We start from the raw sequence: 57,671 nt of genomic DNA on the forward strand, positions 1-57,671 counted from the left end.
GTTGCCGCCGATGCCGCCCGCACCACCGGCCCCGCCGCCGTAGCCGTTGCCGCCGTTGCCGCCGTTACCTCCTGGACAGTTCTTGGCACCGGCGCTGCCGTTCCCACCCACACCGCCTGCCGGGTTGCTGGCGGTGCCCGGTGCGCCGTTCGCGCCGTGGACGGTGACGCAGGCAGCCGCGAATGTCGGTGGTGCCACGGCGATCATGGTGCCGGTGGTCAGCACGAGGCCACCCAGTAGGGCGGCGATGCGGGTGCGTGTGGTGAGTGTTGTAGTCATGGTCGTACTCCGATTGCTGAAGCGCTGATGCGCTGAGGCCGATGTATCGGCACCGGCCGGGATGGCGAGCTTTTATGCCTCCGTTTCGACATGGAGGAATGCGAGTACGCGCGCCACGGCGTATTCACCGGCTCGTCGATTAATCGACAAGTCATTACTTCGCCGTCTTCGTCAGCGTTGGAGATCGAGATTCAGCGGAGAGTATTTTATCGGTACGATTTCAGCCGGTCGATGAAACTTGTTGCCGTCGAGGGACTTTCGGTAACATATTTCTGCGGCGTGCGTCCGGGATGCGTCTCGATGGAATATCGAAACATTGACACACTCGTACAGTCATCCACGCTTCGACTCATTCTGCCAGCAACGGAAACATTTGATGATGTCGCCTGGCTGGAGCAGTGAACTCAGCCTACGCGCTTCGGGCGGCGATTACTATGAATCGAATAACCGGCAATTCAACTGGGGAATTCGGCACATACGGCTATTCCGCATACGGGTCGCCGTGCCGCGGCGCGAAACAGTCTGTCGGCCAGGAGTCCTGGTGCTCACCGAGCCGGGAAGCGAAGGACGCGATCGTCATTCGGGCCAGGATCGCCGCGCCCATCGGTGTTGGAGGTGGTGAGCCAGAGTGCTCCGTCGGGCGCAACCATGACCGTGCGTAGCCGACCATATTTGTCCTGCAACACATCTCGGGGCTGCCCGGCAGTGCCGTCGCGCAGCGGCACGGTCCACAATCGGGCACCGCGCAACGCTGCGACATAGAGTGTGTCCCCGGCGATCGCGATGCCGGACGGTGACGCCGCCGCGGTAGTCCACGTCGTCAACGGTTCGACGTATCCGCGATCCGTGCCGCCATTCCCCTCGACCGCGGGCCAACCATAGTTGCGTCCAGGCTCGATCAGATTGATCTCGTCGAATCGGTTCTGCCCGAACTCGGCCGCGAAGAACTGCCCGGTGCGGTCCCACGCGAGTCCCTGCACATTGCGATGCCCCAGGCTGTATACCGGCGATCCCGGTGTCGGATTACCCTGCGCGGGTTTGCCTTCCGGCGTCAGCCGAAGAATCTTCCCATTGGGGCTGGCCGGATCCTGCGACCGCGCGGTCTGTCCCGCGTCGCCGGTCCCGACGTACAACATCCCGTCCGGTCCGAACGCGATCCGCCCACCATTGTGGTTGCCGGCCTTGGCGATCCCGTCGAACACCACTTCCGGCCGTCCATCGAGCCGGAACCGTACGATCCGATTGTCCGTGTCGCCGGTGAAATACGCGTAGATGTAACGGTTTTCGTTGTACTGCGGTGACAACGCCAATCCGAGCAGCCCACCTTCACCGCGCGCGACGACGCCGGGCACCCGGTAGACCTGTTCCGGCGGGTGGCCCGGCCCGATCCGCAGAATCCGCCCGGTATCCCGCTCGGCCACCAAGGCCTTGCCGTCGGGCAGGAAGGCCAGCCCCCACGGCACCTCGATGCCGTGCGCGATCTCCTCTGCGGCTCCGAGATCGGCCGCGCCCGATGGCTCACTGGGCGCGGTGCTGTGCACCGTCTGGGGAGCAGGTTCGGTCCGATCCGAGCTGTCGCACCCGCACAGCACGCCGACGACCAGAAATACGGTGCCCACCGCACCGACGGCACGACGACGCGCAAACCTGACATTCCTTATACCCATGTGGGCACCTCCGACACCATTTCCAAGGCCCGCGGCGCGCGGGAAGAAGCCGCATCGGTTGGCCGCGCAGCACGGGCGGTAGCCTGACCCAGTCTTGTCCCCGAACCACGTTGAGGTCATGGAACTTCGTCAACTGAGGTATTTCGTCGCGGTGGCCGAGGAGCTACATTTCGGCCGGGCGGCGGAACGACTGATGATTGTGCAATCGTCGGTCAGCCAGCAGCTCGGCCGGCTCGAACGCGAGCTCGGTGTTGTGCTGCTGGAACGCTCGCCTCGTAGCGTCCGGCTCACCGAGGCCGGGGCGGCGTTCCTGCCTGCCGCGAAGAAGGTGCTCGCGGCGGAGAAGCGCGCGCGGACCAGCGTCGCCGACTTCCTCACCCCGCCGACCGTGCTGCGCATCGGGACCAGCCGGGGGATGGGCGAACGGCTGGAGCGGCTGCTCGTCGCGCTCAAACAACACGCACCGGGTGTGAAGGTGGAGTTGACCTCGGCGGCCCTGGGCCAGCGACTGCGCAAAGTGTCCGAATACGAATGGGACGCGGCCTTTCTGCGCGGCGAGGTGACCGCGCCGGAGGGCGTGGAGCAGATTCCGGTGTGGTACGACGAACTGGTCGTCGCGCTGCCCGCCGACCATCCCTCGGCGACCGACCGGTGTGTCGATCTCGCCCAGCTCGCCGAGCTGCCGCTCTACCTGACCAACCGGCAGAACAACGCCCTGCTCGACGATCTCGTGCTGACCGCCTGCGGCAAGGCGGGATTCGAACCGGTCTTCGGTCCCGAGCAGGTATCCATCCAGGACACCCTCGCCGCGCTCGGCGCAGGTGCCGCAGGCTGGACCGTCCTCTACGCCCCGCACGCTCGTCTACTGCACAGCAGCCGGGTGGCCTTCCTGCCTGTCTGCACGCCCGGCGTGCTCGCGCTGCCCACGGTGCTCGCCGTGCGCAGCAACGCCATGGAGCGGTTGCAGCCGCTGCTGGCGGCGTGCCGGGACGTCGCTCTCGGCGATCGAACTCCGTAATCGCACCGTCGGCCTTGTGCCGATCGCCGGTGTTGCGCTAGCGTCGAAGCGAACGAAACCGTACCGTTCACTTGGAGGAGCCGTGGTCAGGGGCGCGGAACGCGAACAGGCGATACTCGCCGCTACCGTCGAGCTGCTCGGCGAGATCGGTTACGCGGCAATGACAATGGACGCCGTCGCGGCTCGGGCGCAGGCGAGCAAGGCGACCATCTATCGGCGGTGGCCGGGAAAGCCCGCCCTGGTCAAGGCCGCGATGGACGCACACGACGCGGCCTACGTCGCGGAGATACCGGACACCGGGACGGTGCGCGACGACCTGATCGCGGCCCTGGTCGCGTTGACCGCGCAGGTAGACGACCACTACGTGACCATGATGACGGGCCTGATGCACGCCATGCGCGTGGACACCGAACTCGGCGTCGCACTGCGCGCCCACGTGGCCGACGAGGACCTCGGCCCGTTCCGCACCATCGTCGACCGCGCCGTCGCGCGCGGCGAACTGCCCGAGGGCACCGCAACCGAACTGGCACACCAGGTATCGGAGGGGCAGATCATGCGCCGGATGTTTCTCGGCGAGCCGCTCGACCGAGCGTTCCTCACCGACCTGGTCGATGACCTGCTGCTCCCCATCCTCACCCGCACTTTTTCGACGAAGGACGACAGATGACGACCACGCAGGTGCTGATCGTGGGCGCCGGCCCCACCGGGCTGACGCTCGGCTGCGAGCTGGCTCGGCGTGACATCGACTGTTTGGTGGTGGACAAGGCGACGCGGCTCTTCCCTGGATCGCGCGGAAAGGGTTTACAGCCTAGGACTCTGGAGGTCTTCGACGATCTCGGTGTGCTCGACGCGGTGCTGGCGGCGGGGGCGCCGTTCCCGTCGTTCCGCATGTATCAGGGCACACACGTGCAGTGGACGCGGACGCTGCACGAAATGCTCGGGATCGCGCCGCTCGAGCGTCACCACGGCGTGCCATATCCGGACGCGTGGCTGCTGCCGCAGTGGCGTACCGACGAACTGCTCAGGGACCGGCTGCTCGAACTGGGTGGCCGGATCGAAATGGGCACGGAGCTGGTCGATTTCGGCCAGGACGACGCGGGCGTCACGGCGACGCTCAGCCGTGACGGCACACTGGAGCGAGTACGCGCGCGGTATCTGGTCGGCGCGGATGGCGGCGGCAGTTTCGTGCGCAAGGCGCTCGGTGTCGGCTTCGAAGGCGACACCTTCGAGACGGAGCGGACCTTGATCGGCGATGTCAGGGCCGAGGGACTGACCGGCACCTACTGTCATATCCTGACCACCGGCGATGTGCAGGAACGCTTTTCGCTGTGGTCGATGCCGGGGACCGACTACTACCAGTTCGTCGCTTCGATGACCGCCGACGAGGTGCCCGAGCTGACGGTGGCGGCCGTGCAGAGGATTCTCGACGAGCGGTCCGGCCGATCGGACATCCGGTTGTTCGACCTGAATTGGATCTCGGTGTATCGCGTGAATGTCCGTATGGTGGACCGCTTTCGGGTGGACCGGGTGTTCCTGGCGGGCGACGCGGCGCATGTGCATTCGTCGGCCGGGGGGCAGGGGCTGAATACCAGCATCCAGGACGCCTACAACCTCGGCTGGAAGTTGGCGGCCGTGCTGTCGGGCGCCCCGGACGGTTTGCTCGACACCTACGAGGACGAGCGGTTTCCGATCGCGGCACAGGTCCTCGACGTGACGACACGCTCGCATCGCCGCAATTTCCGAGCGCCGGACCCGGGCGAGGGGAATCCGGACATCTTCCAGCTGAAGCTCAATTACCGTGGCGGACCGCTGGCCGTGGATATGCGCGAGAACCCTCGTGCGGTGCGGGCGGGTGATCGTGCGCCCGACGCTCAGTGCGCGGAGGGCCGCCTGTTCGATCTGTTCCGCGGTCCCCATTTCACGCTGCTCGGGTTCGGCACGGATACCGCCTCGGTGGTCGCTGAAGTTGTTCGTGCACAGGGGGATAGGGTCCGAGCACGAGTAATCGAACCGAGTTCTGCAAGCGACGATTCCACACCTACCGTCGGCTCGGCCTTCCGCAACTACGACATCGACCCGGCTGGTCCAGGCACGCTGGTACTGGTCCGCCCGGACGGCTACATCGGCGTCGTTGCGACGGATCCCGCGCCGGTTCAGGACTACCTGGCCTGGTGACCCGCTACCCGATCAGCCCAGATGTGTTCCGTACCAACCGAGCACACGCCGCCAAGCCTCCTCGGCGGCCGTCGGCGAATAGCGTGGCCCGGTGTCGTTGAAGAACGCGTGATCAGCATCCGGCGCGACCCAGATTTCGTGCGGCGTGCCCGCACGCTCGAGCGCGGCCGTAGCGCCCGGGCGGGTGGCATCGATACGGGCATCCTTCGCCGCGTAGACCCCGAGCACTGCGGCTTTCGACGCAGAGAAATCGCCGTTGTCGGGAAAGGGCCCGTAGAAGGGAGTGGCAGCGGCGAGGGTGGACGGCCCGGCGGTCAGCAGGAGCCAGACCAGGCCACCGCCGAAGCAGAAGCCGGTGGCGCCGAGCTGCTTACCCGGCACCCGCCGCCCGAGTTCGTCGAGACCGGCGCGCAGGTCGGCGAGCAGCTGCTGCTGCGGGGTCTTGCTGAGCTCGGCGGTCGCGGCCGCCGGATCGGTGAACGTCGCGGTGCCGCCCTTCGCGGAGAGCAGGTCGATGGCGAGGGCCGAATAACCGGCTCCGGCGAATCGCCCTGCCACCGAACGAATATGGTCGGTGAGGCCCTTGTTCTCATGGATGACGAGCACGCCGCCGCGAGGCTCCGGACTCTCGGCCCAGGCGCCTTGTAATTCGCGATTGTCCGGGCCCGGGAAGGTGATCGGCGCGGTCGGCAGCGCGGTGCTCGACCCGGGCGGCGCGGATGTCGTTGTGGGGGAGGGTGGTTGCGAGGTGACGGGCTGATCGTCGTTCCCACTGGAACAGGCGGCGAGCAAGGCGGCCGCCGCGGGAAGCCCGACACCGAGTAGCCCGAGGCGGCGTAGCGCCTCCCGGCGATTCAACAGGCCGTCGGCATGATCGGCTGCGATTTCTTCCGCGATATAGCGCTGCAGCGGCGTCATGCCCACCAAGGTAGGCCCCGCCGCAGCACCCCGCGTGGCTTTGCGGGCAACGGCGCGACTGAGCCGCACGGCAATGTCGGCCCGGCGACATTCTTAAACCCAACCGCTTGGTATCTCCACGCCGAATCCGGGCAAATGCGATATCGCACAACCGGATAGCCGTCCCGCGACAACCCGACAAACCGACCGGGCCGTACCTCCCGGACATTTGCGTACAGATTGCTATGTTGTGCCTCGACATTGCGGAGCCCAATCAACAAGCGGCACATCGGTCGAGGAGAAGGATGTTTTCGGGGCAGCAAGTGGCACAACGGTTTGTCCGCGCGGCTCGGCTGGCGACAGTCCTTTCGATGGTAGCGGTTGGCGGTGGATTTGCGGTGGGCTCGGCCACGGCACACCCCGGCACGCACAGTGAGCGCTGGACGGCACTGCACGACGGCCCACAGCCGTACGCCGACGTGCACATCGACTGGGATGTGCCGATCCGGATGAGCGACGGCGTGGTGCTGAAGGCGAATGTCTACCGCCCGGTGAACGCGGACGGCGTGGTGGAACAGCGACCACTGCCGACCATCGTGAACCTCACGCCGTACACCAAACTGATCGCGAACCTGGTCGACTCGGCGCTGGCCGCACCCGGCCTGCAGCCGCTCGTCCTGGACTCCCTGCGCCGGATGAACCTCTCGGGGACGCCGATCAGCGGCTTCGGCGATCTACTACACGCGCTCGACGGCGGCACCGTGCAGACCGTACTCGGGCTCGACCGCAACTTGATTCGCAGCGGATACACGCTGGTCGTCGCCGATGTGCGCGGCACCGGCTTCTCCCAGGGCACCTGGGACACCCTCGGCGCCCGTGAACAGCAGGACACCCGCGAAGTGCTCGAGTGGGCGGCGGTCCAGCGATGGTCCACCGGCAAGGTCGGCATGAGCGGCGGCTCTTATGCGGGGATCAACCAGCTCCGCGCGGCCGAAAACGCCCCGCCCGCACTGAAAGCCATCTTCCCGGTGGAACCGGGCAGCGACCTGATGCGCGACGTCGTCGCGCCCGGCGGCGGCGTCGGCACCACCTTCCTGCCGCTCTGGCTGAGCAATGTGAACCAGTCGAAGCTGATCCCCGACGTGCGCTCGATGCTCGACGGCACCTTCGACTGGCGCTGGTTGAGCGACCGCATGGCCGATCCGTCCACCAACGTCGACCTGCTGACCCAGGCGTTGCTCACACCGTCGCTCGACCAGATCCCACAGACGCTGGCCGCCGCGCTGGACGACGACAGCGACTTCCGGCAGGCCATTCTGGGCCATCCGGAACGAATCACGGTGCCCACCTTCGTCTATGGCGGCTGGCACGACATCTTCGCCAACAGCGCGACCACCCTCTTCAACGCGATCCCGTTGCCTGTCAACCAGAAACGCCTACTGGTCGGCGACACCTATCACGCGAACCCCGGCGCGGGCACCGGCGTGCCCGGCGGCCCCGCGCGGCTGGACGTCTTGCAGCGGGTGTGGTTCGACAAGTGGCTCAAAGACATCGACCACGGCATCGACGGATTCGGCCCGGTGACCGTCTGGGAGCAGGGCGGCGGCTGGGTCACCATGAAACAGTTCCCGCAGACCGACATGACGCACCGACGGGTCTACCTGTCCGCCGAGCCCAGCGGCACCGCCGAAAGCGTGCACGACGGATCCCTGTCCGCGGCAAAGCCCGCCGCACCTCGCACGCTGACCGTCGCCCCCGGCCTCACCGCCGTCTGCTCCCGCGACACCGCCCAGGGCGCCGCAGGCATCACCGCGGTACTGGATATGTGCGCCAAGGACTCTCGCATCGCCGAACGCAACGCACTGACCTTCACCAGCCCGCCGGTCACCGAGCGGACCACCCTCTCCGGCCCGATCAACGTGCACCTCAACACCGTGCACGACGCGACCGACGGATACTGGGCGGTCACCGTGAACGACGTTGCCCCCGACGGAACTTCGACCGTACTGAGCACCGGCCAGCTCACCGCATCGATGCGTGCCGTGGACGACGTGAAAAGCACCCGCGCACCCAACGGCGACTACACCGCCCCCTACAACCCGATCACCCTCGACACCCTGCTGCCCGTAGTGCCCGGCGAACCCGTCGCCCTGGACATCGCCGTCATCCCGATCCAAGCCGTTTTCCAGCCCGGACATCGACTACGCGTAGACGTCTTCGCCGGGAACTCCCCCAAGGGTCTGCCTTTTCGGCCCCTGCTCAACAACACCGAACTCAAACCGCAGTCGTTGCAACTGGATCCGGCCGCGCCGAGCTTCGTGAACCTGCCGACCGACAGGCCGCTGGGGTGATGTCGGCTGGGCGGCCTTTCGGATGAGCTACCCGAGCGGCTGCCGGCATGAGGCTCGCCGGCAGCCGTACGGGTGAATCCGGTGGGCTGGCCGCTCGGGGAGTGGCGCCGGCGAACCTACCGCTCAGAAGCCGTCATAGAAGCGGTACCAGGGGCCCTCGAGGTGTGTGTAGCTGGTCTCGGGACTGCTGCTTACCGGGGCCCGGTCCGGGAAATAGGCGAATCCCACGGAATCGGTGAGAACACCGTGGGTGTAGAGCCAGCATCCCCCGTCACGCTTGGCGATCGCAGTGACCCGAATGACGCCGAGTCTGGTCTCCTTCGTGTGGGCGCACGTCACTGCTGCCTGCTCCAACGCATCTTTCGACAGAGCCCAGCCGACTTTGCCCGGTATCCCGGTGCATGCCACGGCAATGCTCAGTATCGCCACCACCGGAGCGATGAGGCTCAACCGCCAGGTGCGGTAGCGCAACGCACCGGCCAGTCCGGTCGCCAAGCAGGCCAGGCCGACGGCCCAGCACAACGCCAACGTGTAGAGCACGTAGCGGAGTGACTCTTTCGACACCTCGCCCCACAGCTGGGCGAGGCAGAGGGCAACTGTCGCAACGGCAATCGCAACGGTGGTCAATCTCCACCACAGTGGCGGCGATGCCGTGCGATCACTCATTTGTCGCTCCCGGGTCGAGACAATCGGCACTCGCGTGACCGTATCAGCTTGGGGGAGAGCGTTCCTGGAAATTCTGTCCGCGAGGTCCAGACTTGCTCGTCGGGACGCTCTGGCACCTCTGGCTACCATAAATGTTGCCGTTGACTACCTGTAGCCGCCGACTACATGGTTGCCGAGCGCGGCGATGCGGTTGCCGCCTGCCACCGTTTCACGAGGCGGGGGCGCCGGCTATCGGATCCCGAGCGCATCGAGCAGGATGGGCAGCGAGCGGTGAAAATTGTCGCGCCAGTACGGCGGGCTGTGGGTGCCTGCGGTCAGGTGGGTGGTCACGTTGGCGTCCAATGCCGCCAATCGGTCGGCGACCAGCCGGGTGCTTTCACCCATAACTGCTTCCGTCGGGTCGATCATGCTGGCGGGGAATTCGTCTGCGAGGCTGTCGATTTCGGGGAAAAGGAATTCATGTGGCAGGTTCGCGGGGTCGAATTCGCCTGGGGAGCCGTCACCGCTGGATAGATAGAGAGGGATCCCGGCCAGCTTGTCGGCCAGGTAGTAGGGATCGTTGGCCATCCATCGCGCTCGGTCGCGAATCGGGTCGCCCCACAACGCGGAGCCGTCGGAACCGAGGAAGGTGGCGGCACCGAGAACCACCTCTGCACGTCGCAGCGGGTGCAGCCAGCCGCTATAGCTGGCGGCGGCGCCGAACATGCCGGGCCGGCGGGCGGCGTATTTCAGCGCGCCGTAACCCCCTTGGGAAATACCCGCGATCGCCCGCTTCCGGCTCGCGCCGAAGTCGCGTTCGAGCAGCGGAATCATCTCGTCGAGGTGGAAGGACTCGATTCTCGGCCCGCCGGCGGCCCAGTCGGTGTAAAACCCGAACATCGGCATTCCCGGAATCACGATCAGGACATCTCGGAGCTGCGCTATGTCGGCAACGTCGGTGTCGGTGGTCCAGCCGGCGTGGTCGCCGTCGCCGCCAGGCAGCAGGTACAGCACCGGCCACGTGCGGCCTGGGGCGCGATCGTGCCAGCCGGGCGGGGTGAGCAGCCGAACCGTGGTGTCCTGTGCGAGGGCATTCGATCGCACGGTGAGATCGACTGTGCGTTCGTCGAGGCGCTGCTGCGCGACCGCCTCGATCCCCCCACTGTGCTCCCCGCCCGGCCGCTCGGGAACGGTCGTCGATGACGTGCACGCCCCCACCGCGACGGCCACAGTCAAGGCGAAAAGCATTGCACCCGCAGGAATTCGACGACGGACTATATCGGACATGACATCGACGCTACGGATCTGCCGAGTGCGTCCGCATCGGGAACCCCCCCGATGTGGACCCCGATTTCACAGTCGCTTGCGCAAGCCCACCTCGGCGTGTGCCGACGTTCCCTCGCGGCCGTGCTCGATGTGCCCGAAGCCCTCAGTGCCGGCGCCCAGTAGCAATCCCCGGTACGCGCGGCGGTGCTCAGGTGCGGCCGGCACGGACGATGCGGGAGTTCAACAGATCCGGGTCCGGGCCGAGCTCGGCCCGGCCGATGAAGTCGGCGAGCACGTCCGCCGAGTTGCGGTCGTCGATGTGGGTGAAGCCCACGGCACGCAGTTCCGCCGTCATCTCGGGCGCAGTGAAGTAACTCAGCCACGGCTCGCCGAGGGCGGCGACCCGCTCCGCCCTGGCCGCGAGTGCCGCCCGATACTCGGGCGCGGCCGCCGACGGCGGGCCGATGTAGTCGGCGACCACACGCACCGGGGCCGCGTGCTCGGCGATGTAGCGCAGCGTGCCCCGGACTGTGTCCGGGGCCAGGTACATCACGACGCCCAGCCAGAGGAAGACGGCGGGTTCGTCGCGTGCGAAGCCCGCCGCCGCCAAACCCTGCGCGAGCGTGGCGGTTTCGAAGTCGACCGGCGCGAAGGTCAGCGAATCGGGGACCTCGATCGCGGCCTCGGCCAGCCGCATACGCTTCAACGTCTGCGTCGCGGGATGATCGACCTCGAACACGCGCAGCCCGGCATGGGGGTTGCGGTAGGCGAACGTGTCCAGGCCTGCGCCCAGGCTCACCGCCTGCCGCACCCCGTCGGCCACCGCGTCGGCGATGGTGTCCTCGGCAAACCGGGACCGGGCCGCCAAACACAGGCGCCGTAGCCGTTGTAGAGCGGCATCGGCCGCCGTTTCGCCGGGCGGGGCGACTACCGCCTCGCTCAGTTCCTCGGCACGCACACCGGCGATCGCCGCCGCCAACGGGTCGGTGAGCACCCGTGGCTCGGGTGCGACCTGGTGGTAGGCGCGGGCATACGCGGTGGCCAGCGCTGTCCTGCTCGGCTGTCCGGTCTCCATGGGGCGTCCGATCTCGCCGCGGTCAGAGCTGCGCCTGGACCTTTTCGGCGATCAATTCGAGGTGGTCGAGGTCGGCCAGGTCCAGAATCTGCAGGTAGATCCGCTGTGCACCGATCTCGGCGTACCTGCCGATCTTGTCGACCACCTCGGCGGGCGAACCGGCCAGCCCGTTGGTCTTCAGCTCGTCCACCTCGCGGCCGATCGCCGCGGCCCGCCGCGCCACCTCGGCATCGTCAGCGCCCACGCAGGCGACCAGCGCGTTCGAGTAGATGAGGTCGTCGGCCCGGCGTCCCCGCGCCTCGGCCGCGGCGCGGACCCGCCCGAACTGGGCGGCGCTGTCCTCGATGGAGGAGAACGGCATGTTGAACTCGGTTGCGTACTGCGCGGCCAACCGCGGCGTGCGAGTCGCGCCGTGTCCGCCGATCAGCACCGGCACGGGATCCTGCATCGGCTTCGGCAGCGCGGGGGAGTTGGTCAGCTGATAGTGCTCGCCGTCGAAGTCGAACTTGTCACCCGGCTTGGTCGACCACAAGCCGGTGATGATCGCGAGCTGCTCCTCGAACCGAGCGAATTTATCTGCGGGAAAAGGGATTCCGTAGGCGGCGTGCTCCTCGGCGAACCAGCCGCTGCCGAGCCCGAGCTCCACCCGGCCGCCCGACATCTGGTCCACCTGGGCGACCTGGATCGCCAGCGGTCCGGGCAGCCGGAACGTTGCGGCGGTCACCAGCGTGCCCAGCCGGATCCGCTTGGTCTCCCTGGCCAGCCCGGCGAGGGTGATCCAGGCATCAGTGGGGCCGGGCAGGCCATCCGCGTCGCCCATCGCGGCGTAGTGGTCGGACCGGAAAAACGCGTCGAATCCCAGGTCCTCGGTGGCTTTGGCCACGGTCAGCAACGTGTCGTAGCTCGCACCCTGCTGCGGCTCGGTGAAGATGCGCAAGTCCATGATCACCATGGTGCCCGAGGACGTTTCCATCCGGTACGGCCGGGGGTACCGCGATGATGGGGTGCGGATTGGAGAGTGGCGATGAGTGAGTCTGTCTCGGGAATTGTGGCGTATCCGGTGACGCCGTTCAGTGCCGACAGCGGCAAGGTCGATGAGGAGGTGCTGCGGGCACTGGTGGATCGGCTGGTCGACACCGGAGTGGATGCTGTTGCGCCGCTGGGGAGTACGGGGGAGAGCGCGTACCTCGATGACCAGGAGTGGGCGGCGGTGGCATCGATCTGTGTGGAGCAGGTCGACCAGCGGGTGCCGACCGTGGTCGGGGTGTCGGAGTTGACCACGGCGGGAACGATTTCCCGAGCCCGGCTCGCCGAACGGCTGGGCGCCACCGCACTGATGATGTTGCCGGTGGCGTACTGGCGGTTGACCGAGGACGAGCTGCGCAGGCACTTCACCGCGGTAGCCGATGCGGTGGCACTGCCGGTCATGGCATACAACAATCCCGGCACCAGCGGCATCGACATGCCGCCGGAGTTCCTGGTGGAACTTGTTGCGGGCGTGGACAACATCACCATGATCAAAGAATCCAGCGGGGACATTGCGCGGATGCGCCGGATCGCGGAACTCGGTGGGATGGGCGTGCCGTTCTTCAACGGCAGTAATCGGCTCGCGCTGCAAGCATTCGACGCCGGAGCGGCGGGATGGTGCACGGCCGCAGCTTGTTTGGTTCCTGAGCAGATCGCCGAGGTGTGGCGACTGCTGAGAGCAGGCGAAACCGGGTTGGCGACAAAGCGTTTCGGGCAACTGGAACCGTTGCTCACCGCGTTGACCCGCGGCGGCCTACTGAGAACCGTCAAAGCGGGACTGCGTTCGCTCGGCGTCGACGCCGGCGACCCGAGACCGCCCTTGCTGCCGGTGGACGACGACACCCGCCGCACGATCGCCGAACTGATCGCTGCGGCCACGCGATGACGCTTCGCTGAAGCTCTCGTACTGCCGACGTGCCCGACCAGATCAGCGCACGCCCGCGCTAGTGTCAGTTCGGACATGGCGCACCACTCGCAAACGGTGCGCAACGAGCAAAGGAGCCGACGTGCCGGAGCGAGACCTGCCTGTCGTCGTGGTGATGGGGGTGTCGGGATCCGGCAAGTCGACCGTCGGCCGCGCGGTAGCCGCCGAACTGGGCGTCGAATACGCCGAGGGCGACGACTTCCACCCCAGGGCGAACGTGGCGAAAATGGCGGCCGGAATCCCGCTGGACGACGCCGATCGGTGGCCCTGGCTCGACGAGGTCGCCGCATGGATGGCCGAGCGCGGCGAGCGCGGCGGCGTCATCACCTGCTCAGCACTCAAACGCGCCTACCGTGACCGACTGCGCGCCGCAGCACCCACCGCGTTTTTCCTGCATCTCACCGCGCCCCGCGAAGAACTCGCGCACCGAATGGCCGACCGCACCGGACATTTCATGCCGTCGAGCCTGCTCGACTCCCAGCTCGCCGCGCTCGAACCACTAGGCGATGACGAGCGCGGCACCGCAGTCGACGCGACCGAAGACCCGGCGGAGCTGGCGCGGGAGACGGCGACAGCGTTGCGCGGGTGACGCGCCAGCCGGACGCGCGTGACGACGCGGCCGACGCCCCGAGCACGCCGCCTGATCTACACCTTCGCCGTCAACTCCTCGGCGATCGCCCCGCAGAAGTCGGCGAGATCATCGGGATTGCGCGAGGTGATCAGCGCCCAACCGTCCTCAGCGGAACGCACCACCGGTTGATCGACCCACCGCCCGCCGGCGTTGTTCACATCCGTGCGCAGCGAGAAGTACGAAGTCAACGTCTTGTCAGGCGTGAGCCCGGCCTCCACGAGCAACCACGGCCCATGGCAGATCGCGGCAATCGGCTTGCCCGCCGCGGCGAACCCCTTGGCCAGCTCGACCGCGCGATCTTCCGCCCGCAACTTGTCGGCGTTGACCGTGCCACCGGGCACCACCAGCACGTCGTAGTCATCGACTTCGACCTCATCGAACGCCGAATCCGGCTGTACCGTGACGTCCTTCTCGGTGTCGTGCTCGAACGTCTGCACCTGCTCGTTCTTGGGCGCGGCATGCACGACGGTGGCACCCTTTTCCTTCAGCTCCCGCTGCGGTACCAGCAGCTCATCGCGCTCTACACCCGTGTTCGACGTGATGATCAGTACGCGCGTCCCATTCAGTTCGTCCGACATGCCGACTACTCCTTTCGTTCGTCCCAGGAGTAGGCGTGCCGCGAAAACGGAAAGCTAAACCCGTTAGAGCCCACCGAGTCGGGGAGAGCGCCGCTTCGGCAACGTCGGCGCTGCGACGCGGACCGCAGGCTCGAGCGCAGGTCGGCCTACGCAGAGGGGGTCGTGATCAGGTGCAGGTCCCGCCGGACAGACTCGGCAGGCAGACCCCGGAGATATCCGAGATCAGCAGCCCCGCGCCGACGAGCAGCGAGCCCACCGCGACCACCCCGAACAGCCCGACCCACAGCAGCCCGGGGAGATGGGTGAGGCGGGCGAGCTGGTCGGCGTCGGAGGCGACGTCCTGCTGGTAGCGGCTGCGCAACTGCCGGGAACGTCCGCGCTGCAGTTCGATCACCGGTCGTGCGCCCGCGAGCAGCAGGAACCAGGCGCCGAGGTAGGCGAAACCCGCCTGCAACGTGTCGGTGCCGAACCAGGACACCGCGAACACGGTCGCGCCGACCGCGAACACGGTCAGCATGCCGTAGACATTGCGCGTCATGATCAACACCCCGGCCAGCAGTGCGATGGCGGTCCAGAGCATCAGCGTGATCCGGCTCGCGCCGAGCAGCGCGGCGAACCCCAGTCCGAGCAGCGGCGGCGCGGGATAGCCCGCCATGGTCGTGAGAATCATGCCGAGCCCGTAGGGTTTTCCGCTCGACACGGTGAGACCCGAAGTGTCCGAATGCAATCGGATGCTGTTGAGCCTGCGCCCGGTGAGCAGCGCGACCAGCGCGTGCCCACCCTCGTGCGCGATGGTGACGATATTGCGGGTGAACCGCCACAGCGGGGTGTACCCGACCAGTACGAGCGCCACCACCCCGGCGCCTGCCACCAACCACCACGGCGGCTGGGTTTGGGTTGTCGTCAGGCGGTCGACGATGGAGGTGCCCCGCTCGACCCATTCGGCTCTGTCCACCGCCGCACTCTAACGGTTACCGCCGCGCCGGGCGCGCCTCAACCGGCGGCCGACATCTCCGCCTGCAGCTGGCGCTTGTAGATCTTTCCGGCATCGTCGCGGGGAAGTTCGGCCACGACCCGCAGCGCCTTCGGCACCTTGTACGAGGCGAGCTGCCCGACCAGCGCCGCGCGGATGCCTTCCTCGGTGAGCTCTGCGCCCGGACGCGGAACAACTTGTGCGGCAACGGCTTCGCCGAGATCACCGGCGTGCGGGATACCGAACACCGCGACATCCTCGACACCGTCCAGCGCCATGATCGCGTTCTCGATCTCGGCGGGATAGATGTTCACCCCGCCGGAGATGATGAGCTCGCTGGACCGCCCGGTGAGATACAGAAACCCGTCGTCGTCCAGGTAACCGCGGTCGCCGACGCCGAGGAAACCCGGCACCGGACTCGCCGATTCGTCGGTGTCATGGAGATAGCGGAACTTCGGCCAGTAGTCGGCGCCCCGCACGAACACCTGACCGGTCTCGCCCGCGGGCAGCGGCTCGCCCGACTCATCGGCGACCACGACCGCCGCACCGTCCGCCGGGCGGCCGACGCTACCCGGATGCGCCAGCCACTCTTGGGCGGAGATCCAAGTGATCGTGCCCGCTTCGGCACAGCCGTAGTACTCGATCAGCGCATCTCCGAACCAGTCGATCGCAGCCCGCTTCACCGCAGGCGGGCACGGTGCCGACGAGTGAATGATGTGGGTCAGGCTCGACACGTCGTAGCGACTGCGCACGTCCTCGGGCAGCGACAGCAGCCGGGACAGCATGGTCGGCACGACCTTGGCCTGATTGATGCGGCGCTCGTCGACCAGCCGCAGGAACTGCTCGGCATCCCAGCGCGTCATGATGGTGAGGTTGGTGCCCACCCGCATCGCCAGCGTCGCGATTCCGTTCGGGCTGGCGTGGTACAGCGGTCCCGGGATCACCGCCTGCCCGCGCGGCGTGAGCCCGAGCCGTTTGGCCGCGCTGCCCGCGATGGTCAACCACTGATGCGGCGTCATCCGTTCGCGCAGTACACCTTTGGGGCGGCCGGTGGTGCCGGAGGTATAGATCAGTCCGGTCGAATCGTCGCGCGCGCCCTCGATGCGGCCGAGCGGCTCGGGGTGGCTGTCGATCCACTGTTCCAGGGTCGGGTGCCTGCCGGTCGGCTCGGCCAGTGCCGCGTCCAGGCCGGCCTCGGCGAGTAGCTCGCGCGGCATGGCGATCTCTAGAATGGTCGTATCTTCCTGCGGCACAGCCCGTTCCACGATATCGACGAACTCCGTGTGAGCGACCACCAGGCAGGCATTGCTGTCGCCGAGCACATGCGCGACCTCGGGTACCTGCCAGCGCGTATTGATCGGCACCGCGTTCGCGCCGCACGCCGCGACGGCCAGGGACACCTCGAGAAACTCGATGTCGTTGCGGACCATGATCGCCACGCGGTTCCCGGGCTGCACTCCCGCTTCCGCGAGCGCGGCCGCCAGCCGTCCCGCGCGCTGGTGCGCCTCGGCCTGCGACCGGACGCGTCCCGCGCAAGTGATGGTCGGGGTCGATGAAGCATCATCCATGATTCGCAGTCTGCCACTCCGTCAGCAACCTCGTAGCACAAGCGGCTCACGAGGTTTTGGTGAGGGTTCCCGTCATGTCGCCGAATACTCCGTGGGTGGTGTACGACAAGGTGCCATCGGACTGTAGCCGGACGGTGGTGGTCGCCCCTTCGTCGTTGCAGCCGCCGCCGTCCTCGGTGAGTCGGGCGGTCAGCGTGAGTGTGTCCGACGACGCATCCGTGAGTGTTTCTGCTCGACCACATTTAAGGCCGATGACATTTCCGGTGTTGGCGGAACTGCCGATTTCCGTGCCGAGCGCTCCCTCGTCGAGCGTCAAGACGATGTCGTAGCTACCGAGTTTGTCCTCGACGACGCCCTTCCATTCGCCGATGAACGCGTCCGGGACGTCGGCGGCGGGAGTGCCGGGGGAGTCGGTGTATTGGGTGGCGGAACCACCGGGGCCGCGGGCGATCTGTTCGGTGATCACGAAGGCGGCGACTGCGACGGCGAGGCACAGGGCGAGCGCGGCCGCGATGAGTGCGGCGCGACGCTTGGGTCGTGGTGCTGGGTGCTGTGCGTCCGGCGGATTCCCCGAGACATCCTGTGCGCCACGGGAATAGGTCTGGTCGGACGGATATGCGGACTGCCCGGCTATGAAGGTCGGGTATCCCTGCGACTGCGCGGTAGGTCCCGACAGGTGCGCCGTCTGCCCTGACGAAGGCGTGGTCTGTCCTGTCAGGTGCGTCGTCTGCCCCGGCGGGTGCGGGGTCTGACCCGACAGGTGTGTCGTCTGCCCCGGCGAGTTCGCGGTTTGTCCTGGCGGGTGTGTTGTCTGACCCGGTGGGTGCGCGGTCTGACCAGACAGGTGCGTTGTCTGCCCTGACGGGTGCGCGGTTTGTCCAGGCGGGGGCGCCAGCTGTTGCGGCGAACTCTGCTGTCCTGGCGGACCCGCTACACCCGGCTCCTCGGCGGCATCCTGCCACGGCAAGCGCGGGGCGAGTTCGGCTTGCCCGAAACCGGGAAGACTTGTCGCGGCCCGCACATTCGGGTCCAGAAACGCTTGGGCCACCGTGTCGGCGGTGCGCGCCGAATCCACGTCCGTCTTGCCGATCGCCTCAGGCACGTCGAACGGCCCGGAGTCCAGATCGAGCAATTCCACTGCGCGCCTGCTGACCTCCTCCAGCGCCGGACCGGGCAGCCAACCGCCACGGCCGGGAATGCCGAGGGCTTGCAGGTCGGCGATGATCCGCTCGGGGGTCGGGCGCGCGGCGGGGTCCTTGGTGAGGCAAGCCGCGATGAGCGGCCGCAGTCGATCCGGCACCCCGTCGAGCTCGGGCTCCTCGTACACCACCCGCCACAGCATCTGCACCATCTCGCCGACCCCGAACGGCCCGCGCCCGGTGGCGGCGAACACCAGCACCCCGCCGAGCGCGAACACATCGCTCGCCGGGCCGACCGGACTACCGGTCACCTGTTCCGGGCACATGAATCCCGGTGAGCCGATGACCTTTCCGGTGGTGGTGAGCTGACTGTCCTCGATCGCCCGCGCGATGCCGAAGTCGATCACCTTGGGCCCGTCGAGGGCGAGCAGCACGTTGGACGGTTTGAGGTCGCGGTGCACCAGCCCCGCCGCGTGCACGGCGACCAAGGCCTCGGCCAGTCCGTGCGCGAGCACCAGCAGCGAGCTCGCGGTGAACGGCCCGTACTCCTCGACCGCCTCGGTCAGCGAGAAACCCGCCACGTAACCCGTCGCCAGCCACGGCGGGTTCGCATCGACATCGGCGTCGAGGACCTGCGCGGTGAACCGCCCGCCGACCCGTCGCGCCGCGGTCACCTCACGGCGGAAGCGCACCCGGAACTCGTTGTCGCCGACCAGGTCCGGCCGGATCACCTTCACCGCAACGGTCCGCCCACCGGCATTGCGCCCCAGATACACCCGGCCCATCCCGCCCGCACCGAGCACGCCGAGTAGCCGGTAGTCGCCGATCCGGGTGGGATCGTCTGCGCCGAGCGGTCGCATCGCGATGCGGCTCCCTTCGAATGTCGAACATCGAAAGGTTACCTACCGCTTGCCACGCTGTCTGGTTCAGTTGCCCGATTTACCAGGGGCTTGCGCGGTTTCGATCGGATGCCGCGCTGCGCGATGGGATGCCGCGGCGCCCGATGGACGGTGCGAGGTTTCCGCGGGACGCCCCGCTGCTCTCGATCGAACGCCGACGGTTTCCACGGGCACGGCGTCGGACAGCCGTTCGATCCGGCGCGGTCCGGCGTCTACGTGGCCGTTGCGCTGGACATCGGTGCCGACCGCTCGTGCCGCACATACCTGGCCAGCAGGAACGCCGCGATCGCCGCGGGGATGTTCATGAGCACGCCGTACACCGCGCCCGGCACCGCCATCGCACCGTTGTGCAGCACCGAACTCGCGATGGCAATGGCGATCGCACCGTTGTGAATCCCGATCTCCATGGCCGAGGCGATCGCCTGATCAGCATCGATCCCGAACAGTCGCGGCACGAAATACCCCACGGCCAGACTGATCACGGCGAACAGCAGACTCAGCGAGGCGAGCTTGCCGATGTTCTCGGTGAGCGTGCTGAAGTTCTTCGCCACGGCAGCGAGCACGACCAGCGCGAGCACCACGATCGACAGGATCTTGACGTTTCCGCGCATCCGCTCGGCCCACGCGGTGAACCGGCGGTGTACCCACATGCCGATCGCCACCGGCACCAGCACGATCGCGAACACCTGCGCGAACTTGTCCGGCCGCAGCCCGAACGACCCGTCGCCGTCCATGAATCGGCTGAACGCGAACGCGACGATCAACGGCATGGTGAACACCGCGAGCACCGAATTGATCGCGGTGAGCGTGATGTTCAGTGCCACATTGCCGCCCGCGATGTGGCTGAACAGATTGGCCGACGGTCCGCCCGGCGACGCGGCGAGCAACAGCATGCCAACGGCGAGCGCCCCTTCGAGGCGGAACAGATAGATCAGCCCGAGGCACACCGCGGGCAGCAGCACCATCTGGCAGAGCAGCGCGATCACCGCGGCTTTCGGATAGCGCAGCACCCTGGCGAAGTCGTCCACGGCCAGGGTCAAGCCGAGTCCGAACATCACCAAGGCCAGGGCCAGCGGCAGGAACACCGCGAAAATCGTTGAACCCATTGGGGATCTCCTCCTCAGCCGAGCGGCCGGCCCACACGCAGCCGACACCGAGTGACGACGTTATCGATCCACGGCGCGCGTCGCCAGTCCAAATACTGAGGGCTGAGCGCTAAGGTTGCCGCCGATTCACGCCGTGACGATCTTGCCGTCGGCGGAAGATCGGCGCGCGGATTCCAGCACGCGCAGTGTGGCCACGGCGTCGCGCGGGTCGACCGGAACGGGCCCGCCGTCGAGCAGAGCGGTAGCAAGCGCGGCGTAGAAGGCCGGGTAGTCGCCCGCGATGGTGGGCACCCGTTCGACGGCGGGCTCGGCACCGAAGACACCCCAGTGCTCGGATCCGACTGTGCCCCAAGGCTTGCCGTCATCCGGGCGGCGACCGGCGCGCAACGCGCTTTCCTGCGGATCCAGACCGTAGCTGACATACCCCGCCTGGGAACCGAGCACGCGAAACCGCGGACCCAGTTGCGGCGCAACGGCACTCATCCAGAGGTGAGATCGAACGCCAGAGGTGTGCGTCAGCGCGAGGAAGGCGTCGTCATCGGTCTGCACGCCCTCGCGTCGCTGATCCAGCTCGCAGTACACCGACTCCACCGGCCCGAACAGCGTCAGCGCCTGATCGATCAGATGACTACCGAGATCGAAGAGCAGCCCCGCGCCCTCGGCGGTGCCGCCCATCTCCCGCCAGCCGCCCTTCGGCAGCGGACGCCAGCGTTCGAAGCGCGACTCGAAGCGCCGCACCTGCCCGAGCCGACCCGCCTGGGTGAGGGCGCGCACGGTGAGGAAGTCACCGTCCCAGCGACGATTCTGAAAGACGGTCAGCGCCAGCCCGGCGTGCTCGGCTCGCTCGACCAAATCCTCGGCCTCGGCGACCGATACCGCGAACGGCTTGTCCACCACGACCGGCAGGCCGGCGTCCAACGCCTGCCTGGCCAGCGGAGCATGCGTGCGGTTGGGCGTAGCGATAACTACGAGATCTATCCCGGCGGGATCCGCGAACAGTTCGTCGGCGGTAGCGACCACCCGCACGCCGGGATGTTCCCGTTCGGCCTGCGCCTTCCGCTGGGCCGACGAGGTGACCACCACCGCCACCCGCAGCCGCGGATCGGCGGCGATCAGCGGCGCATGGAAAACCGACCCGGCCAATCCGTACCCGAGAACAGCGACCTGGAGCGTCATGCCTCGACGCTAGCGGATCGTCCCAGGAATTCGGGTCATGCCCCGAGGTGTCAGCGCTGACTACCGTGCCTGTCATGCGGGGCCACGCGACTCGATGGGCGCCGGTTCTCGGCCTGCTCGCGGTGGCACCGTTCATCGGTGAATTCCTACTCGGCAATCTGACGGTGTCCGAATTGCCGCTCGGCCTGCTGCTCGCGCCGATGTACGGGTGCGGCGCGCTGCTCGTGCGTGGATCTCGTTCCCGATGCAGCCCGAAAGCGGTGGATCGGTGCTCGTCGATCTGATGTCGAATGCCTTGTTCGGGGTGGTCGCTTGTCTGCTTGTGGTGTGGGCAACGCGGCGGGCTGCATATATGTCGAGCTAGCGGCGCGGGTGGTCCGGCTCCGGCCGGTCGTGGCAGCGGATCGGCTCGTTGGCGACGCCCCGAACGAAGACGGCTGACACCGTGCGCGATCGACGGGCCGACACCGCAAGCGATGGCCGACATGGCTACCGACAGCCGACATAGCTAGCGACAGCCGACATAGCTAGCGACAGCCGACATGGCTGGCGACGGCCGACACGGCTGGCGACGGCCGATGTTGAGCAGCGGTCGACCGAGATGGATACCGAGGGGCACCTACCCTCACTACCGCCCGTCGGCAACTGTGAAGCAACCTTAGTCTTGCTTACGACCTCGCCGGCCTGGCCACCCTACGAGGCGGCGGGCGTGCAGATGATTCCATTCAGAAATAGTTCCGCCGCAGTGCATCTCGTTGCCACCCCGGGCCGTTGCGGCGGTGTTTACACCGTATTCTCCTGTCGAATATCGGCAATTACTCAGCAAATCTGTGAGCAATCTTAAAGCGTTTCCTAACGGGCAAAACGGAAATAAGTCTGCGTGACAGAGGTCACGAGTATGCATTTCGGCGATGCGTATTCCCGCTAGTTACCGCCAATTCATGGCCTCTGAGGTGGAGCTTTACGGAATATTTGCATTACACCCAGTGACCTGCTGCAACGTGCCTTCAGTTGCCGGATCCGGGGTTTGCTGTCGAAATACTGGCCGACCTCACCTACGTTTGAAATGTCGCTTAGTCAATGCTGATAAGGCGTTCTATATCGCCCCTTCTGTAGACCCAACGGAGGCCGCACATGCGTGTGCCGCTGATTACGGCGAAGAAAACTCGGACAGAATTGACGTCCCGGATTCCGGGCAAGGTGGTGCCGCGCCTGTCCACCGACATGCTCACCCGCCTTCCCGTCTCGGTCGCCAGGCCAGGGTTCGCCCCGCGCAGCCTGACCGCCGGGATCCTGCACCTCGGCTGCGGCTCGTTCCACCGCGCGCACCAGGCCCTGGCAACCCAGCACGCGATGAACGAGACCGGCGATCCGCGCTGGGGCATCACCGCCGTCGCCATCAACCGCCCGACGGTCGTCGACGCGCTGCGGGCGCAGGACCACCTGTACACCACGCTGCTGCACGAAGACGGTGCGGCGCGGGTGGAGGTGGTCGGCTCGATCACCGAGGCCGTGCACGCCCCGACCGACCTGATCGGCGTGCCGCAGCGCATCGCCGACCCGCGCGTCAAGATCGTCACGCTCACCGTCACCGCGAGCGGTTACTGCGTATCGCCGGTCACCGGCCGGTTGGAGGTGGACTGCCCCGGCGTCCGCCACGACGTCCGGTTCCCGACCAAGCCGATCACCCCGATCGGCATGCTCGCGCAGGGTCTCGAACTGGTCCGTCGGCGGGGCAGCACCCCGCCGGTGATCATCAGCTGCGACAACCTGTGCGCGAACGGCAGCACCCTGCGCCGTGCGGTCATCGATTTCGCGCTGCTGCGCGACGATCATCTCGCCGAGTGGATCGCCAGGCACGTGCAGTTCCCGAACAGCGTGGTGGACCGCATCGTGCAGCCGACCGCGCCCACCGATGCCGCGGTGGCCCGCAACTGGCTCGGCGGCATCGAGGACCGCGCACCGGTCTCGGCCGAGCCGTTCATGACCTGGACCATCGAGGATTTCGACGGCGAGCGCCCGCAGTGGGAACTCGGCGGCGCCCAATTCGTCTCCAACGTCAAGGATTACGAGCTGGCCAAGCTTCGCCTGCTCAACGGCACGCACATGCTGCTCGCCTACCTCGGTGGCGTGGCAGGCCACCGCACCATCGCCGACGCGACGGCCGATCCGGCACTGGCGGCGCTGGCCCGCCAGTTCATGCTGGACGAGCAGGGACCGACGCTGGCCCTGTCGACCCCCGAATTACGCAGGACCGTAGACGATTTGATGCGCCGTTTCCGCAATCCGGCCATCGCCCAGGACATGACGCGCATCGGCCGCAACGGTTCGGACAAGATGATGCCCAGGGTCGTCGACGCTCTGCGCGACAACATCGCCGCAGGCAGGCCCACCCCCGGCGCGACCTTGCTGATCGCCGCGTGGATACGGTGGTTCACCGCCAGCCACGCCCCCGGCGCGGTGATGGAGCTCATCGACCCGAGGGAAGATTCGCTCGCGGTGCTGGTCGACGCCGACCCGCATCGCTGTGCGCAGGCGTTCTTGCAGCGCACCGATATTTTCGGCACGCTACCGGAACTGGAGAACGTGCAGCGGCAGGTCGGTGACGCCCTGGCCGAAATGACCCGCGACGGTGTCGATGCCGCGGTCCGGCGCCGGTTGGCGTCGCAATCGGAAGGGAGCAACGGGTGAACGCCGAAAACCCGGTTCGCGCAGTAGTTTTCGATATGGACGGGTTGCTCATCGACTCGGAGAGCCTGGCCATGGAGTCGCTGGTCTCGGCGGGCGCCGAGCTCGGCTACGAGATGGCACCCGAGTTCTGTCGCAGCATGATCGGCGTGCCCGCCGACCGCTGCCGCACGCTCGCCGCGGCCGCCTACGGTCGGGGATTCCCGCTGGAGGAGTACTTCGACCTGCACGAGGTGCACCTGCGCCGGCTCGTCGACGGCGGCAGGCTGACCACCAAGCCCGGCGCGGTGGCGCTGCTCGACGCGCTCGACGCGCAAGGCGTCCCGAAGGCGATCGCGACGTCGTCGTCGCGGGAGCGCGCCGATCACCACCTCCAACTGGCCGGCATCGCGGACCGGTTCGACGTGGTCGTGACGCGTCAGGACGTGACCAAGGGCAAGCCCGACCCCGAGCCGTACCTCAAGGCGATGGCGGCGCTTGGCGGCGAGGTGGAAACCACACTCGCACTGGAAGATTCGACCAACGGCCTACGTGCCGCCTGCGCCGCGGGCCTGCGCTGCATCCTCGTTCCCGATCTGGTGCAGCCGACCGAGGAGTCCCGCAGGCTCGCGCACCGGCTGTACCCGGATCTGCATCAGGTCATCGAATACCTCGCGGTCGCCAATGCGGCCTCGACCGCGTCGACCGCATAGGCGAGACTGTTCCGAGCTAACTCGAATCTGTCGGCGGACCTGAAAAGGATCTCTCGTGGTGCGGATAGCTCGACCTGTCTTTGTCGTGTGTGCCGGAATCGTGGTGGCGGTCGCCGGATGCGCCGCCGAGGGTGGCAGTGGGTCATCGGAGACCCGCGTGCGCAATGCCGCGCCGACCACCTCGAGCGCGCCCGTCCGGTGCGGTGTCGACCTTTCGGCGCCGGTGATCCAGTCGGCCATCGCCGCGTTGCCCGCCGAGCCGATCACGCACGCGCCGTGGTCCACCGATCCGCGTGGGTTCGAGGGGAACTTCGATCCGTGCGCCACCCTGTCGACCGTGATCATCACGGTGCAAGGGGCGCCGGGGAGTTCGCCCAACCACGCCCTGCTGTTCCACAAGGGGTCCTACATCGGGACCGCGACACCCGAGGCGCACGGGTTCACGTCACTGGACGTCGACCGCACCACCGACGACAAGGTCGGCCTGGCCTACAAGACCCCCGGCACCTGCAACGCCTGCCCCGACGGGACCGTCACCTATGTCCAATTCCATTGGGAGGGGCAGAAAGTACGGATGATCGGTACACCGCCGAAGTAGTCGTACGGTTGGTGTGCCGCACATGGCGTGCTGCGCCTTAGGGTTCCGGCTCGTCCGACCATCGCTGCACCCAAACCTGTAGTGGGGCGAGCGCTGCGACGAGATCGAGACCGTCCGCGCTGAGCTGGTAGCCGTTCGACTCCGCGGCTATCACCCCCGCCTTGCGAAGTTCCCGCAGCCGATCGTTGAGCACGCTGGCCGATACGCCGCCGCTCAGCGTCTGCAACTCGCGGAACGTCACCCCCCGCCCGTCGCGCAACTCCCACAGCACCCGCAGTGCCCACCGCCTGCCCAGTAGATCCAGCAGCACCATGATCGGACGCCCGGTCTGCGACCCGCGCACCGGCCCGCCGACGGTCGGAGTCTTGCCCGCTTCGGATTCCGAAGCTACCATCGCCACCATCCTTGCTCTTGTTTCCGAAGCAAGGATACAACGCCGTCCGATATGAGGATCGACCATGAGCACCGAATCTCTTCCGCGCATCACGCCACTATCGCCGCCGTACGCTCCTGATATAGAGGCGCAACTCCGCAAATGGATGCCGCCCGGCTCGGCCATCGAACCCCTGGCCCTCTTCCGCACCCTCGCACGCCACGACGACCTCTTCAGCCGAATGCGCCCCCTCGGCGCAGGCATCCTCGGCCACGGCCGCATCCCGCCCCGCGACCGCGAGATCGTCATCCTCCGCACCTGCGCCCGCACGAACGCCGAATACGAATGGGGCATCCACGCCGTACTCCAAGCCCCCGACGTCGGCCTGACCCCCGAGCAGATCGACGCCACCGTAGGCGACCCCGACCACCCAGCGTGGTCACCCAACGACGCCACCCTGATCCGCCTGGTAGACGAAATTCACGACACCGCAACAATTTCCGACACCCTGTGGCCGGACTTGACCAGCCACTACCGCGACGACCAAGTACTCGAGCTGATCACCACCACCGGCTGGTACCGCCTGCTCAGCACAGTGATCAACACCGCCCGGCTCGACCGCGAAACTTGGGCCCGCCACTTCCCCGCGTGATCCGCGTGGGCTCCAGTGGGGTTCTAGCTGGCTGACCGAGGCCGAATACTCCCGTGCGGACTGGCTCGCCACGTCCGGCGTGACTCCGGGTGGCCTTCGCTCGGATCTGGCCTGGCTGACCGCCGCCGAGTACTTCCGTGCGGACTCGCGGCTCGTCACGTCCGGCGTGACTCCGGGTGGCCTTCGCTCGGAACTGATCTGGCTGACCGTCGCCGGGTACTCCCGTGCGGACTCGGGGCTCGCCACTTCCCGGCGTGACTCCGGGCAGCTTTCACTCGGATCTGGCCTGGCTGCCCGCCGCCGAATACTCCTGTTCCGGACGGCCGGTGCTGCCGTAGCGCAGGCTCATGCGGAGGCTGCCGGTGCCGACGAGGGTGGCGAGGTAGCGCTGGGCGGTGGCGCGGGAGATGCCGATGGCGGTGGCTACCTCGGCGGCGGAGAGGGGGTGGCCTGCTTCGAGGATCGAGTGCAGGACGAGGTCTTTGGTGGGGGAGGCGACGGTGGTGGGGGCGCTGGCGGTGGTCGTGGGGCGCAGGGCTTGCAGGGCGGCGTCGACGCGGGCGTTGTCCACCTGCGGGGTGGTGAGGATGCGGCGGTAGCGGGCGTAGGCGGCCAGCCGGGCGGCGAGTTCGGTGTGCGGGAAGGGTTTGACGAGGAAGGCCAGCGCACCGGCGGAGAGGGCGGCGCGGACCGCGGTGCTGTCGGTGGAGGCGGTCAGCACCATTGCGTCGCAGCGTAATTCGCGTACGAAGTCGACACCGGAACCGTCGGGCAGGTACACGTCGACCAAAGCCAGGTCGACCGGGCCCGCCGCCAGCACCGCACGCGCCGCGGCCAAGGTGTTGGCGGTCCCCGCGACGGCGAAACCCGCGATGGAGTCGACGATTCCGGCATGCAGGTTGGCGACACGAAAGTCGTCGTCGACGACGAGCACAGTCAAATCTGATGGGGCCATGACACCTTGCTGTCTACGAGCACTTCGGGAATGCGGGCATTGAATTCGGCGCCGGTGAGTGGGGGAGTCTCGCCGCGCGGACTGGCCAGCCGGACGTCGCCGCCGTGCGTGCGGGCGATCTGGCGGATCAACGCGAGGCCGACACCGCGTCCGCCGGGGACGTCACGGCTGTCGCGGGTGGAGGTGCCCTCGGTGAACAGCACATCGATCAGCTCCGGCGCGACACCGTCGCCGCTGTCGGCCACCACGATGTGCAGCGTCGAATCTTCCTGCACCAGTTCGACTTCCACCTGCTTGACCGGATTGTCCGAGGCCAGCACGGCCTCGATGGCGTTGTCGAGCAGGTTGCCGAGCACGGTCGTCACGTCGACGGGATCGACGAGGCTGCCGTCCACCCAGGTGTTCGGCCCGAGGACCAGTTCGACGCCGCTCTCCCGCGCGTGCGCCGCCTTCGCCGCGAGAAACGCTTGGAGGTACGCGTCATGGATGGCATCGATACCGGGCGCGGCGGCCCCGAGCGGCCCCGCCCCGATCATCTCGTCGATCGACCGCGACGCCTCCTCGGTCCGCCCACCATGCAACAGCCCGCTGATCAGGTGCATCTTGTTGGAGAACTCGTGCCGTTGCGCCCGCAACACCGTGCTCATCGACTGCACCGCATCGAGCTGACGGGTCAGTGCCTCCACGTCGGTTCGGTCGCGCACGGTCAGCACCGCGCCCAGATCGCGCCGGTCCCGATGCACCGGCCGCGCGGCCACCACGACGATGTGCGAACCGACGGTCGCTGACGCGGGTTGCTCATCGAGCCCACGGAAAACCTCCAGTACCCGTGGCGTCAGCCCGATCTCGTCCACCGGTCGGCCGATCTCCGCATCGATCCCGAGTAGCCTGCGCGCTTCATCATTGACAAACGTTGTGCGCCAAGAAGAATCGACCGCAAGCACGCCGCGCCCGATGCCGTGCAACACCGCAGCCTGGCCGCGCACGAGCTCAGCGAGTTCCGCGGGTTCCAACCCGAGCGTCAGCCCGCGCCAACGACGTGCCAGCAGCATCGATCCCGCGATCCCTACCAAAAGCGCGGCGCCGACCAGCAAACCGGCGGTTCGCAAGTCGTCGAGCAACTGATCACGCACCGCCTCGGTGGAAATGCCGACGCTCACCGCGCCGACGATTCGGTCCGAATAAGGTTCGAGCACCGGCACTTTCGCCCGCACCGAGTCGCCGAGCGTGCCGCGCTCCTCGGCGATCACCTCGCGCCCGGCCAACGCGCCGGAGGGATCGGTGCTCACATGCTCGGTGAGCCGCGCCGCGTCGGGATGTGCCAGCCGAATCCCGGAATCATCGGTGATCACCACGAACAAGGCGCCGGTTCGCTCCGTCGTGTCGACGGCGATCCGTTCCAGCGGTCCGGCGGCGAGCCGCGCACGCAGCAGCGGGTCGGCGCTGATCGCCCCGGGCGCGTACCGGGTCACCTCGTCGCGCACCGCGGGATCGGCGGCGACGGTGCGCGCGATCGCGAGGGCCCGCTGTCCGTATCCGTCGCGCAGCCGTTGATCGCTGAGGTAGCCGAAAACCGCGAAGGCGACGCCGAGGGTGAGGGTGACCACCACGATCTGCAACAGCAGAACCTGCGTCCTCAATCGCACGGCCCGCGCGCCCTCAGTGGCCATTGGCGGAGCATAGACCACCGCACCGGGCGTGAGCAGAATGCGCAGAACTAGCGAATCGGTACTTTGCACGGCTTGTGCGCACAAGCTCCGCGGTGTGACCCGGCCCACGTACGTTCGCTCTACCTCGATCTCGCAGGAGCTACCCCATGACCAACCCACTCATCGAGCTGCGGAGCGCGACGAAGCGTTTCCCCGGCACCGGTGGCGGCATCCACACCGCCGTGCAGAACCTCGACCTTGCGGTCCGCCCCGGCGAATTCGTCGCCGTGGTCGGCCCGACCGGCTGCGGTAAGTCGACCACCCTGTCCCTCGTATCCGGCCTCGAACCCGCCTCGGCGGGCCGGACGCTGGTGCGCGGCAAGGACGTCACCGGCATCCCGGACGGCATCGGTTACATGTTCCAGCTGGACGCGGTGCTGCCGTGGAAAACCGTGCTGGACAACGTCGCCCTCGGCCCGCGCCTGCGGGGTGCGTCGAAAGCCGATGCGCGGCAGCAGGCTTCGGTGTGGGTGCACAAGGTCGGCCTGGCCGGGTTCGAGACCTACTATCCGCATCAGCTGTCCGGCGGCATGCGCAAGCGCGTCGCGCTGGCGCAAACCCTGGTCAACGACCCGGAGATCCTGCTGATGGACGAGCCGTTCAGCGCGCTCGACGTGCAGACCCGCCAGCTCATGCAGGACGAACTGCTGCGCGTATGGGCGGGCACCGGCGCGGCCGTCATCTTCGTCACCCACGATCTGGAAGAGGCGATCGTGCTCGCCGACCGGGTGATCGTCATGACGGCGAGCCCGGCGACCGTGTGCGGCGACTTCCCCGTCGCGCTGGAGCGCCCGCGCAATGTCGAAGAGGTGCGGCTCACCACCGAGTTCCGCGATATCTACAAAGAAATCTGGGAAACGCTGCGCGACGAGGTCGATGCGGCTCGAGCCAAGGGAGCCTCCCGTGTCGCATGACGTCCTCGAAAAGGATGCCGCCCCGGCACCGGTGCCGGAGAACGAGACCGAGGAGCAGATCCTCGCGCGGGTGCGCACCAACGCCCGGCGTGTGCGGCTGCGCACCTGGGGGTTGCGCATCGCGCTGGTCGTCCTGTGGCTCGGCTCGTGGGAGCTCACCGCCACGCTGTGGATCGATCCGTTCTTCTACTCGAAGCCGTCGCTGATCTGGGACCGGTTGGTCGAATGGTTCACCGAGGGAACCCAATTCGGTTCGATCTGGCTGCAGATCTTCACCACCGTGCAGGAGGCGGTGCTCGGCTTCCTGATCGGCGCGGTCGCGGGCGTGGTGCTCGGCACCCTGCTCGGTCGCAGCCGGTACTGGGCCGACGTGCTCGCGCCGTTCATCAAGGCGCTCAACGCGGTTCCGCGCATCGTGCTCGCGGCGCTGTTCATCATCTGGTTCGGTCTCGGGCTCAGCTCGAAGGTCGCCACGGTGGTCGTGCTGGTGTTCTTCGCGGTGTTCTTCAACGCGTTCACCGGGGCGCGGGAGGTGGACGGCAACGTCATCAACAACGCGCGCATCCTCGGCGCCGGTAAGCGTCAGGTGCTCACCGCCATCGTGTTGCCGAGCGCGACCACCTGGATCCTGTCCAGCCTGCACACCGCCTTCGGCTTCGCCTTGATCGGCGCCGTGGTGGGCGAATACGCTGGTGCCAGTAGAGGTTTGGGCCTGCTGATCAGCAACGCCCAGGGCACGTTCGACTCGGCGGGCATCTACGCGGGCATGATCATCATCACGGTGATCGCGCTGCTCGCGGAGTGGGGGATCGGCATGGCCGAGGGCAAGCTGCTGAAATGGCGTCCCTCGCAGGCACAGTCGAGCCACGGGATCTGAGCGATGAGGTACATCAAGAACTCCGCCATCATCGTCCTCGCCATAGCGGCGTTGCTGACGGTCACCGGGTGCCGCGAGTCGCGCACCATCCCGATGTCGGACGGGCGCCCGCAGATCACCATCATGGTCGGCGGGTTGGAGAAGGTGATCTACCTGCCCGCCATGCTGACCAAACAGCTCGGCTTCTTCGAGAAGAACGACATCGACGTCTCGTTGCTCGGCGAGCAGTCCGGCGCCAACGCCGAAACCGCCTTGCTGACCGGCGATGTGCAGGCGGTGGTCGGTTTCTACGATCACACCGTCGACCTGCAGGCCAAGGACCAGTGCCTCACCTCGGTGGTGCAGTTCGCCGACGTGCCCGGTGAGGTGGAGTTGGTCGCCAAGGCCGACGCAGGCGCCATCAAGTCGGTGCGCGATCTGCGCGGCCGCAACCTCGGTGTCACCTCGTTCGGGTCGTCGACCGACTTCCTGACCCAGGCGCTCACCGGGATCGAGGGCATGACCACCAAGGATTACACCCGGGTGCGGGCCGGCGCGGGACAGACGTTCATCGCGGGCATGAACCACAACGGCATCGACGCCGGCATGACCACCGATCCGACCGTGGCGCAGATGGTCAACTCGGGGGAGGCGGAGATCCTGGTCGACATGCGCACCGAGGCGGGCACTCGTGCGGCGCTCGGCGGTCTGTACCCGGCGACCTCGCTGTACATGCGTTGCCAGACAGTCGAATCGCATCCGGACATCGTCCGCAAGCTGGCGGCGGCCTTCGTGCAGACGTTGCAGTGGATCAAGCAGCACACCCCGGAGGAGATCGCCGCCAAGATGCCGCCGCAGTACGCGAACGCCGGAAAGGACCTCTACGTCCAGTCGATTCGTGACTCGATCGGCATGTTCAACGGTGACGGACTGATGAAAGCCGAAGGGGCACAGAACGTTTTGAACATTCTCGGCAAGTACTCGCGCAATGTGGCGCCGGTGCGAGACCGGATCGAGCTGGACAAGACGTACACGACGAAGTTCGTGGAGGAGGCGCTGCGCACCAACCAATAGTGCGGTAGCCGTTCAGGTCCCGCGCTCCGGTTTCGATGGAGCGCGGGACCTGCTGTTTGTGGTCGTACTTTGCGTGCCGCCGACGACCCCTTGACGGATGGTTATCGTTTGATAACCTGACTTCAAAGGTTATCGAGCGATAACCACGCAGGGAGGCTCAGTATGTCTACGCTCATCACATCCGGCACCGCGGAAGTTCTCGCGGCACTGCGGCAGTGCCGCGGCGACGATCCGCCCGCGCTCACCCTGCCGCCGAGCGCCTACACATCGCCCGAACTGTGGGACATGGAACGCGAGCGGATCTTCCACCGCTGCTGGTATCTCGTCGCCCACGTCGGTCAACTCGCCACCCCGGGTGACTACGTCGCCGTCTCCATCGCCGGCGAACCGGTGGTCGTCGCCCGTGCGAAAGATGATGCGCTACACGCGATGTCACCGATCTGCCGTCATCGACTGATGCCGCTCGTCGAACCCGGCGCGGGCCGTACCGACGCCTTCACCTGCCAGTACCACCTGTGGAAGTACGGCCTGGACGGGCGGCTGCGCGGCGCGCCATACATGGGCGGCAACAAGCAGTTCGAGCCGAAGGACTGCCGGTTGCCGCAGTTCGCGGTCGCGGAATGGAACGGCTTGGTCTTCGTCAATCTCGACGCGGACGCCGACCCGATCGGTGCCCACCTGGACTTGGCCGCACATCAGTTCGCCAACTATCGGCTGAACGAGATGGTGCTGGTCGACTCCTGGTCCTACGAGTGGCAGACGAACTGGAAGAGCGTGATGGAGAACGGCCACGAGAACTATCACGTGATCGGGCTGCACCGGGAGACGCTCGAGCCGTTCATGCCCGGCGGCAGTGACATGTTCGTCGAGCAGTACTCGCCATGGGTGCTGCACGCCAGGATCCCCTTCGTCGCGTCGGTGGAGCCGGAGGTATTGACGCTCAACGAGATTCAGCAGGCCAATGGCATGGTGCTGCTGACCTTCCCGTCCAGCGCTTTCATCGGGGTGAGCGACCAGATCGTCTGGTTCAGCTTCCTGCCGACGGCCATCGATCGGGTGCACGTGGTCGGCGGCGTGCTCACCATGCCCGAGCTGGTCGGCGTGTCCGAGGCGGTGACCAGAACCCAGCAGGCGGCCACCGCGATGATCAACAATGAGGATCGGCTCGGGCTGGAAGCCGTCCAGCGCGGCGTCTCCTCGCGGTTCGCCGAACGCGGGCACCTGAGCCCGAAGGAACAGCCGGGTGTGCTCGCGTTTTATCGGAACCTGGCGCACGCAATGCTCGGCGACGAACCGAACGGCCGTTAACCTGAACCGTATGCCCGCGGAAACCACCCGATCGAGCCCGGCGGCCGAACGCATCCTGCGCACTGCCGCCGAGCTCATCGCGGTGCGCGGCTTCTCCGCCACCTCCACCCGCGACATCGCGGCCGCGGTCGGGGTGCAGCAGCCCGCCATCTACAAGCACTTCTCGGCCAAGGACGACATCCTCGCCGCGCTGGTGCGGCTCGGGTTGGAACGGCCACTGGCGCTGGCCGACGAACTCGGCGCCGTGTCCGCGCCCGCCGTGGTCAAGCTGCACCGTTGGCTGCGGGAAACGCTGCAACACCTGCAGGACTCGCCTTATGTCCTCGCCTCCATCCTCACCTCGCCGGAACTCCAGCGGGAACGGTTCGTCGACGAGCTGGAGCTCGTCTCGCGGCTCGACCGGGTCGTTATCGCCATGGTCGAGGCGGGGCAGCGGGAAGGTGATGTGCGGGCGATGAATCCGGTGTCCGGTGCGCGGTTGGTTCAGGCCCTGTTCGACGCGCTGGCGTTGCCGGAGATCGCAGTCAGCCCCGGGGAGATCGTCGAGTTCGCGTTGATCGGGCTGCTCGCCGAGCCCGGTCGACTACCCGAGGTCGAGCGCGCTGCGGACGCGCTGGTGGTGACCGAACCGGTATCGATGGCCTGATCTGTGGGGTACGTGTCCTTGTGGACATTTCCGCTCTGGTCGAGACTGGGTGCATGGAGTCCAGTGGTGAGGTGGTGGTCGCGGTAACCGAGGGTGTGTTGCTGCTCGACGTTGCCGGGCCGATTCAGGTGTTGCACTGGGCCGGGCACCGGGTGCGGTTCGCGTCGCCGAATGGGCGGGACGTGTGCACCGACGTCGGTGTGCCGCTGGGTGTTTCGTGTGCCGTCGAGGATCTGGCGGGCACGATCGATACCCTGCTCGTTCCCGGATACGCACCGGAAGAGCCGATTCCGGACGACCTCGTGCAGTCGGTGCGGGTAGCCGGTGCGAGCGCTCGGCGGATCGCCTCGGTATGCACCGGAGCGCTGGTTCTTGCCGAAGCCGGACTGCTGGACGGTCGCCGGGCGACGACGCACTGGTTGGCCTGCGAGCAACTGGCGCAACAGTTTCCGGCCGTCGAGGTCGACGCGGATGCCATCTTTGTCCGCGACGGTTCGGTGATCACCTCGGCGGGCGTCACCGCGGGTATCGATCTGGCGCTCGCGCTGGTGGAAGAGGACCACGGCGTCGAGGTGGCACGCTCGCTCGCCAAACATCTGGTGGTGTTCCTGCGCCGTCCCGGTGGGCAAGCGCAATTCAGTGTGCGCGCCAGCATCGGGATGCCACGCAGCAGTGGTCTGCGCAAGGTCGTCGATGCCGTCGTCGAGGATCTGTCGGCGGATCACAGCCTGGCCGCCATGGCCGGCCGTGCCGCGCTCAGCGAACGCCACCTGAGCAGGCTGTTTCGGCAGGAAACCGGCATGACGCCCGCGCAGTACGTCAAGCAGGTGCGCGTGGAAGCCGCGCAAGCACTGCTGGAGACGAGCGACGAACTGGTGGCCGCGATCGCTCGGCGCAGCGGTTTCGGATCCGAAGAGACCATGCGCCGCACCTTCGTCGAGGTCCTCGGCACGACACCGAGTGACTACCGGAGTCGATTCCGCACCACCACTCCCTGACTTCACGCCTTCGAAATCCAATCCGTACCAAGGAGTTCAGTCATGTCCTTATCTCGTCGCGCCGCCATCGGCGTGGGAATCGCCGGAACCGCAGCCGCCCTGTCGTCGACATCCGCAGCAGGCCAACCGAACCCGCTCCCGCTACCGGCGACCCCGTTGGCGGACAAGGCAACCGCATTGATAGACCGGACCCTGACCCCCGCCCTGCGCAACCACAGCGTGCGCGGCTTCTTCTTCGCCCGCGCGGTCGCCGACCGGCACGGCCTACGCCCCGGTGCCGACTACGACGAAGAAACCATGTACCTCATCTGCGTCCTACACGACGTCGGCCTTGCCGAAACCCCCAGCAGCGAACAACGATTCGAGATAGACGGCGCAGACCAAGCCGCCTTGTTCCTCGAAGCCAACGGCGTCACCGACACTCGAGTCGACACCATCTGGGACGCCATCGCCACCCACACCACCGGCTTCACCGATTCCCCCGTCTACCGCCGTCGCCGCCCAGCGGAATCCTGGCTGGCCGTAGCAGGCATCGGCATCGACGTAGCCGGCAGCCCTACCGACCTGCCCCCGGGCTACGCCGACCAGGTCCACGCCGCATATCCCCGCCTGGGCGGCACCCGAGTCCTCACCGAAACCATCGAAGCCCAAGCCCTGGCCGACCCCCGCAAGGCACCTCCGGCCAGCCTGGCCGGGGAAATCCTCCGGCTGCGTCACCCGGAAATAGCCCAGTTGAGTTGGGACGACATCGTGGCCTCCAGCGGCTGGCACGACTGATCGGAGCGCGATAGCCCGGGAAGGTGCTACTCGACTGGCTTGCAGCGGTAGGCGTCCACGGACAATTCGCAGTCGCGCTCCTTACTGCCCGACGTCGCGGCGATTCGGTGACCCACCGTCGCTCGACGTAAAAGTGGGGCGCCGGGTCGGGCGCCCCACTCGGGTCGGTGTTCTCGTCAGCTGCTCGCCGGTGCGGCGTCGACGGTGTCCTTCGCCTTGAGCTCGGCCTTCCATTCGCGGAAGCCTTCTTCGGTGCGTCCGCGGCGCCAGTAGCCCGAGATGGAGGCGGCCCATTCGGCGGTGACGCCGCGTTCCCGGCGGACGTAGCGGCGCATGTCGTGCATGACGGCCTGGGCTTCGCCGTGGATGAAGACCTGGACCTGGCCGTCGCGCCAGGGTGCCTTGCGGACGCTTTCGGCGAGGACCTCACCCGGCGACTGGGTGCCGCGGTGCAGCCAGGTCAGTTCGATGCCCTCGGGCTTCTGCAAGGGGAGCTCGTCCTCGGGGCCGGCGACCTCCACGAACGCGTAGCCGACGGCGGCCGGGTCCATCGCCGCCAATGCGGCGGCGATGGCGGGCAGTGCGGCCTCGTCACCGGCCAGCAGGTGCCAGTCGGCGTCGGCGCGGGGGGAGTAGGCGCCGCCGGGGCCGTACATATCGATGGTCTCGCCGGGCTGGGCCGCCGCGGCCCACGGTCCCGCGATGCCCTCGGCGCCGTGGTACACGAAATCGGCCGCGATCTGGCCCGCGTCCCGATCGACCGAACGGACGGTGTAGGTGCGCAGCACCTCGATCCCGTCGCGCTCGAAGATGAACTTGACGTAGGCATCGGTGAACTCGCTGGTCTGGAACGCGGCGAAGCCGGGGCCGCCGAGGTGCACCCGGATGAGGTGCGGGCTGAGCCACTCGGTGTGCTGCACGGTGAGGGTGGTGCGGGGTCTGGCCATAGGTAGTCCTCCCACTATCAACAATTAGGGTTACCTTACTTACCCTACTCCGAGTTGATCTCGAACGAAATCACGCGGTGTTCGGCTCATCGTGCGAGCAACCGCTGACGAACCCGCCGCGGCGGTCCAGGATGACGAACATGACCCAGACCGTGCCGACGCCGACCCACCTGGTGCAGCAGCGTTACCGAGACCCCGAGCCTACCGAACCCGCCCGGTGGAACGAGGTATTGCAGGTGCTGCACGAGCATCGTTCGGTGCGGCGCTATCTGGCCGACCCGGTGTCCGACGACACGCTGCGCCTGCTGATTTCGGCCGCCCAGTCCGCGCCGACCTCGTCGAATCTGCAGGTGTGGAGCGTCATCGCGGTGCGCGACCCGCAACGCAAAGCGCGGCTCGCGGCACTGTCGGGCAATCAGGCGCACATCCTGCAAGCGCCCGTATTGCTGGTCTGGACAGCAGATTTCGCGCGCCTGCGTCAGCTCGCGGACGACCGGAACGCCGCGCTGGACGGCGCCGACTACCTCGAATCCAGCTACGTCGGATTCATCGATGCGGCCCTCGCCGCGCAGAACGCGGTCGTCGCCGCGGAATCCCTCGGCCTCGGCACCGTGTATCTGGGGGCGCTGCGCAACAACCCGGAAGACGTTGCAGCGGAACTGAAGCTGCCCCCGCAGGTGTTCGCGGTCTTCGGGCTCGTCGTGGGCCATCCCGATCCGACCGAAGATGCCAGGGTCAAACCGCGGCTGCCCCAGGCTGCGGTACTGCATCACGAGACCTACGATCTCGCGGGGCAGCGCGAACACGTCGCTGACTATGAAGCCAGAATTGCCGAATTCTATGCCGAGCAACAACTCTCGCACTCGTGGGCCGAGCGTGTACTGGCTCGCCTCGGCTCCGTCGCTGGACTCGGTGGACGTGACCGATTGCGCAAGTCGCTGGAGAATCACGGCTTCCACCTGAAGTGACAGTCGGGCTCGTGTGTGCTCCGCGAGCAGTATCGAAGCAGCGAATGTGGTCTGCGGCGGTTGCATCGCCAGAACTGAATCGCCCAGCGTCTGTCGCGTGATGGCCGCTGCGAAGGGCGACACCTGATGGCGTTGGCGGGGTCGATCACGTGGCATCCCGGCCCGGTGGCTATTTGCGCCCCGCGGTGCGGGAGGTCTATTGCACCGCCGGACCCACAAAGGCCAGCCGTGCACCGATCCCCAGCACCGCGAATCCGTAGTCTGCTCGGCGCGTAGCGAGTCACCTGACCTGCGGTGTTACCCTCATCGACCGCCGGGAACTACGCCCGCGCCCACCGGGGCCGGTAGCGTGACGTGCCGATCGATCCCGAAACATGCGATGATCCCATGTCATGTGTCCGGGGTCACCGACCGACGATCCCGGGCGCCGCGTCGTTGCCGCACGAGAGAAGGACCGCACTATGACAGCCGCCGACAGTCATTTATCGGACGCTGGAACGCACGATTCGACCGGCACCGGGGACTCGGAGGGCTATTCGCGCGGCCTGAGCCCGCGCACCATTCAGATGATCGCCATCGGCGGCGCCATCGGCACCGGCCTGTTCTACGGCGCGGGTGGCGCGATCGAGCAGGCCGGACCGGCCCTGATCCTCGCTTACCTGGCGGCGGGCCTGGCGATCTTCGTGATCATGCGGGCGCTGGGGGAGTTGCTCACCTATCGACCGGTCTCCGGCAGTTTCGCGGAGTACGCGCACGAATTCCTCGGCCGTTACGCCGGTTTCGTCACCGGGTGGTCGTACTGGGCGGTGTGGGTGGCCACCTGCATGGCCGAGATCACCGTGGCGGGCAAGTACGTGCAGTACTGGTTCGACATCAAGCCGTGGATCACGGCGCTGGTGGTGCTCGCGCTGATGTTCGCGGCGAACCTGATCTCGGTGCGGCTGTTCGGTGAGGGCGAGTTCTGGTTCTCCGCCATCAAGGTCACCGCGATCATCGGCATGATCCTGCTCGGTATCGGCGTGCTGACCATCGGTTTCGGTCATGCCGCGAACCCGACCGTCACCAACCTGTGGGCCGACGGCGGCGTGTTCCCGAACGGCTTCGGGCAGTCGCTGCTGGTGTTGCAGATCGTGCTGTTCGCCTACGTCGGCGTCGAGCTGGTCGGCGTCACCGCCGGTGAGGCGCGCGAACCGCGCAAGACCCTGCGCAAGGCGATCAATACGCTGCCGTTCCGCATCGGCCTGTTCTATGTCGGCGCGCTGCTGGTGATCATGTCGGTGTCCAGCTGGCGCACGTTCCAGGCGGGCAAGAGCCCGTTCGTCGAGGTGTTCCAGCAGATCGGCATCCCCGGCGCGGCGGGCATCATCAACTTCGTGCTGCTGACGGCCGCGTTGTCCTCGTGCAACTCGGGCATCTACTCGACCGGCCGCATGCTGCGCACCTTGTCGCTGCACGGCGAAGCCCCGTCCGCGCTCAGCAAGCTGAGCGCGCGCCACGTGCCCTACATCGGCATCTCGGCGTCGGCGGCGATGATGGTCATCGGCGTGATCGTCAACATCATCTCCCCGGACAAGGCGTTCGCCTACATCACCTCGGTGAGCACCATCGGCATCATCTTCGTGTGGGGCATGATCCTGGTCTGTCACCTGATCTACCGCGCCAGGGTGGCCCGCGGTGAGCTCCCCGCCGCCGACTATCGCCTGCCCGCCGCGCCGTACACGACGGTGTTGGCGCTGGCGTTCCTCGCGCTGGTGGTCGTTCTGCTCTTCTTCACCGAGAGCGGCCGCACCGCCGTAGCCGTGGGCGTCGTCTGGGCGGTGCTGGTCTCCGTCGGCTACCTCGCCCTCACCCGCCTCGGAAAGAGCGCCGACGCAACGGATCCCGCGCGCAAGTCCGCCGCCCGCTAGTCGCGACAGCCGCACACCTCTCGATTTCCCGCATACCGAATCGCATCCGATTTTGTACGCGGAAAATCAGGAGGTGTGCGGCTCTCGGCTCAACTGTCTGGGTTACTCGCGTTCTGCTCGTGATCGCCGCTGTTTCGAGGTTTGCGCAGGTAGCGAGCCCGGCGCGGGAAGGAAGAAGTTCAGCACCAGGCGGGTGATGTCGGCCAGGAAGCGCTCGCGGGAGACCGGCGGCTGATCCAGGATGTACCGGATGGCCAGGTGCTCGACCGTGCGGACCAGCATCCAGGACGCCGCCGCGAAGTCCACATCGTCGGGCAGCGAGTCCCGGTGCATGGTCAGCGCGACCCGGGCCAGGTCGCCGATCTGCTGCTCGAAGGCGAAGACGGTGTTGTCCCCGCTGAGCCGCGGCGTCTGCTCGATGACCGCGCGCAGCAGCGCCGGATGGCTGCCCAGCGCGTCGAGCAGCGCGGAAATCGTTGCCGGGACGGCGGTTTCGGGCGGCTCGTGCAACTGCGCGAGCACGCTGCTGTGCACCCGCGACGCCACCTCGCTGTTGTAGCGGTCGATCACCGCGGTGACGATGGCGTCCTTGCCCGGAAAGTATTGGTACAGCGAACCGGGACTGATGCCCGCGGCGTCGGCGATCCGGTTGGTGGACGCGCCGTCGTAGCCGTGTTCGATGAGCACGGTCTGCCCGGCATCGATGATGCGCGCCACCATGGCGCGAGAGCGCTGCTGCTGCGGCGTTTTCCGCGTCTTCGGTGGCATCAGAAGACGAATTGAACGCGAGTATTTATTCGTGTCAGCATCGTTTCATGGTTGCACACAATGACGTCGTGCACGAGAGCCCCAGTGCGCCCGTGCCACTCGGTCCGGACTCGTTGACCTGGCGGATCTTCGGTTCCCTCTATTTCGCGCCCAGCGGACTTTTCCTCGGCATGGTGCAGAACATGCACCCCGGCCTCGGCGCGGGCGTGGAGTACCACTCCGAGATCCAGGACGAGTTCTATCAGCGGGTGCTGCGGTCGGCGTACCCGATCGTCGGCGTGGTCTTCGACGGGCCGCGTGCCGAGCAGACTGCCCGCGAGATCGTGAACTACCACCGCACGATCAAAGGCACCGACGCGCAGGGACGCCGATACCACGCCCTCGATCCCGGCACCTTCTACTGGGCGCACGCGGTGTTCTTCGTGCAGACCCTGCGCGCCGGCGAGCTGTTCATGGGCGGACTCTCGCCCGAACAACGTGAACAGCTGTGGCGCGAGCAGTACCAGTGGTACGAGATGTACGGGATGAGCATGCGGGTGGTTCCGAAGAGCTGGCCGGAGTTCCAGGATTACTGGAACGACATGTGCGACAACGTCTTGGAGCCGACCCAGGCCGCATGGGATGTCTACCGCCTGGCCGAGAACGCGCCCGTACCGCCGTTCCCGGTGCTGGACATGCTGCCGAAATCACTGTGGGAGAAGATGGTTCGCCCGTTCGGCGCCAGGTTCTATCAGTTCGTCACCGTCGGCCTGTGCGACCCGTCGATCCGGCGCACCATGGGCTTCACCTGGACCCGCCGCGACCAGTTCTGGTTCGACCGCTGGTGCGCGCTGTTCACGGCGATGAACCGGGTGACGCCGGACGAGATCCGCTACTTCTTCCCGCGCATCCGGGCCGGGCGCCGCCGCGAACGCGGACTGCGGCCCGCCACGCTACCGCCGCCCGAGGCCCCCGAATTGCTCTGGCCCGCAACCGAACACCGCGACGATCCCAAACACTATTGCCCGGTCCACGCCGATCACGGGTCGACTCCCGCCACGAAATTCCGGCAACTGACAGGATTTTGACCGATGCTGGACGTGAATACCGCCGCACACCCCAACGACTACTACTACCGCCCCGGCATGCCGCTGCGACCACCACCGCCGCGCGCCGTTGCGAGCGAATTATGGTACGAGCCAAGGAAATCGATACTGTCGCCGTGGATCGAGGTGCGCCCGGTCCCGGCCGAAACGCCACGCACCCGGCTGATGGCCGACCACCTTTGGCAGGGCGACGAACCGATGGACCGGCTCGTCGCCGCGTTCGGCCGGATCGGCACGGCCGAGGGCAGACGCCTGCTCGAGCACGCGCTCGACCACGGCATCGACACCCTGGACGATCCACCCCCGGACCTGGTCGCGCTGTTCGCCACGCTCGACAACCCGCCGGACTGGTACGACCCCGACCTCTGGGAATACGGCCGCCAACTGTGGATCAACGTCTCCACCTCCGGCAAACTCGCCATGGGCGTGCAGGACTTCATGGGCACCTTCGTCGGCGCCGAAGTCGCGTCCGCGACCGGGGCCACCGGCCGGTTCGTCAACGACCCCTATCGGCGAAACCTGGAGACCTCCACCTGGTTCCGTAATGTGACGGTGCGCGGCGGCATGGACCGCTGGTCCCCGGTCTTCAAAGACACTGTCCGCGTGCGACTCATGCACGCCCAGGTGCGCGCCGGGCTGCGCCGAGCCTGGGGCGCGGACCATTTCGCCGAGCACGGCAACCCCATCTCCAACAGCACCATGATGGGCGCGGCGGTCACCTTCGGACTCTCGCCGATGTGCTTCGACCACGCACACGGCCGCAAATGCACTGAGCGGCAACTAGATGCGGTGATGCACTATTGGGCCTACATCGCCTACGTGTTCGGCGTCGCGGACGAACTGATCCCGCGCACCGCCCGCGAAGGCATGGAGATGTCGGACTATATGGTCGCGACCGCCGGTGTCGCACCGCAGTGGACGGCGAACATGGCCGGCGCGGCTACCCATCGCCTGGCCGGTGGCACAAGCTTGGTCGATCGGCTGAAAGTCCAAGCCACGGCACCGCTGCTCGGCCTGCTGACCTACTTCAGTAGCGAGTCACTCGTCCGAGAGTTGCTCCGCAGTACGCCATTACGTGACGTACCGGTCCAACCGTGGGCCACGCTGACGGGCGTCGCCGCAGCACTTGACGTCCGCCTCCGAGCACTCGACGACACACTCCCCGGCGCACACAGCCGCATGCAGCGCCGCGCGGCCACCGACGACCCGGTCTGGCGCCGCAACACCAAGGTCGCCAAGCTCCTCGCCGCCCGCGTCGGCATCTACGGCACCCCCTACGACCAACACGACAACTCGGCCACCGGACTGGCCCGCTGCCCGATCCGATGACCCACCAATCCCCACCGCTCGTTGTCGAGCTGCACCGATCCGGCCGCACGGTGCTCGTCCCACCCGCACTGACCGTGCTCGAGGCCTTGGAGAACGTAGGCGTCGCCGTCGACTCGATGTGCCGGGCAGGCATCTGCGGAACCTGCGAAACCGTCGCCCTGTCCGGAACCGGCACCCGACCCGACCACTACCCGCGCCCACTCCGCCTCTGCACCACCGCCCCCGGCACCCTCACCCACCTAGTCCTCGACCTGTAGCCAGAGCAGCCGGGCCTCAGCGGGCGGCGACAGACTCGTGACTTGCCAAGCCGCAGAGCCGGAAACCGATGGCGGCGAGCAGCGGCGCGCGCATCGAACCGCGGCGGCTGCGGCGAGGAGGGCTCGGCGGGCGACGACTGGAGACTCGCGACTCGCCGAGCCGCTCTGTTCGATGCCCGCCAGCGGGGTCAGTGCTTGCACACCGAGGGTTGCACCGGCGCGCGTTGGCAGGGTTTGCAGCGGCGCGCACCGACAGGTTGCGCTGACATACGCCCAGGCTGCACGGGTGTGCGGTGCCGAGGTTGCACGGGCGTGCGGCGGTTGTGATCATGGCTTCGCGCGCGGCGTGCAGGCTCTCGGCACAGTAGCGTTGCGTGCAACAAGGCCGGGCCTCAGGAAGCGTGGTCGGGGGCGATTCGGTGCTGGGTCGAGCGGTGGAGGTTGGAGCATGACAACTAAGACGTTGGCGGAGTTGGTGCCGGGCGAACTGCCCGCGGGGATCGCCGGGCTGGCGCCGGAGGTGCAGGCCGAACTTGCCACGGTGGTGGTGGAGGCCAGGCGTAAGCAGGCGGCCGACTTGGAAACCGCCGCGTACTCGCTGCTGGACTTCGTGCCTCGGTTCCTGCGCGGTGCGGTCAAGAAGGCGGCGGGGCTGTGACCGATGTGGCGGGCGCTCAGCTGACCAAGCTCGCCCGCACGCTCGGCGTGCCCGTCGACCGGCTCGACTACCTCGCCGACGTCCCAGCGACGGACCTCAGAGACTTCCGTTTCCAGATCGCCGACCTGCTGTTCGAAAGCCAATCCGGCGGGCTGCGCAAGGTCGCTGCTGCGGCCAAGGTGATCCCCGCCCAGATCATCGCGAAGCTGGTCGCCCGCAACCGCAACGCGCTGCTCGCGGCACGCATGGCGGGAGTGCTGGAGCCATCGCACGCGGTCGACGTCGCCAAGCGCCTGCCCGTCGACTTCCTCGCCGAGGTCGCACCACTGCTCGACGCGCGCCGCTCCGCGTATCTCATCGCCGACCTACCGACGGACACCATCGTCGCCGTCGGCAAACTCCTTGCCCGCCACCAGGATTGGATCACCCTCGGCGACCTGATGGCCGTCATCTCCGATGACGCCGCCCGCGCCGCGCAAGACGCCCTCGACGGCACCGCCCTGCTGCACGCCGCCTACCTCGTCGATGACGCCGAACACCTGGCACGCCTGGTCGCCTTGGTCTCCGAGGCAAAGCTGGCCGAGATGCTCCGCGCCGCCGCCGAACACGACCTCTGGGACGAATACCGCAGCACCCTCGACGGCCTGCCCGACCCAGCCCTCGCCACGGTCCGCGCCGCAGCCAACCAACTCCCACCCGCCCTCCGCGACCGCGCCCTCACCGAGATCGCCGACCGCCGCCCCACATAACCCCAACCCCGAACTGGCGCACCCTTCTCGGATCAGCACCCCTTCTCGCGATCTGCACCGACTGGCCATGACAGCACCCCACCCGCACTCCGCCGCCATGTCCCACGAGCGACCCGACCCCGCGCCGAGCGGTACCTGATGGCGGCTCCACTCGCACTTGTCCACCACTATGTCCCGCACGCCGCCCAGCCCTGCTTCGTGCGGGACATGACGGCGGATTCACTCGTAGTTCTTCGCGACTACGGCCGGGCACCCGAGTTGGTGCAGGTCCCGAGAGTCGGTGCGGACCCCCAGAAACGGTGCGGTGGTCGCGTGCAGCGGTTCGGGAAGGGTCGGCGGCACCACTCGCAGTTCGCCGCCACTAGGTACCGTTGATCATGAACCCACCGGGGTCAGGGATTTTCAGGTAGTCGGCTACGTACGCTCCGCCCGCCAAGCAGTACGAGAATAGAGCTGTTGGAATCGTCGGGGCCTGATGAGGATGTGTGCCATGGTCACCCTTCGTATCGCGACGTTCAATCTGGAAAACTTCGACGAGACGCCGAACCCCACCCCGTTCGAGCCGACCCTCGCCGACCGCATCGCCGTGATGCGCCCGCAGCTCGACCGCCTCCGCGCCGACGTCCTGTGCTTGCAGGAGGTGAACGGCCAAGAGCGCCCCGGACAACCTCGATCGCTGCTCGCCCTGGCCGAACTACTCCAGGGCACCGCACTGGCCGGCCGCAATGTCGTATCGACGGAGAAGGCGAACGGCGAGGTGTTCGACGAACGCAATCTCGCGGTGGTCACCTCGCTGCCGGTCACCGCCCGCGCCCAACTGCTCAACGATCTCGTCGCCGCCCCGGTTTACCAGGTGCTGACCGCGAATCCCCCTGCGCTGCAACCACAGACGATCGGCATCGAACGCCCGATCCTGCACGTGGAATTGGACCTGCTCGGCGCCCCGCTGCACGTGATCGTGGTGCACCTGAAGTCGAAACTGCCCACCGACATCACCGGCCAGAAGCTGGACCGCTTCACCTGGCGCGACGCGGGCGCGGCGGCCGAGGGTTCGTTCCTGTCCGACATGAAGCGGATGAGTCAGGCCGTGGAGGTCCGGCGCCTGGTCGACCAGATCCTCGACCAGGACCCGAACGCTCGCATCGTGGTGGCCGGCGACTTCAACTCCACCACCGACGAGGTGCCGCTGGTCGCGATCCTCGGCAATGTCGAGGACACCGGCAACGGCGCGCTGGCCGGCCGCGTCCTGGTGCCGCTGGAGAACACCATCCCCGAATCCGCGCGCTACTCGCTGTTCCACCACGGCACCGGCTACATGCTGGACCACCTGCTGGTCACCCGCAATCTGCTGGCCCACTACCGCGGCACGGAGATCCACAACGAGTTGCTGCACGACGAGTCCGCCGACTTCGCGACGGACAAGAAGTTCCCCGAGTCCGATCACGCACCGATCGTCGCGACGTTCGAGTTCGCCTGACGAAGTCCCATCCGGCCGGACTTCGGCACAGGACCCTAGCTGACGACGATCTTCCTACTCGGCATGCACGCCGCAGCCAGCACCATCACACCCGCCATCACCGCCACCGTGATGAAGACCAGATGCACCGCCGACGACAGGATCGCGGGCACCGGATGATCGGTGTCGCCGACCCGCGCGTTCACGATCGCCCCGAAGACCGCGACACCCACCGCACTACCGATCGAGCGCGCGAACATATTGGCCGAGGTCACCACACCCCGCTCGGTCCAGTCCGCGCTCGTCTGCGCCGCGATGAGGGTGGGCGTCGCGACCAAACCCATCCCGACACCGATCACGAAACACGACCCGGCAACCTGCCACAGTGTCGAGTCCTCGGTGATCAGCAGCGTGGTCACGGCACCGACGGTCGCCAGCCCACTGCCGATCAGCGCGGTCGCCCGGAACCCGATGCGCAGGTACACCTTTCCTGCCTGGGACGCGGCAATCGGCCAGCCGAGGGTGAGCGCACCGACGGTGAGCCCCGCGACGAGCGCACCGGTCCCGAGCACGCCCTGCGTGAAAGTCGGTACGTAGGTGGTCAATCCGACCAGGATGGCCCCGACCAGCACCGAGACCAGGCTGCTCGCGATGACCACCCGCCGGGTGAACACCCACAGCGGCAGAATGGGATTGGCCGCCCGCCGCTCGACCAGACCGAACAGCACGAGCAGTGCCGCGCCGCCGGCGAAGATGCCGATGCTCGCGGGGGAGTCCCACGCCCAGGCTTGTCCGCCCTCGAGTAACCCGAGGATCAGCGCACCCGCGCCGATCGTCAACAGCGCCGCACCGAGATAGTCCACCTGTTGCTTGCGGCGCGGCGCGCTCTCGGTGAACTTGCGCAGCAGCATCCACGCGGCCACCGCCGAGAGCGGCAGGTTGATCAGGAAGATCCAGCGCCAGCTGAGGTAATCCGCGAAAACACCGCCGAGCAGCGGCCCGGCCACCGACGACATGGCCCACACGCTCGCCAGGTAACCCTGCACCTTGGCCCGCTCGGTCAGTGTGTAGAGGTCACTCGCGATGGTCATCGTCATCGGCTGGATCGCACCGGCGCCGATGCCCTGCACCGCCCGGAAGATGATCAGCCCGAGCATGCTGGTCGCCAGCCCGCATAGTAGTGAGCCGAGCGCGAACACCGCGATTCCGAACATCAGGACCGGCTTACGCCCGACCGTGTCGGCGAGCTTGCCGTAGATCGGCACGGTGACCGCCTGCGCCAGCAGATAGATGGAGAAGAGCCACGGGAACTGGGCGAAGCCGCCGAGCGTGCTGGTGATGGTCAGCACCGCGGTGGCGATGATGGTGGAATCCAACGCCACCAAACCGGTCGACAGCATCAGCGCGCCGAGGATGGCACCTCGCTCCGACCGGAAGCCGACGGACGATGCCACTGTCTCGGTCGCCACGCGCGCGGCCCCTTTCGTTTGTTCGACTAACCATCATCACGAACGTATCGCGATGTCAGCTATTCCCGCCTGGAATTTTCCCACCCCTCGGGACCGGCGCGCGGCGGGAAGACGGTGGCGGCGGGCAGTGGGCACCCTGCGGCCGAAACCGGCGATGTTGGACTGTCGTACATACGGAGTTGGACTACCGCACATCTCTGGCAAACAATTAGCAATCAAATTGACGTAACTCGACGTTCTGCTGAACCGCGCCGAATGTTGCCGGTAGTTGAATGCACTGCGGTGAATGGTTAACGACGTTTGTCCGACCAGGTGGAATCGGGCGAAAAAACGGCGCGAACAGGACGTTCCACCCCAACTGCATGCGGAGGTCCTTACTCCGTATAATTCCGGTGTCTCAGCTCACAGGCGCTTCCAGGTGGAAGCTGTAGACAGTCATCTCAGTACGGTTGTACTGTCTGCCGATGTGTTCAGGACGACGCTGTAGGTAGGTGGTGTTAAGGCTCGGGCAGTTGAGCATTTCACTGATGTTTCCTCAGCGTCGAAATGAATCGTTGTCCTAAGCGTGAGGGCGCGGACGACCCCAATCCATTCAATCTAGATACCGACCCGACCGGATAGTGAACGGGGCCTCCCGATGGAAATCTTCTGCATAATTCTGCTTGTCTATCTCGTCTTCGCGGAGCCATTTTTCGAGATATTCTCGGTCCGCGTCTTCACGCGTGAATTCGGTGCGCGATCCGACGCGCGCGTGCGCCTGTACCAGGGCGGCGTCTTCCGCACCTGGGCCACGCTGGCGGTCATCATCGTGGCGTTCGCGGTGAGCGGCACCTCGGTGCACGAGCTCGGGCTGACCCACTTCGACTTCAGCGTCTTCCGCGGCTTCTCGCTCGCGGAGAAGATCATCAGCCTGGCCATCGTCACCATCTACGTCTCGTATCTGTTTGGCCCCGTGCTGATTCCGCTGCTCGGCGGGCAGCGCGGCAAGGACTGGATCGCGAGCAAGATCGAGTACGTCGTCTTCATCACGCCGGAGACCTCCATCGAGCGGTTCTGGTGGCTGGCGAACTCCTTCAGCACGCCCGCCGAGGAGGTCGTCTACCGCGGCTTCACCATCTACGCGGTGGCGCTGCTCTGGCCGGACCTGCCCTTCTGGATCCTGATCATCGTTGCCGGTGGCGTCATCGATGGCCTGCGGCACGGATTCCGGCCTGCCGTCTCCGCCCAGGTGATATTCGGTGGCGTCGCGCTGGCGCTCACCTACAAATTGACCGGTGCGATCTGGCCGACCATCGCGGTGAAGCTCTTCCACGACCTGCGCGTGCTGGCATTCCCGCTGGCCCAGGCCCGGCGCAATCTGGCCGCGCGTGGATTGTCCGAAATTCCCGGGAAAACCCTGAGCGACCATAATGTCCCCGCCGTCGCGGACAATACTGAAAATTCAGTCGAGCCACGTACTTCTGTTTCTACGTAGTAGGGATAGTGCTTAGATGTCTGCAGAAATGGCCCGTCGGACGGCCGACGAGATCAGTTTGTTTCTCACCGAAACACTCGGGGATTTATTGGACATTGCCACCGATGATGTCGCGCTGAGTGAGCCTTTCGCGAGTTTCGGGCTCACCTCGGCGGTGGCGCTGGTATTCGTGGGCAAGATTTCCACCTGGATGGGTAAACCGCTCCCGCCGGATCTGCCCTGGGAGTATCCGACCGTGCACGCCCTTGCCGAGGGGCTCGCGGCGGCGCAGGACAGCAGCGAACCGGTAGTGCCGGATACCCGGGATCGGGAGCCCGAAGTCGGGGGGCGCCCGGTTCGGGACAACACCGCGCAGGAACCGGTGGCCATCATCGGCATCGGTTGCTCGTTCCCCGGACTGCGCGGACCCGAGCAGCTGTGGGAAACCCTCTGGCGCGGCCGGGAATTGGTCGGCGAAGCGCCGGACGCCAGGCACGACTGGCCGCCGTCCGGCGGCGCGCGCGGCGAGCGACGCCGCGCCTGGTTCGGCGCCTTCCTCGAGGACCCGTACGCGTTCGACGCCAACTACTTCGGCATCGGCGACGCCGAGGCCGCGGCGATGGACCCGCAGCATCGCCTGCTCGCGGAGACCGTGGCCGACGCCTTCGAGGACGCGGGCGTGCCGGTAGAACGGCTGGCCGGCACCTCGACCGGCACCTTTGTGGGCATCACCGCGGGCGACTATGCCCGTGGCATGGGCGAGGCCGCCGAGTTCGGGATGCCGATCGCCGCCGTCACCGGCAATGCCAGCAGCATCGCGGCAAACCGCCTGTCCTACCTCTACGACCTGCGCGGCCCGAGCGTCAGCGTGGACACCGCCTGCTCGTCGTCGCTGGTGGCCCTGCACATGGCGCTGCGCAGCCTGCACGACGGCGACTGCGATGTCGCCGTGGTCGGCGGGGTGAACATGACCCTCGACCCGCGGGTCACCGAGTCGCTGGCCGACGCGGGCATGATGGCCGCCGACGGGCGATGCAAGACCTTCGACGAGCGCGCCGACGGATATGTCCGCGGCGAGGGCAGCGCCGCCGTCGTACTGAAGCCTTTGGCGCAGGCCGAACAGGACGGCGATCGCGTGTACGCGGTGCTGCTCGGCTCGGCGATAAACCAGGACGGCCGTACCAACGGGCTGACCGCGCCCAGCTACCAGTCCCAGGTCGACGTGCTGCGCCGCGCCTATCGACGGGCCGGTGTGCACCCCGGCGACGTGCAGTACATCGAGGCACACGGCACCGGCACCATCCTCGGCGACGCCATCGAAGCCCGCGCATTGGGCGCCGTCTTCGCCGAGAACCGCGGTAGCGAAGATAAATTCCTGGTCGGCTCGGCCAAGACGGTGGTCGGCCACCTCGAGGCCGCCGCGGGCATCACCGGGCTGGTGAAGACCGCCCTGGCGCTGCACCACGGGCAGGTGCCCGCGAACCTGAACTTCGAATCGCCGAGCAAGCACATCGCTTTCGACGAGCTGCCGTTCGACGTGCCTGCGGCGAACCAGGATTGGCCGCGCCGTAGTGGGCGGGCACTGGCGGGCGTGAGCTCCTTCGGCTTCGGCGGCACGAACGCGCACGCCGTCTTGACCGGCCCACCCGCACCGGCGGCACGCCCTGCGGCAACCGAAAAGCCTTACCTGGTCAGCATTTCCGGCCGCAGCGAGCAATCGACGCTCGACCTGGTCGACAGCTGGATCGACATGCTACGCGACGGCACGGCAGCGCCGATCGCCGAACTGGCGCAGACCTCGACCGCGCGTCGGGCCCAGCATCCGTTCCGGGTGGCCGTCGCCGCGCGCGACCACGCGGACCTGGCCGAGCAGCTCACCGCCATCTCCGGCGGTTCGCTGCCGCTCGGCGCCGCCGCGGGCCGGGTGCCGCGCAGTGGGCCGGGCAAGGTGGGCTTCGTCTTCACCGGCCAGGGCAATCAGTGGGTCGGCATGGGACGCAAGCTGATTCGGCACCAGCCGGTATTCCGTGACGCCTTGCTCGCGGTCGATCGCGAGTTGCGCGTCGAACTCGGCTGGTCCACCTTCGCCGTGCTCGATCGGGGCCGGGACGAGGAGGCTCTCGCCGACACCGGCACGGCGCAGCCGGTGCTGTTCGCCCTTCAGGTCGCTCTTGCGACGCTGTGGCAGTCGTGGGGGATCACCCCCGCCGCCGTGGTGGGACACAGCGTCGGTGAGGTCGCCGCCGCACACGTCAGCGGTGCGATCGACCTGCGTACCGCGGCACAGATCATCGCGGCTCGGGCCAAAGCTACTGCGCGACTGCGTGACAACGGCTGCATGGCCGTGGTCAACCTGCCCGCCGCGGAACTCGAACTGCCGCAACGGGTCTACCTCGCGGGCACCAATGGACCGAAGTGGACGCTGATCTCGGGCAACACGAGTGCCGTCGACGGCTTCCTGGCCCGGCTGGACGGCGAGCAGGTGATGACCCGCCGCCTGCCCGGCCGCTACGCCTTCCACTCGCCGCTGATGCGCGACTGCCTGCCGGAATTCGCGGCGGACATGCCGTGCATCCAACCCCGCGAGGGCAGCATCCCGTTCTTCTCGACCGTCACCGGCGGCCGGGTCGACGGCGCGCAACTGAACGGCCTCTACTGGACCGATCAGGTGGTGCGCCCGGTGCAGTTCGCGGAGGCGGTGGGCGCCATGATCGACGCCAACGTCGGCTCGTTCATCGAGATCGGCCCGCACCCCGCACTCAACGGCATGCTGAAAAGCCTGCTCCGCCATCATGATCGAGCCGGGGTCGCGGTGCCGTCGCTGGTCCGCGACGTGGACGACCTGTCGGTGCTGCTGGCCGCCCTCGGCGAACTGCATGTCCGCGGGCACGAGGTGCGCTGGGCCGGCGTGGACGCGGTGCAGCGGCCGCAGGCCCGGTTGCCGTTGTATCCGTTCGAGCGCAAGTCGTATCGGATCGTCGGCGGCGTGCCGAGTGTCGAAGCGGCCCCGGTGTCGCGCGCGACGACGGATCTGTTCACCGCCGACGTCGACTACGTCGCGCCGCGTACCGAATACGAGCAGGTGGTCGCCGAGATGTGGGCCGAGCTGCTCGGTCTGGAGCAGGTCGGCGTGTTCGAGAACTTCTTCCGCATCGGCGGGCATTCGCTGGCCGCCACCCAGTTCGTCCGCAGACTCCGCGAACTCTTCGAGATCGAGTTCGCGCTCCGGCGCATGTTGCAGGAGCCGACCGTGGCCCAGGTGGCCGCGGCGCTGGAGGAGCTGATGGTCGAACAGGCCGATGCCGCCCTTTTGGAGAGCGATCATGAACTCACCGGCTAGCAGCCTGGCGTTGGCGCGCCTGCGGGAACGCCGCGCCGCGGGCATCTCCACCACCACCGTTCCGCTGTGCGAGGGCGCGGGGCCGTTCCCGGTGACGCCCGCCCAGCGTGGCATCTGGTTGCACGAGCAGCTGGCCGGTCACGCCGCGATCTACCATGTGCCGCTGGGCATTCGGATCACCGGACCGCTCGATGTCGCGGCACTGCACGCGGCCGCCGACGCGGTGACCCACCAGCAGCATGCCTTCCGCACGGTTTTCAAGGAGACGCCGGATGGCCTGCGGGCCGAGGTCGTCGAGGCTACCGACGCAGATTGGCAGACGCCCGACCTGCGCTTGGTGCCCGCGAAGGCGCGGGCGGCGGCGGTCGATCAGCTGCTCGAATCCCTCGCAGGGGCCCCGTTCGACCTGGCGGCCCGGCCGCCGGTGCGGTGGGCGCTGATCCGGCTGGCCGAGCAGGAGTGGATCCTCGCAGTCGTCGCGCACCACCTCGTGCTGGACGGATTGTCGATAGCACTGCTGATCGATCAGCTGTGGGCGGCCTACGGTGCCGCCCGGCACGACGCGGAGAGCATCCTGCCCGTTCCGCCGCGTCAGTACGCCGACTACGCCGTGTGGAGTGCCGAACATGCCGTGCCGGCAACGCAAGCGGCGGCGGTCGAACGCCGGGCCGCACTGTTGCGTGGCGCCCCGCCGCTGGACCTGTCCATCGGTCGCCGCCCGCGGCGCGTGGGCAACACCGGTGCGCGCGTCGAGACTTCGTTCCCGCGACAGGTGGCCGACGCCGTCCGCGCGTGTGCCGCGGCCAATGGTGTGCCACCGTTCGTGTTCCTGTTGGCCTGCTACGAACTGACTTTGGCGCACCGCACCGGACAGCGTGACTTCTGCATCGGCATCCCGATGGCGGCCCGCCCGTACGCCGAGCTCGCGAAGACCATCGGGCACTTCGTCAACACCGTCCCGGTCCGCGCCGATCTCACGACCGCACAGACCTTCCGCGAGCTGTTGCACCGCACCCGCGACACCGCGATGGTGGCCTACGACGACGAGACCGTCCCGTTCGAGCAGATCGTCGAGGCCATCGGCGGACCGTGGGATCCGGCCTTCAGCCCGATCTTTCAGACCCTGTTCGTGCAGCAGGTGCTGGAGCGCCCCGATCTGAGCGAGTGGGGCCTGACCGTCGAATGGCACACCATCGACACCGGCGCCACCCTCTACGACCTGGTGATGCACGTCGCCGAGACCGGCTCGGAGCTGGTCTGCCACCTGACCTACAACGCGAAGCTGCTCAATGCGGCGGCGGCAGCCGACCTGGCCCAGGACTTCCTGACCCTCGCCGCCGCGGCGGCCACCGCACCGGAAACGCCGGTCGATGACCTGCTCGCCGCACTGCCGGTGCGTGCGTACACGATGAACGACGAAGCGGCCGAAACGGATTCGGCCGAATCCACAGAGGTCGCTTTCGAAGCCCCGATCGGCGAGCGGGAAACCCGCCTCGCGGCCCTCTGGGCACAGGCGCTCGAGCGCACCGACATCGGCCGCCACGACGACTTCTTCTTGCTCGGCGGCACGTCCCTCGCGGCAACCCGGGTGATCTCCCAGATCCTCGACGAGTTCGGCGTAAGTGTCTCGCTGCGTGAGCTTTTCGAGAGCCCGACGATCGTGACGGCCGCCCGGTTGATCGAATCGGCGTCCGCGGAGCAGGATTCGCTGCCACCGCTGCAAGCCGCGCCACGCGCGGACGGTGAGCTGCTCGCGGTGTCCTACGCCCAGGAGCGCCTGTGGTTCCTGGAGACCCTGGACCCCGGCAACGCCACCTACATCATGCCCGGCGGCCTGCGGCTGCGCGGCGAGCTCGAGGTCGCCGCGGTGGAGCAGGCGCTGGCGCTGGTGGAACAGCGGCACGAGGTGCTGCGCAGCGTGTACCGGACCACCGAGGACGGTCAGCTGCGTCAGGTGGTCCGCCCGTATTCGCCACGGCCGCTGGATTTCACGGATCTCAGCACGTTGCCACCCGAGCAGCGCGGCGACGCCGAGGCCGAGCTCGCGGCGAGCGTCTACCGTGCCCCGTTCGATCTGGCCGAGGGCTCGGTCTGGCGCTACCACCTGATCAAGTCCGGCCCGGACGAGTACCTGCTGGCCATCGCGCTCCACCACATCGTGTGTGACGGTTGGTCCGTTGCCGTACTGAGCCAAGAGGTTTCGGCGCACTACCGCGCCGCGGTCGCGGGCGTGGCCGCGCCGCTGCCGCCGCTGGTGGTGCAGTACGCGGACTACGCGGCCTGGCAGCGCGGCAATGCCGACCGGCTCGACGGGCAACTGGAGTTCTGGCGGACCGAACTGGCCGACCCGACGGTCACCGAGATCCCCGGCGACCGGCCACGTCCGGCCCGCCGCACCTCGCGCGGCGCGGTGGAGCGGCTGGCCGTCGACCCGCAGGTGATGGCCGAGGTCAGGGCGCTCGCCGCCCGCAGCGGCGTCACCACCTTCGCGGTGCTGCTCGCCGCGTTCTACGCGATGCTGAATCGGTATACCCGCCAACAGGATCTGATCGTGGCCTCGCCGATCGCCGGGCGCACCCGGTCGGCGGTGGAACCGCTGGTCGGCTGCTTCCTCAACACCTTGGCACTGCGGACCGAAGTCGATCCGGAAGAAACCTTCACAGCACTGGTGGCCCGCGTCGGCAAGACGGTCCTGTCGGCACATGCCAACCAGGACTTGCCTTTCGAGAAGGTCATCGAGGCAATGGTGCCGACCAGGGACATGAGCCGCACCCCGCTGGCCCAGGTCATGTTCAACTACTTGAACACGCCGCCACCGTCTCTCGACATGGCCGACCTCGAGGTCGAACTCGTCGATGCCCCTCGCACGACGGCCAAGATGGACTTCGATCTCACCGTCGACGAGACCGACGGCCCGACCAAGCTGACCCTGGAATACAGCGCCGACCTCTACGACGCACCGACCGCCGTTCGGGCACTGCGGCATTACGCGACGGCGCTCGCGAGCATCGTGGCGGAACCCGATCAGCGCGTCGGCGAGATCGGCCTGGAGGACCCGGACGAAGCTGTCACCGAGGCGATCTGGGCACTGCCGGGAACCGCGATGGTGCCAGAGGCGGCGCCGGACGAGCTGTTGATCGACCGGCTGGACACCGTGATCGACCTGCGCGGCAGCGCCCCGGCCTTGCGCGCGGGGGAGCGCAGCACGAGCTTCGCCGAGCTCGACGCGATCACCGCGGTCATCGCCAAGAAGCTCATCGGCGCAGGGCTCGACGGCAGCCGCGTCGCGCTGCTCTACGACCACACGCCGGAGAGTTTCGTCGCGGTCTGGGCGGCCTTGCGCGCAGGCGTCGCCTACGTCCCGCTGGACCCGCGCGCGCCGCAGGCCCGGCTGGTCGAGATCATGGAGGAGGCGGATGTCTCCGCGCTGCTGTGCGATCCGTCGCTGGCCGAGCTGGGTCGTTCGATCGCCGGTGGGGCGCATGTCTTCCCGGTCTCCGGGCGTGCCGAATCGGACCCCGCCGTCAGCACGATCCTCACCAACGACTTGTCCACCTGGGCGAAATCCCACATCAGCACCGACGACCTCGCCTACATCCTGCACACGTCGGGCTCGACCGGCCGTCCGAAAGGCGTGGCGCAGAGCCGCGGTAACGCGCTGGCCCACGCGGTCACCTATGCACGGCGACTGCGCATCGGTCCCGACGACGTCGTGGCCGCGCCCGCCCGCTACACCTTCGACGCGGGCGTGCTGAACTCGTTCGGCGCCGCGGTGGCGGGGGCCGAGCTGTACGTGATCGACCCGCATCTGTTCAGCCCCGCGGGCCTGCGCGAGGAGATCGAACGCGCCGGGGTCACCGTGCTGCACTGCACCCCAACACTTTTCCGCTACCTGCTCAGCGACACCGACGGGTCGTGGGTGCCCGCCGACCTCCGGTTGGTCGCGCTCGGTGGCGAAGAGGTGGTCCGCGGCGACGTCGTCGACTTCGGCAAGCACTTCACACCGGCCTGCCGACTGGTGAGCCTGTACGGGCCGTCCGAATGCTCGGTCGCCTTGCAGCACATCATCACTCCCGAGGACGCGGACCGCGCCGGGGTGCCGATCGGGCACCCGGTCGAGGGCGTCGAGGTGGAGCTGGTCGACGAAAGTGGCCGCCCGACCGAGGTTTACGGCGAGATCGCACTGCGCAGCTCACACGTGGCCATCGGCTACTGGCACCGGCGCGAACTCACCGAGAAGGTATTCGGCACCGGCTCCGACGGCATTCCCTACTACCGGACCGGCGACCTGGCGCGGCGGTTGCCCGACGGCACACTGGTGTTCGTCGGCCGCAAGGACCGGCAGGTCAAGATTCGCGGCCACCGGGTAGAACCGGGCGAGGCCGAGACCTTCCTGCGGTCACACTCGACGGTCGGCGAGGCAGCCGTGGTGCTGGACACCGAGGCCGACGTGCCGCGGCTGGTCGCCTACCTCACCCAGGACGGCCCGCTGGAGCCCGACTACCTCGAGCTGTCGGCGTTCCTGCGTACTCGGCTGCCGGACTACATGATTCCGTCGGCCTACATGGTCCTCGACAACCTGCCGCGCGGCCTCACCGGAAAGCTGGACCGCGCCAAACTGCCGAAGATCGCCCCGGCCGCGGCACCGGTGTTCACTCCGCCGGGCACCGAGCTGGAGCGGATCGTCGCCGAGGTGTGGGCGCAGGTGCTCGACCGCGAGGTCGGCCTCGGCCAGAACTTCTTCGACCTCGGCGGCCATTCGCTGGCGCTGGCCAGGGTGCGTGGCCTGCTCGAGCGCCGCCTCGGCGTGGAACTGGCGATGACCGACCTGTTCGCCGCACCGACCGTGGACGGGCTGGCGAAGTCGCTGGCCGGCCGGACGGCCCCGCAGGACGACACGGACCGGGGACAGGACCGGCGCGCGGCCGCCGCCCGCCGCCGGGCACACCGCCAGGCCACCGAGACCCGGCCCGACAGCGTTGGGAGCCAGCGATGACCCACGACGACAGCGAGTTCCGGGTCGCGGTGATCGGCATGGCGTGCCGATTCCCGGACGCGGACACCGTCACCGAGTACTGGCGCAACCTGTGCGAGGGCCGCGAATCGGTGCGGCCGCTCGCGCCGGAGGCCATGCCCGCCGACCCGCCCGCCGGTTACGTGCACGCGGGCGCGTTGCTCGCTGACGCCGACAAGTTCGACGCGGAGTTCTTCGAAATGACCCCGCGCGAAGCGCAACTCACCGACCCGCAGCACCGCCTGTTCACGCTGTGCGCCTGGGAGGCGCTGGAGGACGCCGGGCATATCGCGGCCGAAAAGCCCACGCCGGTCGGTGTTTTCGCGGGCGCGGGCATCAGCACCTATCTGCTGCGCAACCTGGTCGGGCACGCGAGCGTGTTCCAGAGCCCCAGCTCGCAGCTGCACGCATTGCACGGCAACGCCTCCGACTACATGGCCACCAAGGTGTCCTACAAGCTGAACCTGACCGGTCCCAGCGTCGCCGTGCAGACGGCGTGTTCCACCTCGCTGGTCGCCGTGCACCAGGCCGCGCAGGCGCTGCTCGACTTCCAGTGCGACGTGGCGCTGGCCGGTGGTGCCAGCGTGCAGGTGCCGCAGGAGGCCGGCTACATCTACGAGGAGGGGTCGATCCTCTC

The 57,671-nt window shown here is 67.4% G+C and carries 48 protein-coding genes and 1 pseudogene (1 of these 49 running past the window's edge); 30 read left to right on the plus strand and 19 right to left on the minus strand.

Going from position 1 to position 57,671, the window contains the following annotated elements; genetic code table 11:
* Positions 1–279: pseudogene (locus NN4_RS31015) on the minus strand (hypothetical protein); the annotation flags it as partial.
* 545 nt (positions 280–824) lie between these two features.
* Positions 825–1,898 carry a PQQ-dependent sugar dehydrogenase gene (locus tag NN4_RS31020; RefSeq protein ID WP_246181177.1) on the minus strand — a complete coding sequence of 358 codons (1,074 nt, stop codon included), beginning with the start codon at positions 1,896–1,898 and terminating at the stop codon, positions 825–827.
* A gap of 166 nt (positions 1,899–2,064) precedes the next feature.
* Between NN4_RS31020 and NN4_RS31025 the strand changes: the two genes are divergently transcribed.
* From NN4_RS31025 to NN4_RS31035, 3 genes are all read left to right on the plus strand, one after another.
* On the plus strand, positions 2,065–2,964 hold the full coding sequence (locus tag NN4_RS31025; protein ID WP_147138899.1) for a LysR family transcriptional regulator: 900 nt from the start codon (positions 2,065–2,067) through the stop codon (positions 2,962–2,964).
* A gap of 82 nt (positions 2,965–3,046) precedes the next feature.
* Positions 3,047–3,631: a TetR/AcrR family transcriptional regulator gene (locus tag NN4_RS31030; protein WP_147138902.1), complete on the plus strand. Its 585-nt coding sequence runs from the start codon at positions 3,047–3,049 to the stop codon at positions 3,629–3,631.
* Positions 3,628–5,139, plus strand: coding sequence for an FAD-dependent monooxygenase (locus NN4_RS31035; RefSeq protein ID WP_147138904.1), 1,512 nt, complete (start codon positions 3,628–3,630; stop codon positions 5,137–5,139). The genes NN4_RS31030 and NN4_RS31035 overlap by 4 nt, the downstream gene beginning before the upstream one ends.
* 12 nt (positions 5,140–5,151) lie before the next feature.
* Here the strand turns inward: NN4_RS31035 and NN4_RS31040 are convergent, their stop codons facing one another.
* Positions 5,152–6,057: a dienelactone hydrolase family protein gene (locus NN4_RS31040; protein WP_147138906.1), complete on the minus strand. Its 906-nt coding sequence runs from the start codon at positions 6,055–6,057 to the stop codon at positions 5,152–5,154.
* A 350-nt stretch (positions 6,058–6,407) separates the two neighbouring features.
* Between NN4_RS31040 and NN4_RS31045 the strand changes: the two genes are divergently transcribed.
* Positions 6,408–8,387: a CocE/NonD family hydrolase gene (locus NN4_RS31045; RefSeq protein ID WP_147138908.1), complete on the plus strand. Its 1,980-nt coding sequence runs from the start codon at positions 6,408–6,410 to the stop codon at positions 8,385–8,387.
* A 123-nt stretch (positions 8,388–8,510) separates the two neighbouring features.
* Here NN4_RS31045 and NN4_RS31050 read toward each other — a convergent pair whose 3' ends face one another.
* The 4 genes from NN4_RS31050 to NN4_RS31065 all read right to left on the minus strand — a co-directional run bounded on the left by NN4_RS31050 (position 8,511) and on the right by NN4_RS31065 (position 12,316).
* Positions 8,511–9,053: a DUF4175 domain-containing protein gene (locus NN4_RS31050; RefSeq protein ID WP_147138910.1), complete on the minus strand. Its 543-nt coding sequence runs from the start codon at positions 9,051–9,053 to the stop codon at positions 8,511–8,513.
* Positions 9,054–9,281: 228 nt separating this feature from the next.
* On the minus strand, positions 9,282–10,319 hold the full coding sequence (locus NN4_RS31055; RefSeq protein ID WP_147138912.1) for an alpha/beta hydrolase: 1,038 nt from the start codon (positions 10,317–10,319) through the stop codon (positions 9,282–9,284).
* Positions 10,320–10,506: 187 nt separating this feature from the next.
* The gene (locus NN4_RS31060; RefSeq protein ID WP_147138913.1) at positions 10,507–11,373 is read right to left on the minus strand and encodes a class I SAM-dependent methyltransferase; all 867 of its coding nucleotides are present in this window, start codon (positions 11,371–11,373) and stop codon (positions 10,507–10,509) included.
* Positions 11,374–11,395: 22 nt separating this feature from the next.
* A complete protein-coding gene (locus NN4_RS31065; protein WP_147138915.1) occupies positions 11,396–12,316 on the minus strand; it encodes an LLM class F420-dependent oxidoreductase in 921 nt (306 codons plus the stop codon).
* Between the two features lie 81 nt (positions 12,317–12,397).
* Here NN4_RS31065 and NN4_RS31070 point away from each other — a divergent pair, with 81 nt between their 5' ends.
* Together NN4_RS31070 and NN4_RS31075 are read left to right on the plus strand one after the other, a co-directional pair.
* Positions 12,398–13,285, plus strand: a complete 888-nt coding sequence (locus NN4_RS31070) for a dihydrodipicolinate synthase family protein (RefSeq protein ID WP_147138917.1) — start codon at positions 12,398–12,400, stop codon at positions 13,283–13,285.
* A gap of 121 nt (positions 13,286–13,406) precedes the next feature.
* Positions 13,407–13,913 (plus strand): gluconokinase, encoded by a 507-nt coding sequence (locus NN4_RS31075; protein WP_371865776.1) that lies wholly within the window; start codon positions 13,407–13,409, stop codon positions 13,911–13,913.
* A gap of 56 nt (positions 13,914–13,969) precedes the next feature.
* On the opposite strand, the gene NN4_RS31080 is transcribed toward NN4_RS31075, so the two are convergent.
* The 6 genes from NN4_RS31080 to NN4_RS31105 form a co-directional block, all read right to left on the minus strand.
* On the minus strand, positions 13,970–14,533 hold the full coding sequence (locus NN4_RS31080; protein WP_147138919.1) for a type 1 glutamine amidotransferase domain-containing protein: 564 nt from the start codon (positions 14,531–14,533) through the stop codon (positions 13,970–13,972).
* A gap of 166 nt (positions 14,534–14,699) precedes the next feature.
* On the minus strand, positions 14,700–15,488 hold the full coding sequence (locus tag NN4_RS31085; protein WP_147138921.1) for a M50 family metallopeptidase: 789 nt from the start codon (positions 15,486–15,488) through the stop codon (positions 14,700–14,702).
* A gap of 38 nt (positions 15,489–15,526) precedes the next feature.
* Entirely contained in the window at positions 15,527–17,074 is a 1,548-nt protein-coding gene (locus tag NN4_RS31090; protein WP_147138923.1) for an AMP-binding protein, read from the minus strand.
* A 46-nt stretch (positions 17,075–17,120) separates the two neighbouring features.
* The gene (locus tag NN4_RS31095; RefSeq protein ID WP_147138925.1) at positions 17,121–19,073 is read right to left on the minus strand and encodes a protein kinase domain-containing protein; all 1,953 of its coding nucleotides are present in this window, start codon (positions 19,071–19,073) and stop codon (positions 17,121–17,123) included.
* 251 nt (positions 19,074–19,324) lie between these two features.
* Complete coding sequence (locus NN4_RS31100) at positions 19,325–20,218, minus strand: bile acid:sodium symporter family protein (protein WP_147138927.1); 894 nt, start codon at positions 20,216–20,218, stop codon at positions 19,325–19,327.
* Between the two features lie 126 nt (positions 20,219–20,344).
* Positions 20,345–21,394 (minus strand): Gfo/Idh/MocA family protein, encoded by a 1,050-nt coding sequence (locus tag NN4_RS31105; RefSeq protein WP_147138929.1) that lies wholly within the window; start codon positions 21,392–21,394, stop codon positions 20,345–20,347.
* 74 nt (positions 21,395–21,468) lie between these two features.
* Here NN4_RS31105 and NN4_RS31110 point away from each other — a divergent pair, with 74 nt between their 5' ends.
* The 4 genes from NN4_RS31110 (at position 21,469) to NN4_RS31125 (ending at position 25,372) form a co-directional block, all read left to right on the plus strand.
* A complete protein-coding gene (locus NN4_RS31110) occupies positions 21,469–21,678 on the plus strand; it encodes a hypothetical protein (protein ID WP_147138931.1) in 210 nt (69 codons plus the stop codon).
* Positions 21,679–22,528: 850 nt separating this feature from the next.
* Positions 22,529–24,085, plus strand: coding sequence for a mannitol dehydrogenase family protein (locus NN4_RS31115; protein WP_147138933.1), 1,557 nt, complete (start codon positions 22,529–22,531; stop codon positions 24,083–24,085).
* Complete coding sequence (locus tag NN4_RS31120) at positions 24,082–24,774, plus strand: HAD family hydrolase (RefSeq protein WP_135236870.1); 693 nt, start codon at positions 24,082–24,084, stop codon at positions 24,772–24,774. The genes NN4_RS31115 and NN4_RS31120 overlap by 4 nt, the downstream gene beginning before the upstream one ends.
* Before the next feature lie 55 nt (positions 24,775–24,829).
* Positions 24,830–25,372: an LppP/LprE family lipoprotein gene (locus NN4_RS31125; RefSeq protein WP_147138935.1), complete on the plus strand. Its 543-nt coding sequence runs from the start codon at positions 24,830–24,832 to the stop codon at positions 25,370–25,372.
* A gap of 37 nt (positions 25,373–25,409) precedes the next feature.
* Here the strand turns inward: NN4_RS31125 and NN4_RS31130 are convergent, their stop codons facing one another.
* Positions 25,410–25,766 carry a winged helix-turn-helix transcriptional regulator gene (locus NN4_RS31130; RefSeq protein ID WP_147138937.1) on the minus strand — a complete coding sequence of 119 codons (357 nt, stop codon included), beginning with the start codon at positions 25,764–25,766 and terminating at the stop codon, positions 25,410–25,412.
* 64 nt (positions 25,767–25,830) lie between these two features.
* Between NN4_RS31130 and NN4_RS31135 the strand changes: the two genes are divergently transcribed.
* On the plus strand, positions 25,831–26,397 hold the full coding sequence (locus NN4_RS31135; protein ID WP_147138938.1) for a carboxymuconolactone decarboxylase family protein: 567 nt from the start codon (positions 25,831–25,833) through the stop codon (positions 26,395–26,397).
* Positions 26,398–26,668: 271 nt separating this feature from the next.
* Here the strand turns inward: NN4_RS31135 and NN4_RS31140 are convergent, their stop codons facing one another.
* Positions 26,669–27,352 carry a response regulator transcription factor gene (locus NN4_RS31140; protein ID WP_147138939.1) on the minus strand — a complete coding sequence of 228 codons (684 nt, stop codon included), beginning with the start codon at positions 27,350–27,352 and terminating at the stop codon, positions 26,669–26,671.
* Complete coding sequence (locus NN4_RS31145) at positions 27,334–29,022, minus strand: ATP-binding protein (protein ID WP_186818720.1); 1,689 nt, start codon at positions 29,020–29,022, stop codon at positions 27,334–27,336. The genes NN4_RS31140 and NN4_RS31145 overlap by 19 nt, the downstream gene beginning before the upstream one ends.
* A gap of 146 nt (positions 29,023–29,168) precedes the next feature.
* On the opposite strand from NN4_RS31145, the gene NN4_RS31150 reads away from it, so the two are divergent.
* From NN4_RS31150 to NN4_RS31180, 7 genes are all read left to right on the plus strand, one after another.
* Complete coding sequence (locus tag NN4_RS31150; protein ID WP_135236875.1) at positions 29,169–29,975, plus strand: ABC transporter ATP-binding protein; 807 nt, start codon at positions 29,169–29,171, stop codon at positions 29,973–29,975.
* Entirely contained in the window at positions 29,965–30,852 is an 888-nt protein-coding gene (locus tag NN4_RS31155; RefSeq protein ID WP_222595204.1) for an ABC transporter permease, read from the plus strand. The genes NN4_RS31150 and NN4_RS31155 overlap by 11 nt, the downstream gene beginning before the upstream one ends.
* 3 nt (positions 30,853–30,855) lie before the next feature.
* A complete protein-coding gene (locus NN4_RS31160) occupies positions 30,856–31,905 on the plus strand; it encodes an ABC transporter substrate-binding protein (RefSeq protein WP_147138941.1) in 1,050 nt (349 codons plus the stop codon).
* 162 nt (positions 31,906–32,067) lie between these two features.
* A complete protein-coding gene (locus NN4_RS31165; protein WP_147138942.1) occupies positions 32,068–33,213 on the plus strand; it encodes an aromatic ring-hydroxylating oxygenase subunit alpha in 1,146 nt (381 codons plus the stop codon).
* Positions 33,214–33,223: 10 nt separating this feature from the next.
* Positions 33,224–33,859, plus strand: coding sequence for a TetR/AcrR family transcriptional regulator (locus NN4_RS31170; protein WP_147138943.1), 636 nt, complete (start codon positions 33,224–33,226; stop codon positions 33,857–33,859).
* 53 nt (positions 33,860–33,912) lie between these two features.
* Complete coding sequence (locus tag NN4_RS31175) at positions 33,913–34,857, plus strand: GlxA family transcriptional regulator (RefSeq protein ID WP_147138946.1); 945 nt, start codon at positions 33,913–33,915, stop codon at positions 34,855–34,857.
* 42 nt (positions 34,858–34,899) lie between these two features.
* Positions 34,900–35,634, plus strand: coding sequence for an HD domain-containing protein (locus tag NN4_RS31180; protein ID WP_147138947.1), 735 nt, complete (start codon positions 34,900–34,902; stop codon positions 35,632–35,634).
* Positions 35,635–35,810: 176 nt separating this feature from the next.
* Here the strand turns inward: NN4_RS31180 and NN4_RS31185 are convergent, their stop codons facing one another.
* On the minus strand, positions 35,811–36,581 hold the full coding sequence (locus tag NN4_RS31185) for a siderophore-interacting protein (RefSeq protein WP_147138949.1): 771 nt from the start codon (positions 36,579–36,581) through the stop codon (positions 35,811–35,813).
* A 140-nt stretch (positions 36,582–36,721) separates the two neighbouring features.
* Between NN4_RS31185 and NN4_RS31190 the strand changes: the two genes are divergently transcribed.
* Entirely contained in the window at positions 36,722–37,549 is an 828-nt protein-coding gene (locus NN4_RS31190) for an NADPH-dependent oxidoreductase (protein WP_246181178.1), read from the plus strand.
* A 461-nt stretch (positions 37,550–38,010) separates the two neighbouring features.
* Complete coding sequence (locus NN4_RS31195; protein ID WP_147138954.1) at positions 38,011–39,456, plus strand: amino acid permease; 1,446 nt, start codon at positions 38,011–38,013, stop codon at positions 39,454–39,456.
* Between the two features lie 102 nt (positions 39,457–39,558).
* Here NN4_RS31195 and NN4_RS31200 read toward each other — a convergent pair whose 3' ends face one another.
* Positions 39,559–40,224: a TetR/AcrR family transcriptional regulator gene (locus NN4_RS31200; RefSeq protein ID WP_246181179.1), complete on the minus strand. Its 666-nt coding sequence runs from the start codon at positions 40,222–40,224 to the stop codon at positions 39,559–39,561.
* 47 nt (positions 40,225–40,271) lie between these two features.
* Between NN4_RS31200 and NN4_RS31205 the strand changes: the two genes are divergently transcribed.
* From NN4_RS31205 to NN4_RS31230, 6 genes are all read left to right on the plus strand, one after another.
* The gene (locus NN4_RS31205; RefSeq protein ID WP_147138956.1) at positions 40,272–41,291 is read left to right on the plus strand and encodes an oxygenase MpaB family protein; all 1,020 of its coding nucleotides are present in this window, start codon (positions 40,272–40,274) and stop codon (positions 41,289–41,291) included.
* Between the two features lie 3 nt (positions 41,292–41,294).
* Complete coding sequence (locus NN4_RS31210; protein ID WP_147138958.1) at positions 41,295–42,638, plus strand: oxygenase MpaB family protein; 1,344 nt, start codon at positions 41,295–41,297, stop codon at positions 42,636–42,638.
* Positions 42,635–42,895 (plus strand): 2Fe-2S iron-sulfur cluster-binding protein, encoded by a 261-nt coding sequence (locus NN4_RS31215; RefSeq protein WP_147138959.1) that lies wholly within the window; start codon positions 42,635–42,637, stop codon positions 42,893–42,895. Before NN4_RS31210 ends, NN4_RS31215 begins: the two co-directional genes overlap by 4 nt.
* 448 nt (positions 42,896–43,343) lie before the next feature.
* A complete protein-coding gene (locus tag NN4_RS31220; protein ID WP_107661303.1) occupies positions 43,344–43,553 on the plus strand; it encodes a hypothetical protein in 210 nt (69 codons plus the stop codon).
* The gene (locus NN4_RS31225; protein ID WP_147138961.1) at positions 43,550–44,302 is read left to right on the plus strand and encodes a hypothetical protein; all 753 of its coding nucleotides are present in this window, start codon (positions 43,550–43,552) and stop codon (positions 44,300–44,302) included. Before NN4_RS31220 ends, NN4_RS31225 begins: the two co-directional genes overlap by 4 nt.
* A 490-nt stretch (positions 44,303–44,792) precedes the next feature.
* Positions 44,793–45,779, plus strand: a complete 987-nt coding sequence (locus NN4_RS31230) for an endonuclease/exonuclease/phosphatase family protein (RefSeq protein ID WP_147138963.1) — start codon at positions 44,793–44,795, stop codon at positions 45,777–45,779.
* Between the two features lie 35 nt (positions 45,780–45,814).
* Here NN4_RS31230 and NN4_RS31235 read toward each other — a convergent pair whose 3' ends face one another.
* Positions 45,815–47,227: an MDR family MFS transporter gene (locus NN4_RS31235; RefSeq protein ID WP_147138965.1), complete on the minus strand. Its 1,413-nt coding sequence runs from the start codon at positions 47,225–47,227 to the stop codon at positions 45,815–45,817.
* A gap of 637 nt (positions 47,228–47,864) precedes the next feature.
* On the opposite strand from NN4_RS31235, the gene NN4_RS31240 reads away from it, so the two are divergent.
* The 4 genes in view from NN4_RS31240 to NN4_RS31255 are tightly spaced (at most 16 nt apart) and all read left to right on the plus strand, a layout consistent with a single transcriptional unit that may run on beyond the window.
* Complete coding sequence (locus NN4_RS31240; RefSeq protein ID WP_147138967.1) at positions 47,865–48,701, plus strand: CPBP family glutamic-type intramembrane protease; 837 nt, start codon at positions 47,865–47,867, stop codon at positions 48,699–48,701.
* Between the two features lie 16 nt (positions 48,702–48,717).
* Positions 48,718–52,020, plus strand: coding sequence for a type I polyketide synthase (locus tag NN4_RS31245; RefSeq protein ID WP_147138968.1), 3,303 nt, complete (start codon positions 48,718–48,720; stop codon positions 52,018–52,020).
* Positions 52,004–57,016: a condensation domain-containing protein gene (locus tag NN4_RS31250; protein ID WP_186818721.1), complete on the plus strand. Its 5,013-nt coding sequence runs from the start codon at positions 52,004–52,006 to the stop codon at positions 57,014–57,016. The genes NN4_RS31245 and NN4_RS31250 overlap by 17 nt, the downstream gene beginning before the upstream one ends.
* A protein-coding gene (locus tag NN4_RS31255) for a type I polyketide synthase (RefSeq protein WP_147138973.1) crosses the window boundary here: on the plus strand, positions 57,013–57,671 show its start. The gene runs 2,311 nt beyond the window's last position; the window shows 659 of its 2,970 coding nt (coding positions 1–659); it begins with the start codon at positions 57,013–57,015; its stop codon lies off the right edge, out of view. The genes NN4_RS31250 and NN4_RS31255 overlap by 4 nt, the downstream gene beginning before the upstream one ends.

This window comes from Nocardia ninae NBRC 108245 (assembly GCF_007990755.1).
Taxonomy (GTDB): domain Bacteria; phylum Actinomycetota; class Actinomycetes; order Mycobacteriales; family Mycobacteriaceae; genus Nocardia; species Nocardia ninae.

Bases quoted from the DNA above. Each gene is read 5' to 3' on its own strand.
- NN4_RS31185 (WP_147138949.1), bottom strand. From the start codon at position 36,581: ATGGCCAGACCCCGCACCACCCTCACCGTGCAGCACACCGAGTGGCTC.
- NN4_RS31245 (WP_147138968.1), top strand. From the start codon at position 48,718: ATGTCTGCAGAAATGGCCCGTCGGACGGCCGACGAGATCAGTTTGTTT.
- NN4_RS31135 (WP_147138938.1), top strand. From the start codon at position 25,831: ATGAGCACCGAATCTCTTCCGCGCATCACGCCACTATCGCCGCCGTAC.
- NN4_RS31080 (WP_147138919.1), bottom strand. From the start codon at position 14,533: ATGTCGGACGAACTGAATGGGACGCGCGTACTGATCATCACGTCGAAC.
- NN4_RS31045 (WP_147138908.1), top strand. From the start codon at position 6,408: ATGGTAGCGGTTGGCGGTGGATTTGCGGTGGGCTCGGCCACGGCACAC.
- NN4_RS31190 (WP_246181178.1), top strand. From the start codon at position 36,722: ATGACCCAGACCGTGCCGACGCCGACCCACCTGGTGCAGCAGCGTTAC.
- NN4_RS31145 (WP_186818720.1), bottom strand. From the start codon at position 29,022: ATGGCCACTGAGGGCGCGCGGGCCGTGCGATTGAGGACGCAGGTTCTG.
- NN4_RS31140 (WP_147138939.1), bottom strand. From the start codon at position 27,352: ATGGCCCCATCAGATTTGACTGTGCTCGTCGTCGACGACGACTTTCGT.
- NN4_RS31040 (WP_147138906.1), bottom strand. From the start codon at position 6,057: ATGACGCCGCTGCAGCGCTATATCGCGGAAGAAATCGCAGCCGATCAT.
- NN4_RS31105 (WP_147138929.1), bottom strand. From the start codon at position 21,394: ATGACGCTCCAGGTCGCTGTTCTCGGGTACGGATTGGCCGGGTCGGTT.
- NN4_RS31055 (WP_147138912.1), bottom strand. From the start codon at position 10,319: ATGTCCGATATAGTCCGTCGTCGAATTCCTGCGGGTGCAATGCTTTTC.
- NN4_RS31100 (WP_147138927.1), bottom strand. From the start codon at position 20,218: ATGGGTTCAACGATTTTCGCGGTGTTCCTGCCGCTGGCCCTGGCCTTG.
- NN4_RS31250 (WP_186818721.1), top strand. From the start codon at position 52,004: ATGAACTCACCGGCTAGCAGCCTGGCGTTGGCGCGCCTGCGGGAACGC.
- NN4_RS31175 (WP_147138946.1), top strand. From the start codon at position 33,913: ATGGAGTCCAGTGGTGAGGTGGTGGTCGCGGTAACCGAGGGTGTGTTG.
- NN4_RS31240 (WP_147138967.1), top strand. From the start codon at position 47,865: ATGGAAATCTTCTGCATAATTCTGCTTGTCTATCTCGTCTTCGCGGAG.
- NN4_RS31110 (WP_147138931.1), top strand. From the start codon at position 21,469: ATGCGGGGCCACGCGACTCGATGGGCGCCGGTTCTCGGCCTGCTCGCG.
- NN4_RS31215 (WP_147138959.1), top strand. From the start codon at position 42,635: ATGACCCACCAATCCCCACCGCTCGTTGTCGAGCTGCACCGATCCGGC.
- NN4_RS31095 (WP_147138925.1), bottom strand. From the start codon at position 19,073: ATGCGACCGCTCGGCGCAGACGATCCCACCCGGATCGGCGACTACCGG.
- NN4_RS31130 (WP_147138937.1), bottom strand. From the start codon at position 25,766: ATGGTAGCTTCGGAATCCGAAGCGGGCAAGACTCCGACCGTCGGCGGG.
- NN4_RS31090 (WP_147138923.1), bottom strand. From the start codon at position 17,074: ATGGATGATGCTTCATCGACCCCGACCATCACTTGCGCGGGACGCGTC.
- NN4_RS31205 (WP_147138956.1), top strand. From the start codon at position 40,272: ATGGTTGCACACAATGACGTCGTGCACGAGAGCCCCAGTGCGCCCGTG.
- NN4_RS31195 (WP_147138954.1), top strand. From the start codon at position 38,011: ATGACAGCCGCCGACAGTCATTTATCGGACGCTGGAACGCACGATTCG.
- NN4_RS31050 (WP_147138910.1), bottom strand. From the start codon at position 9,053: ATGAGTGATCGCACGGCATCGCCGCCACTGTGGTGGAGATTGACCACC.
- NN4_RS31165 (WP_147138942.1), top strand. From the start codon at position 32,068: ATGTCTACGCTCATCACATCCGGCACCGCGGAAGTTCTCGCGGCACTG.
- NN4_RS31070 (WP_147138917.1), top strand. From the start codon at position 12,398: ATGAGTGAGTCTGTCTCGGGAATTGTGGCGTATCCGGTGACGCCGTTC.
- NN4_RS31065 (WP_147138915.1), bottom strand. From the start codon at position 12,316: ATGGACTTGCGCATCTTCACCGAGCCGCAGCAGGGTGCGAGCTACGAC.
- NN4_RS31115 (WP_147138933.1), top strand. From the start codon at position 22,529: ATGCGTGTGCCGCTGATTACGGCGAAGAAAACTCGGACAGAATTGACG.
- NN4_RS31180 (WP_147138947.1), top strand. From the start codon at position 34,900: ATGTCCTTATCTCGTCGCGCCGCCATCGGCGTGGGAATCGCCGGAACC.
- NN4_RS31035 (WP_147138904.1), top strand. From the start codon at position 3,628: ATGACGACCACGCAGGTGCTGATCGTGGGCGCCGGCCCCACCGGGCTG.
- NN4_RS31220 (WP_107661303.1), top strand. From the start codon at position 43,344: ATGACAACTAAGACGTTGGCGGAGTTGGTGCCGGGCGAACTGCCCGCG.
- NN4_RS31170 (WP_147138943.1), top strand. From the start codon at position 33,224: ATGCCCGCGGAAACCACCCGATCGAGCCCGGCGGCCGAACGCATCCTG.
- NN4_RS31060 (WP_147138913.1), bottom strand. From the start codon at position 11,373: ATGGAGACCGGACAGCCGAGCAGGACAGCGCTGGCCACCGCGTATGCC.
- NN4_RS31210 (WP_147138958.1), top strand. From the start codon at position 41,295: ATGCTGGACGTGAATACCGCCGCACACCCCAACGACTACTACTACCGC.
- NN4_RS31150 (WP_135236875.1), top strand. From the start codon at position 29,169: ATGACCAACCCACTCATCGAGCTGCGGAGCGCGACGAAGCGTTTCCCC.
- NN4_RS31025 (WP_147138899.1), top strand. From the start codon at position 2,065: ATGGAACTTCGTCAACTGAGGTATTTCGTCGCGGTGGCCGAGGAGCTA.
- NN4_RS31230 (WP_147138963.1), top strand. From the start codon at position 44,793: ATGGTCACCCTTCGTATCGCGACGTTCAATCTGGAAAACTTCGACGAG.
- NN4_RS31200 (WP_246181179.1), bottom strand. From the start codon at position 40,224: ATGCCACCGAAGACGCGGAAAACGCCGCAGCAGCAGCGCTCTCGCGCC.
- NN4_RS31160 (WP_147138941.1), top strand. From the start codon at position 30,856: ATGAGGTACATCAAGAACTCCGCCATCATCGTCCTCGCCATAGCGGCG.